We start from the raw sequence: 46,167 nt of genomic DNA, 5'->3' as shown, positions 1-46,167 counted from the left end.
GAATTAAATTCGCCAAGGTCAAGCGCACCTAAGGATACAAGCGCCTGAATTCATTTATATGGTATTTTTTAATTTTGAATGGTCGCGTTCGCGCAGCGTCGGCGAAAGCCGATAGCGATGTTTCAAGCCCCCGAATTAATTCGTGGGGTATTTTTTAATTTTGAATTGATAATTTTGAATTGGAGCGAAGGGCTTGACTCCTACCCATTTATTGATTTTTGCTGGTTCCGGTTTATTAGCAGGTATTCTTGCCGGATTTCTCGGCATTGGCGGCGGTGTAGTGCTCGTCCCCTTGTTAGTGGCATTAGGATATCAACCAGTTCAAGCGGCGGCTACCAGTAGTCTGTCGATTGTGATTACGGCTAGCTCTGGTACAGTGCAAAACTGGCGGATGGGCTACTTTGATCTAAAAAGTGTAATTGGCATCGGATTTCCGGCTCTAATCACAGCACAAATTGGTGCCTATCTAGCGGACCTGTTCCCTCCTTACTTGTTACTGGTAGCCTTTGGGATACTGCTATTGGTTACGATATATTTGATCCAACTACGCAAACAGCTTAAGTCTAGAGCGCAACAGGAATCTCAAAGAGCACCAAACAACACACCTTCTTCAAACTCTTCCACCAAAGCTACTGTAGCAAGGATAGCGACAGGTGCTTTGGCTGGCTTATTAGCTGGTCTATTTGGTATTGGTGGGGGAACAATTATGGTTCCACTCCAAATGTTGCTCCTAGGAGAACCGATTAAAACTGCGATTCAGACAAGTCTAGGGGTAATCGTGATTACAGCAGTTTCAGCCTCTGTAGGACATGCCTTACAGGGAAATGTCTTATGGATTGAGGGACTGCTGCTGGGCATAGGAGGCTTTTTGGGAGCGCAAATTAGTACTCGCTTTTTGCCAAAGTTACCAGACCAAGTGGTGAGCAATGGATTTCGCACGCTGTTGTTTTCCCTATCAATTTATATTTTTTGGCAGGCATGGCAGAGTTACGGTGCTTGAAAGTCTGTATCTATTTAATTAGACTTCGCCGCAGTGGTGAGCAATAGGGAACTTCGGACAAGGGAATAGAACTATAAATATAGCAGTCGCCAGGGCAGTTAGGACATGACAAAAGTCTCACACCCTTTGTAAGCGATGCAGCGCGGTCTTGGGGGTTTCCCCCATGAGCGACTGCATCAAGAAGCGCAAGAGTTTGACTTCTGACAAATGACTTCTGACAAATGACTTCTGCTATACATATCAGAATCAGACATCACTTTAGCAAGAGCAGGACTTACGCAAAACTGGGCATTAAATGCGCTTATGTAGTAGGGTGCTTTATTAACGCACCCTACAGATAAAGTCACTGCCTAAGTCCTGTTATAGTTTGTCAATAACCAACAACGTTTGTGTCGGAACTCAGCTTTAGGTGAAACCGCCAGCCCAGATATATCGCCCCGGCTGGACTCGTTTCCAGCCTTTAGATTCACATCCTTTAGTTAAGGTGTTACTAATGGATTTACGGGCTACATTTTTCTTCTTAGGATCCAAACCATTAGGATAAAGCACGTCCAAAACATCTGCGGCACTCATGATCTGTGGATAGTGTTCTCTTAACACAGAAGCCACGAGCTCATATAAGGTCATATACTTTAATTGCTCTAACTTAGGTAGCGGAGAAGGCCGACGAACTTTGCTCTTGGCAGGCTTTCTCTGAGGTTTATTGGTAGCAACTAAATCGGGAAAATCTTCAAGAGAAAAGGTGTAGCAACCTGGAGAGTCAGGGATAGAGTCCCATAACCCCTGGCTCTCTCCTTTCAACAAAATGGATTTGACCAGAGAAGTTTTCGAGGCAATATCGTCTTTATCCAACTCTCCAAACAGCTCCCTGATCAGGTAATCAACTCGGAAGATCGTACCCCTGTGGGTTTCCAGGAGTCGGTCAATGGCTTCTGTAATCCTCTGCTCCTGGTAATCGAGTTGTTGTTTGAGTGCTAATGCTGACTCCTCTAATTCAGTTTCAGTGGAGAAGTCTGCGGGCAATTCAGCTACTGGCGTGGTGAGGTAGTATTTTTCCTGCTGGTTGTGGTTGCTATTTCCAGGAGGCAGGAACTTGTTGGAGTTGTTTTCTGGTAGAGCTAATGCATTTGTATTTAGCAAAGCTTTAGCATGGTTAAGCTGTTCTCTTGCAACTGTGGCAGCTTGTTCATGATACTCCACCATTTGTCGGTAGTAATCAACCAAATCTGCTAACATGTTTTGACTTTGCGATGGTAGCGATGGCTGTGATGGAACATAAGACATCTACTTTTTTCCCCCAGATTCGTTAGCGTGTTGATAGCGAAGACACTTTCTGGCTACTCCTTTGCAGCGATTTCCATACTTGGGACAACAGGTAGCATAAGTCTCCCTCTCTGCAGGGGTATTGCAGTAGTGGCAAATGAACTTGTAAACCCGTGTATGGATAGTACGCCTGTGGGCTCTTACTTTGTATTCTCGAACAAAAACTTGTTTACTGGGCATAATTGTTTATATACTTTACTCCTTAAACATTAACAATGGGTTCCTGATAAGTGAAAGGAAGCGAATTAACACTGCTTGTGTGTTCTTTTTTGAACTCTCCCTGGTGTCAAGGACGGGGGATTCTACGCAGAAGGGGATAGCGGATGAAACTAGAAGCCTCAACCATAATCTTCGATTTAGTTGTCGGTACTTCACATAACTCCCATAGCAACGGGAGTAGGAGTAGTACCTTTGACTCCAATTTGATCTAACATCCTCACACAATAACTGCAAGCTGTAAAATAGGGAACTCCCGCCAGATTCCTCTGGAAAAACGGCAGCTGATGGCATCGATTCTGATTGCCTCTGTAACCCAATGCTCACAACACTCCGCTCACAACACTCCATCGGGGCTACTCACATCTGTCCATACCAAGTCATTTCCCCTAAGTAGAAGGTCATGGTCGATAAGCTAAATGCTCATCGGTGTCTAGTTTTTGACTATTCCATATCTAATCTAGGTTTGACCTTAAGCCGTGTGCCATTCTCCCGCGTGTTAATTGAATTGTGTGATCAACAATTGCCTGTTTCGTCTCCATCGCCTTTTGTTTCACTTCCTCTGGCAGCTTCTCGCCAAATTTCCCTAAATATAGAATGTCTGGTTGCTCAAATCCCAGAGTATAGACTTTTTTTTCCTCCCTTTTGGTAATGGGTAATGAGTAATGGTCGTAGGATTACCGATTACCCCGAGCCAATCATCGGACAATCTGATGTGGCATCCCTTTTCAAGAAAGGGTATAGCGCTACGCGCAAGTCAGCAAGGTTCTTGGGTCAGAAGTCAAAGGTGCGCTTTCCGTTCTCCGTAGGAGACGCGGGGCGCGTTCGGCGAATTAAATTCGCCACGGGTCGCACCTAAAAGTAAGCGATTACTTACGTTTCGGAGTTATGGAATGTCAAACATCTTAATGGGTAGTGCTATATCAGAACCTGCCCAACCTCTGGCTGCCCCTTGCCTGTTCCCTCAGAGCATATAACCCTCTTCGGTTTCGCGTCCTACTGCACACCGGAGCCGCGCTTCGCGTCTATGGGTCGCAAGCGGTTTATCAAAAAATGGCTAAACTGTTAGGCATTAAAAATGCCTAACAGCTTACCATACTAGGATTCATATCCACGCTTAATGCTGATAGATTAATGCTTATTTTAAAGACTTTATTTTCGTCAATAACTCGGTTTTTATTATAGTTTTATTTGGCAGTTTTATCCCCGTAATTAATACTTTTTTTGTTTTGAATACATTTAGGGTTAGGGGAAAATAACCGCTCTAATTTGGTTTTCAATAATTGGTTAATTGCCTGGATACTTTTTGTGGTTTTATTTGCTTCTATTTTGGGATATTTAAGTTTATTTTTGTCGAGTTTGATTACCAATTCTAAAGCTTCTTGGTGTTGATTAATTTCTTCTACAACTATTTTTCGTTCCTGTTCAGCCTTTGTTGTTGCTGCTTGATTCTCTTCTCTTAACTTAAGTTGTTCATTATCCTTATACAAGGGGGTAGGGTTAATCCCATATACCATTAGGATTTGAAGATTTTTTCTGGCGGCCATGAATTTTTTGCTAGCGGCTACTATGCCTCTACTTAGACAAAGGGAAGCTGTGGAAAAAATTATGGCTACAACAAAAGCAATAACCGGTATTAACTGATCTACTGCTCCGGATTCGTTGCTGACTAATACGGCTTGGAAATTCAAAAATATATCTCCTAAGAGCACCAGCCAAATTATAGATAATCCATTAGTTAATGGTAAAGGTATCTTAATTTTTTTGCTAATAATTCCAGACCCATCTACTATGGAGGTTATGGGTAAAGCACCTGTTACCAATAAACTGAGTAAATTCTTAGTCTCAATTCCAAATATTTTATCACCCTTTGACAGAGCAAGTCTTTCCCCAAACGAGTAATCTAATAGAGCCAACTGTCCAAAACTAGAAATTATTAAAAGTGCTAACAATATCAAAATTATTAAGACTTGAAGTCTTTTTTCTCTGCGATACCAATCTTCAAGCTTTTCACGATCTTCCGGCTTTTCAATATAGTTTTCAGACTTGGTAGTTGCTGGTTCAAATTCAGTCATATCTCATCACATCAGTTGATTAAGTAGAGTAGTGTCTACTAGGGTCTGGTTAGTTTACTCTTTTCCGGTGAAGCATTTGGAGCCTATACCTTTGGTTTTACCTATAATTTGTCGTCCAAATCCCCAAACTCATACTAGTACTAAACGTTATAATTTTTTTAAATCCTCCGGTATTTCGCAATAGTTATACTCTGAACTAGGAGTATATTTTTTGAGGTATTCTCCATCCAGTATTGACTCAAAATAATTATTAAGATGTATTCCTCCAATATCATCTATCTGGTTTAATTCTTTTTGAATTTCATGTTTAACAGTTTTCCCATCACGAAATGCATTACTGGCTTGACTGCTTCTCCTCTCCTTTTGTCTTAATATTTCTTTTAAATTGGGATAATTTTTGAGTTTTAAATAATAAATTCCTTCAAATAAGTCCCAGGTGTAAACTTGAAGGTTAACATTGGTTTGAGCATCTTTGATTTCAAAGGGCAAAGAAACTATGAAAATAACACTTTTAATTTTAGGGTCACGAATTTGGAGATTTCTCTCCAGACTTAAATTTAAAACTTGTTGCTCATCTTCCCTAGACCATTTCCAAGCTAAGCAACTAGCTTTTTTATAAACCCATCCGTCCTTATGGTTATCAATACGTCTGATATAAAAACTTTTAGGTTGATGAGAAAATGTTAATAAGGTTACAATATTGGGAGTATATCTATGATTCAGTAAACTATTGGTATCTGGAATTTCTTGTATTGAGTTTACAGGAATTCTTAAGACAAGCTTTTGAGGTGAGCATTCTTGATTGCCAAAAATCTCGTTATAGATAGGCTCATTAGACTGCACACTTATACTTCGAGCTTCTTGAGTTTGAATGTGACAGGGACTAATTTGAGGGGTACAGGAGTGTAGCCCGATACTATTCAAGATAAGAGTGACAAGAATTCCTAGATAGCGGTGCGACCCCGGCGAGGTTCCCTCGCCATGGGAACGCGCACCAAGACATCGGAAGAGTTTATTCATGGAAAACTGTATCATGAAATGACTTGAAAGATGCTGTACGCTAGCACTTTCCAGTTGAGCGTTCATGCCTACAGGATTACCTAAGGAATCTTTTGCCGACCTGGGACGATCTATGATGGAAAGGATATGCGATCGCGTTAGATGCATCTCACTAATGATCTTCTAAGGTCACCGCAGACTTCCGGATTGTTGGCAAAATTAGCATTAAGTCGTTTGTGCAACTCCTCTAATAGCCGTTCGAGCTCCTTAATATCTACTTCCGCTTCTGCCGTGGGATTCCAACCTGATTGGATCTCTGAGTCAAAAATACCCTAGGTGCGCTCTTACCATTAAGAATTAAATTCCCTATAGGTGTGCGCCTCCAGCATTTGTGTCTGGCAACCAGACTAGGATTGTCTTGACTTCTAGCAAACTGCTCTACCAACTCGCTGCGACTGCTCTTCAACCTCTTGGCCAATTTGTCTAGTTTCTTAATGCTGCTTGGCGTTAGCATGTTTGTTAACTCGGATTTTATATTCTCCTTGTTTTGTCTGTGTGCTTCTCATTGCTTGGGCTCATCGCCTACACACCAAAGTTAGATCAGAAGCTTATTTTAAGCATAGACACTTGATAACTTAATGAACATAATTACACACATGTATTGGAATTAAGTCTGTGGAATTAAGTCTGTAAATCGCCCATCACTGTGTTGGATCAAGATGGGACTACAAAACTTTCTTTTCTTAGAATACAACAAGCAATTAATTAGGAGTGCATCAATGAGCTATAAAGATGAACTATTTCCTTGGCGCATCATCCGCCATCTGCCTAAATGCCAGGGAATCGTTGTCCCTCGCTTTCGCCGCCGAAATCAAGCAGAAGCCCATCTACAAGCACTGCGCTGCTTAATACCTGATGCTCGATTCACCCTCATGTTCGACATCACAGTAGATGACATTGTGCCAGCGATCGCTATGACAAAGCACCTATCTCAACCAAATCATCAATAAAACCAAATTCTTGGCTCTAATCACTGTTTTATTTCGCCGCATCAAAGCGCCTAAGAAGTTTCCCATTACTAAGCGCCAAATTGCCATACTTACCGACATTCCTGAATCATGGATTCTCAAAATCTAGCTCTGGTCTGATGTTCTGTTTGTCGATGGCCTTTAGGCCACGCTACGCGAACGCCGAGACACAGTAGAGCAATTGATCCGTAAGGGTGACGCTGGTAAAGTGGAAAAATGCACTACTAGCGCACAGCTACAGCAGTTGCAGCATGCCATCCAATCGGACTACAAAAATCTGCAACTTCAAAAAGCACCCCTAACCATCAGATGACATAAGGACTACGGCCTAATGGCATTTTCGTGCTTTCGTGGATCTTGGCAAAATCAAACAGAACCGACCTCAGCCACTGTGAATCAAAAACTTATCCTGATCTGGTATCGCAACGATTTACGGATCCATGACCATGAACCACTCTATCAAGCTGTCCAGGAAAAAGCTCAAATTATCCCCCTGTACTGCTTTGATGACAGACAATTTGGTACTACCTCTTAGCCGTCGGTCTTAACCTTTGGTAAAGCACTCTATGGGCTTTTGCTTTGGATGAAGTATTTCAAGTTGAGTGTTGAGAGTTAACAGTTAACCTTCAACACTCAATTAGCCAGCCACCAATTAGCCAGCCATCAATTTTTCCCTTTCGCTGTTGATGTTGATCAAAACACAGATGGACAGGATTATATGGATAAAACTGTGCTATCTATCTGTATTTAGGAATCTGTGTTTACCAATCCTGGTTGGATTCCTGTTTTGCCTTACTCAGTTCTAAGGTCACGGCACTGGTAACTTAAGGGCAGGGTGAGATTCTGAAGGACGAATTCGGTATTTAACCAGATTGGCGAGATCTTGTAGTTGACCAATTGCTTCAGCACCTTCCAACTTCATCAGCTCTCGGTCATCGCGCATTTCAGTCCAAGTGATCCCGTAATCTGAAACCAAAAATCGAATCAGGTGATTGTCCCCCAAGCTAACCATAAACGATGCGCTATTCATCTGCCCACCACAGGTGTAGCAGGAGGCTAAATAGCCTTGGTTTTCTAGTACAATTGCCAACGCCTGTAGATTCATTACTAAATCTCGGACAAATTGACGGTGCTCCTCTGCAAGTCGTATAAACACTTCTGTTCTCCAAACACCACTCCTAGATTTTAGAGCTTCTATTCTTTCTTAAAAATTTAATCTTCATGTTTCAAGATAAATCAGGATAAAATTGGGGGATTTTTCTAAGAAATAGACTCTTGTCAATCTTTTCCTTAATCTCTTGCCTTGTTCTATCCCAAAATTAACCTGTCGGTCAAGGCAAATTGGCTCCCTTGTCATAATTTTCATGAGTCAAGGGATATACATTAGTAGTTTCTATATGTTTATGGAAATTCTTTAACTAACCTAACTACCGGTTCAAGCACAACCGATAGTTCCGTGTTATTAGCGAGCCTTAGATGTTAATTTACTTGCCACCAACCAAATGCCGGTCCTATAAATCTCACCGTTAGCCAGAATACAATCATAAAGACAATACCAGCCCAAGCTCCCCTAGTCGTCCATTTAACAAACTGCTCACCCTGACTTTTAGTTATCGGGAGCCATGGAAATATGTTGGCTTCTTTCCCGTAGTCTTCTCCCAGTGCTGCTTTCCGGCGTTTTGCTTCACCCATAATCGTTTTTAATCACTCAGTGATAATAATAACCACTCAGTGATAATAATAACCTATGTATTGAACAATGGTGGGCATTAGCAGAGCTCGTGTAGAATTTCTTAACTTTAGGGGATGATCAGCCTTGGCAACCTCAATAAATTTACTAAGCCGCCAACAGTATCATCAAGGCTGCCCTTATCCCCCCAAAGATCGGGGGGCAGGAAAAAGGCAAAGGGATCGGGAGAATTTATTCACCCTGTTATGGGTGTGGTGCCACCTTTTACCTTTTTTCTTTTACCTTCAAACCTGTACCTCTTCCAGCATCAATTTAGAACGCTTGAGTTCTTCTGAAAGGGGAACAGGGTAATGACCTGTGAAACAAGCAGAGCAGAAACTCTTGGAGTCTTTCCTTGTGGCTAGCATCATTCCCTCCCAACTCAGATAAGCGAGGGAATCCACACCAATATAATTGGCTATTTCTGCTACTGACTTGGTGGCGGCAATCAGTTGCTCTTGGTTATCGGTGTCTATTCCAAAGAAGCAAGGATGAGTGACTGGGGGCGAGGAGACTCGCATATGTACTTCAGCTACACCTGCATCACGCAAAGCTTTGATAAGTTTGCTGCTGGTGTTTCCTCGAACAATGGAGTCATCTACTAGTACCACTCGTTTACCAACTAAGACATCTTTGAGGGGATTAAGTTTCATTCGGATGCCAGTTTCTCGCATACTCTGAGTGGGTTGGATAAAGGTGCGACCTACATAGCGATTTTTAATCAGTCCCTCTCCGTAAGGAATACCGGACTCTCGGGAAAAGCCGATAGCTGCCGGGACACCGGAATCGGGTACAGCAATCACCATGTCCGCATCTGGTGTTGACTCTTTTGCCAGCTGACGCCCTAGGCGTAACCGATAGCTAAACACAGTTTGATCATCCATGATGCTATCAGGGCGAGCAAAGTAAATCATCTCAAAGATACAAACTTTGCGCTCTGGCTTTTGACTCCAGTCGAAGGAAGCAATGCCTTCGTCATTAATCCAGACTAATTCTCCCGGTTCCACATCCCGCAGATAGTCAGCACCGATAATATCTAAACCACAGGTTTCTGATGCCAGGACGTAGCCCCCAGAATTGCCACCTAAGGTGCCAATCACTAGAGGGCGAATGCCATTGGGGTCACGAACACCCATTAATCCATCCGGTGTGCCAATCACTAAACTAAACGCTCCTTGGCAAGATTGAAAGGCACTCATTGCTGCCTCCAACCACCCTTTGCCATGGTTAACCTCTGCAGCGATCCCTAGGGCGATTAGTTCTGAATCGGTAGTGGTCATCAAGTTAGAGTTATGCTTGAGTAAATCATCACGTAATTGGATAGTGTTGACCAAGTTACCGTTATGAGCCAAAGCCAACGGTCCTAAGGGAGTTTCCACCACGGCTGGTTGAGCATTGGCGATATGGCTAGAACCAGTGGTAGAATAGCGGTTATGACCAACGGCAATCTGACCAGGTAGCTGATCCAAAATTTCTTCATTAAAGACCTGGGAGACTAGCCCCATATCTTTGTAGACATGGAGCTGCTTGTCATCAAAGGTAGCAATCCCTGATGATTCCTGACCTCGGTGCTGTAGGGCAAATAGACCAAAGTAAGTCAGCTTAGCGACATCTTGCTCTGGTGCATAGATACCAAAGACTCCGCAAGCTTCCTCTGGCTTGTCCAAGTGCTGGGGATAGTCATCCTTGGACTGATCACAATATTGGTCAGAGGAAAGGGATTGGTTGGACATCATAACTATTATGGGTTGCTCCTAATTGCGGCATGAAGTCGATTTAACCTAAATCCCAAGGGGATTGGTTTTGTATATTTAATTAAACTTAATGTTTCCTTAACGATATCACCTATACGATATTATTGTGGGTTAATGTCGGCAATTCCTGGGTATTCCTAAAGCGGTTACTGCATTTTGCCCCCCGAAACCAAAGCTAAAACATAGTGCCTGCCTGACTTGGCACTGACGCGCTATAGTTACGAAATCCAAATCCCATTCCGGTTCCCTCAACCCAATACAAGGGGGTAAGGTTTGGTGTTTTAAAGCGATTAGACACAAAGCAGTACCAATGGCTCCAGAAGCACCAAGAGTGTGACCGGTGGCTCCTTTGGTAGAACTGATTGCCACCCCTTGGGGAAATAGCTGCTGAATCAGCTCCGCTTCATTCTGGTCATTAAGTTTGGTTCCGGTACCGTGGGTATGGATATAATCAATATTTTTAGGAAATAGGTGGCTGCGGTCTAGACATTGTTTGATAGCTGCGATCGCACTCTGTCGATTTGGGTTAGGTTTACTGACATGATAAGCGTCCGAGGTTAAGCCAAACCCCAGTAATTTTCCATAGATAGGGGCGGCTCGACGACGAGCCAAATCCTCTGACTCCAATACCAAGACAGAACCTCCCTCTGCCAACACCAAGCCTTGACGTTGCTTGTCAAAGGGGTAAGCACCAGTTTTTGCTAGAGCCCCCATTTTAGTAAATCCGGCTAGGGTTAGAGGAGTAATTGGTGCTTCTACAGCACCAGCAATGACTCGTTGGCATTGACCAGTTTGAATCAATTCAAATCCTTGAGCGATCGCCCAAATTCCTGTTGCACAAGCTGCCATTGGTGCTAGGACTGGCCCAAAGGAACCGATGTAATGGGCAGCAGCAATAGCTGGTTGATGGGGTAGAGTATCTAACCAATGCTCTAGAGTTAAGGTCTCATTTAAGATATCGAATCGCTTATACTCTGGTTCGGTGTCGAGTTTGCTCTGACTAGTCATCTGTTCCTGGGCTAGTTGCTCCCAAGCCGCCTGACAGCTACGACTGGAACCAATCACCACACCACAATCCTTGAGAGGGATGGTTAATTTAGCATCTTCAAGAGCATCTGCTACAACCTGGTAGGTCAGCTGTTCAATAGAAGCTGGTGTCTTACCAATCATAGCCAACGGTAGAGGTGATAAATTGGCGAAGGGTTGATACCAGCTAATAGCTGACTCACCGTTTAGCAAATGCTGCCAACTGGGTTTGAGGTTGCCTAAAGCAGATACTAATCCAATCCCAGTAACGCATACCTGCACGGATTCGTTGAAAGATCGTTATTCTTTATCTTCAGCTTTCTTCAGGTTTTCGATGCCTTGAATGACCTTGACTGATTCAATGCGATCGCCTTGCTGAATTTTGTTTACCACATCCATACCTTTAGTGACATAGCCAAATACAGCATAGTCCCCATCCAAGAAAGGCAGTTCTGCTAGGGCAAAGTAAAACTGTGAAGAGGCTGAGTCTGGCATTTGGGAACGAGCCATGGCAACAGCACCACGAGTATGAGTCAACTGAGGATCACTATTAATTCCGGCTACCTTAAAGGTTTTTCTGTATATCGGTTCCTCTGCCCCCTTCGGCTTAATTTCTAGTGGGATGTAGCGAGTTTCCTTCGTTTGTGGATCTATGAACCCCCCTGTGCCCAGAAGCTCTACTGGGAATTTTGGATTTTTTCCTTGGGGATCACCACCTTGGACAACAAATGGTTGAGGTTCCCTTACCACTCGGTGAAACACTAGTCCGTCATAAACACCCTTTTGAACCAGATCCACAAAGTTGCCAGCTGTAATCGGGGCATTGGTTCCATCCACTTCAATAGTAATCGGTGAGCCTTTTACCCTCAGCTCAACAGTAGCTTTGTTGTCTAGTCGGGGTAAATTGCTGAATTGGGGATTGCTGGTGGTTTCAGCAGGAGTAGGGTTGTTTTGGGGAGTTGATGATTCCGTTGAGTTTGCCATTGGGTTGCTGCATCCTGCTATTACCAGACCTAACACTACTAAAATCACCGATAGCCAGCGCCGGATATTTATTCTCATTATCTTGTTAACTTTCTAGGTTTCTGTAGCCTATACTACTGAATTATTTAAGAAGCTTTATTTAAGCAGGAAGCAACTTGATGGGGGAGTGTGCCACCTAGGAATTTACAACCCTTCCAAGGGAACTCCTAAGAAACGAGCCAGCTCTGCTCCCTGATTTTCTAATTCCGAAAGGGAGATGGGTTGACCGACACGAGTCAGAGGAACTTCCCGACGATCCTTAGTGCGCACGTAGAGGACTCGGCGTGGATTTAGACCCTCTTTGATGTCTACTCGAATCGACTGGACATCTTCTGTACGGCAACTGAATTCGACTTCACGGTTTTTACCGGGAAAGCCAGACCGCACTACTCTGACCATACCTGTTTCTTGGTTAAATTCATTGTAGCCTCCGCCGATATCCCAATAAATGGTTAGCCATAGGTAGAGAGATAGCAACAGCGCAGCAACGCCATAGAAACCCATTGCTACTCCCTGAGGGATAAAAATTAGGTTGGTTGCATCTCCAATCGGGAGTAGATCCATGTTGAGATAACTCGAAAGCCCTGCCAGGAAAAAGCCTATACCTCCTATAGATACAGCTCCTGCCACTAAATAGTTGCTCAAACGGCGAGAGCCAAGAACCGATTGTCGAAGTACCAGGTTTTCCAGTTGGTTGGTGGATGCTGCCATGAGAAGATGTGGTTGCCTCTATGAAATCTGACTTGACAATAGTGCTGAGGACCGAGAGTAAATCAGTAAGTTATGGATACTCCAGCGAGCTCATCTAGAACTTGTATCACATTTTTGACCAAGACAGGGAAATTATGTAACTTTTGACACCAAATCTCAAAAAAATCTGAGGAGTATGTGTAATTTTGTAAAATTTTTGGTATTTATTATTATTGTATGTAACGTTTGTAACCCAACTCTCCTTATGGGAGAATCAAGTCAAGGGTTTAACTGCGTGATAGTTTAAGAAACATTAAGTGACCACAGCCTAACCTGATAGCCTGTGGGATCCCGTTAAAAGACCATCCTGTAAGAGGAAAGTGACTCTTGCCTCACTGAAATCTAAGGGAAATCCACCTCTAAAAGGGTGGAAGTGTCGCTAAAAAGACGTAAAAGCGTCCCAATTTTGAATCCTTGCAAATCGTTATATGTATGAGGATTTGAATCTATGACAGTAGCAGTAGGACGCGCCCCCAGCACCAGAGGATGGTTTGACATCCTCGATGACTGGCTCAAGCGCGATCGCTTTGTATTCGTCGGCTGGTCCGGCATTCTGTTGTTCCCCTGTGCCTACATGGCGTTAGGGGGCTGGCTAACTGGTACCACCTTTGTAACCTCTTGGTACACCCACGGCTTAGCATCTTCTTACCTAGAAGGTTGTAACTTCCTGACCGTAGCAGTGTCCTCTCCTCCCAACAGTCTGGGACATTCCCTACTGCTGTTGTGGGGACCAGAAGCCCAAGGAGACTTGACTCGCTGGTTCCAACTAGGAGGGTTGTGGAGCTTCGTAGCATTCCACGGAGCATTTGGTCTGATTGGGTTCATGCTGCGGCAATTTGAAATTGCTCGTCTAGTAGGCATTAGACCCTACAACGCGATCGCATTCAGTGCGCCGATTGCAGTATTTGTCAGCGTGTTCCTGATGTACCCGTTGGGACAGTCCAGCTGGTTCTTTGCTCCTAGCTTCGGAGTAGCGGGTATCTTCCGTTTCATCCTGTTCCTGCAAGGCTTCCACAACTGGACACTGAATCCCTTCCACATGATGGGCGTAGCTGGGGTACTCGGTGGTGCTCTGCTGTGTGCCATTCATGGGGCAACGGTGGAAAATACCCTGTTCCAGGATGGTGACAAAGCCAATACCTTCCGGGCGTTCAACCCGACCCAAGCGGAAGAGACCTACTCAATGGTCACCGCTAACCGGTTCTGGTCTCAAATCTTCGGCATTGCCTTCTCCAACAAGCGCTGGCTGCATTTCTTTATGCTGTTTGTGCCAGTAACTGGCTTGTGGATGAGTGCAGTAGGAATTGTAGGTTTAGCATTGAACCTGCGAGCCTATGACTTCGTGTCCCAGGAAATCCGGGCAGCAGAAGATCCAGAATTTGAGACGTTCTATACTAAGAACATTTTGCTAAATGAGGGTCTCCGGGCTTGGATGGCTCCGGCAGACCAACCTCACCAAAACTTTGAGTTCCCTGAGGAGGTACTACCGCGTGGTAACGCTCTCTAATAATGTTGGTATGGTTGCGGGCAATCGTGACCAAGAATCTTCCGGTTTCGCCTGGTGGTCTGGTAATGCCCGTCTGATCAACCTCTCTGGTAAGTTGCTGGGAGCTCATGTTTCCCATGCTGGCCTGATCGTTTTCTGGGCTGGCGCAATGACCCTATTTGAGGTTGCTCACTACATTCCCGAAAAGCCTGTGTTCGAGCAAGGATTAATTCTAATCCCTCACATGGCTACTTTGGGTTGGGGTGTTGGTCCTGGTGGCGAAATTGTTGACACTTTCCCCTACTTTGTTATTGGTGTCCTACACCTGATTTCTTCTGCCGTATTGGGCTTCGGCGGTATTTATCACGCCGTTCGTGGTCCTGAAGCCTTAGAAAATTATTCTAACTTCTTTGGTTACGACTGGAAGGACAAGAACAAGATGACTAGTATCATCGGGTTCCACCTGATCATTTTAGGATTGGGTGCCTTCTTGCTGGTGATCAAGGCCATGTTCGTCGGCGGTGTTTATGACTCTTGGGCACCCGGTGGTGGTGCGGTTCGTTTGATCACCAACCCAACCCTGAACCCCGGTGTGATCTTCGGCTACTTAGTCGATGCTCCCTTCGGTGGAGAAGGTTGGATTATTGGTGTCGCCAACATGGAAGACATCATTGGCGGTCATATCTGGATTGGTCTGATCTGCATCTTTGGTGGTGTATTCCACATTCTGACTAAACCCTTCGGCTGGGCTCGTCGTGCCTTTGTCTGGTCTGGAGAAGCTTACCTCTCCTACAGCTTAGGTGCCTTGTCCATGATGGGCTTCATTTGCTCTTGCTACGTGTGGTTCAACAACACCGCTTATCCTAGCGAGTTCTATGGCCCTACTAATGCTGAAGCGTCTCAAGCTCAGTCTTTCGTGTTTTTAGCCCGTGACCAACGCCTAGGTGCTAACATTGCGTCTTCCCAAGGGCCTACTGGTCTGGGTAAATACCTGATGCGCTCTCCTACTGGTGAAATCATCTTCGGTGGTGAAACCATGCGCTTCTGGGACTTCCAAGGTCCGTGGTTGGAGCCTCTACGGGGTCCCAATGGTCTGGATGTTAACAAGCTCAGAAATGACATTCAGCCTTGGCAGCTACGTCGTGCTGCTGAGTACATGACCCATGCTCCTAACGGTTCCATCAACTCTGTAGGTGGCATTATTACTGAGGCAAATTCCTTCAACTATGTCAACCCTCGTGCTTGGTTGGCTAGTTTCCACTTTGTAATGGCCTTCTTCTTCCTAGTTGGTCACCTCTGGCACGCTGGTCGCGCACGGGCTGCTGCGGCTGGATTCGAGAAAGGTATTGACCGTGACACTGAGGCAGTACTTGAAATGCCTGACCTTGACTAGGTGATGGGATTGAGTTAATAACTCAATGGTAAATCACACTAAGTAAAGTCTAATTAATGGCTAATTAATGGCTAACTAAAAGCTAAGTGATTTTTAAGGCTCCTGTACTTTACAGGAGCTTTTCTTTGGAACAGTTTTCTCCATATAGCACTACGCATTGAGATGTTTGACATTGCTAAACTCCGAAACTTAGTCTAAGCTGACTTCTGACTTCTGACTTCTGACTTCTGACTTGCGCGTAGCGCTATAACTCCTGTCTAAGTTAGTCATGGCTGTATATAGGTCATGGGTAAGCTGTGCAGCTCCTTTTTTAACTGACTTGGTAGAATAATCTCCTACACTAATCGCAGATCCAACAGTCACTTTGACGTCACAACCCCATTTAGGAATAGGCTGGCTATAATTAAGAGCAATCGGTACAATATTGAGACCAATACCAGGGTGAGATGATTCTACCTGCAAGGCAATACGAGCCATACCAGGTTTTAAGGGGTTTACTTCACCATTACGGAAAATATTGCCTTCAGGAAACATTACCAGTACTTCGCCATTGCTCAGGAGTTCGACAGTGTGACGGATACTGCTAATTCCTCCACGTCCAGTATCTACGGGGAACCCTCCTAGACGACGGATAAACCAACCCTGTATGCCATAGATTTCATTGGCTGAGACCATATACCGCAAGTCACGTCCGGTTACAGGTTTGCCAACGGCGTAAGGAACCATTAACGCATCCCAACGAGAGCGATGGGTGGGAGCTAAAATAACAGGACCTGTTTTAGGAACGTTCTCTTGCCCTGTTACGGTAAGTTGACCAAAATGAAACGGAATAACAACACGCCGTGCTAAGGGATAGATAATGTTAGTTAACCCGTGGCAAATACCAGAATCTACAGACATGGTTTTGATGGCGTTACCGTGATCGTTACCATAATCAGAAGTATGTTTTAGCGTTGTTGTCATTGCTCAATCCTACTTACTGCAAGTAGAGCTAAACTATCAATGATCAAGGGTTTGTCCTAAATCCTTAACCTTCAGTTCTACTGTATGTGGTTTCGATCTCAATATCTGACACTCACAGGACACTTCTTGTGGTGTCATGCCCTGATCTGTTCCCTATGGATACTGAAGCTATTAATGGCGTGGCTGAAGGTAAGCATATGCGCTACTTGAGGTGCTGCTTGAGGTGCCGTCAGCCGTCAGCCGTCAGCCGTCAGCCGTCAGCCGTCAGCCGTGGGCTTTTGGCCCACGCTGCGCGAACAGCTTTGTGCCATAGACTTTGACGCTGTGACTTTACTCAGATTATTAAACTAAGGCTTACCTGTTTTCTGGATGCAGTTGCTCATGGGGGAAACCCCCGTGAGCAACTGCATCGCTTATTCAAAAGCTATTGGGTGTAGCTTGCCCAAGCGCCCATAAACTGATAGCTGATAGCTGATAGCTGATAGCTGATAGCTGATAGCTGATAGCTGATAGCTGATAGCTGATAGCTTACGGTCTTTTGCGTCGCTCGGCAAACCAAGATTGCAACTGTTCCCGACAAACCGATTCCATAATTCCCCCTAAAACTGGCAACCGATGATTAGAACAAGCACTATCAGGAAGATTAGCAACGGTGCGAATGCTGCCAGTTTTAGGATCATCTACACCATAAACCAGAAGACCGAGTCGTGCTAAGATAATCGCTCCGGCACACATGGGACAAGGTTCCAAGGTAACGTATAGGGTGCTGGTATTAAGATGCCAGGTTTGCAGCTTTTGACCAGCAGCACGGAGTGCCAGGATTTCCGCATGAGCAGTGGGGTCTTTGTCCCGCTCTCGGCGATTCTCTCCTGTCGCAATTAACTTACCTTCACTGTCTACAATCACTGCACCCACTGGTACCTCACCGGCTTCACCAGCTTTCTGGGCAATTTCTATGGCAACAGTCATCCATTTGCGATGGATGAGATAGCAGTTATCAATCGGGTTAGGTACTTCCATTGTAGGGAGTAGGGAGTAGGGAGCAGGGAGTAGGGAGCAGGGAGCAGGGAAGAGAGGGAAGCGTGGGGAAATAGGGGTATAAGGATTAATTGGTAATTGCTATTTTAAATTTTCAATTGTTAATTTCAATACCTAACTTTGGGGTTTATAGTAATTAATCTAAGTTATAGATTTTATAATATTAATCAAGACTGGTTCCACCAATAGCGCCACCTTTATCAAGCACATAAGCGATCGCATTATGAAGGTCTGTGCCCTGGAAATTCTCAACGTAGTCGCACTGGTTACCACCAGTAAAGAATAATACTTCAGCTTGAACTCTCCACGGGTTGAAACCACATGGATTCTAAGCGGATGTTGCTTCGCGGGTTAAAACCACGCTTGGTGCGCTTTCCATAGGCGAATTAAATTCGCCATGGGTCGCACCTCTGCGCAACGCTTCACGATACGATCTAGATAGAGAGTCCAGCTTGTATCGTTGTGGCAGGTTCAAAACTGCCCTTCCGACCTCGGCCAGAGAAAACTCTAGCTGTGTCGATACTTTGCGAAGAATGTTGGCTGCTCCGTTGCAGTCAGCATTTATCAATTCGCCCTTTCCAGACTTGTAAAGCCCACGTCTAACTCTTCTCCCACTTTCTTTCCACCCCAAGCCCGAAGGGCACGCTTCGCGAACGGGTTTTCCACCAAGTGTAGGCAAAAAATCACGGTCTAAAAAGCTAGCCTTGCTGGTGTAACTTTCTTCAGTCTCAACGAATTTGATACCGTACTCAATACATAGCTGTTCTATCCGACTTTTTAATTTAGCAGTAGGTATCTGAACAAACTGCTGATTATTTTTTTTTCCAATATTGATGCTGTCTTTGTTGCGCTTGTTCCAACCAAATACGACTGTACTAACGTTATTCCTTAAGCACCAGTTAACTATGAATCTAGCGGCTTTATTTACGTTGTCTCGCATTTGTCGATTTCGCTTTTCAATCAAAAAAGCTAGATGTTCGTCCCAGTAGTCTCTACTTTTACCCTTTTTGATAGCACCTACACGCTTGTTGTACCACTGGTTTTGAGACTTAACTTTTCTTCCATCTAATATAAACGACTTACCTGTAGTAGACACGCAGGTTAACCAGTTATTTAAACCAGGATCAATCCCTAAGACTTCACCTGTTTGAGTAACTGCTTCAGGAGCTGTTCTCTCATAGACGAACTCTAGATACAAGCACCCGTTTCTTGGTACAAATCGATACTCTTTTATCGCTTTGTAGTCAATATTGGAAGGCATAGGTAGAAGGAAATGGTCTATCCCAAACCATGCTTTAATCTGTTTTCCTAGAGTAAACTTAAGCTGACCCTTTATCAGCTTCACCCATCTAGCCGGATAGCTAACAACAGCCAATCCCCCCTTTTTTCTATAATTAGGAACTCTAGGCTTGTTTGCTAGCTGACCTTTCTTATATAGCTTGTTTAAGGCTTTGTAAGACTTAAAGGATTCTATTACTCCGTGTAGTGTCTGCTGAGCACAAGCTGACCTCATTGCCTTGAAGTGATGATTTGTCTTCATTATCTTATCCAGATCGGCATTTGTAAGATACCTTCCAGCTTTGAACAACAATTGACGGCAGTAATAAATCCCGCAGTTAGTTAACTTGTTAGCTTCTGAACAGATAAACTCGATAATTGCTCTATTATCAGGTGTCGTAGTTATTAAATGTTGTTGACAACCATACATATTGCATCGACCTTTTGCTGTGCTAATTTAATTATATACTACCGTAATGAATGGGTCAAACATATGCCAGAAAAAAAGAGAAGAGTCGGGAGACCAAGTATCTATGAGGAAAGCAAAAAGACTTACAGTGTTAAGGTTACAAAAATAGCTTGGGGAAATATTAAAAATATGGCAGAGTCTTCTGGCTTGAGCTTGTCTGAGTTCATGGAGTACCTAGGAAGGAATGGAAAACTACCTTAAACACGATAGCCGGGATAAATCCCGGCACGCTCCACGCCCACCCAATAAATTAGGTGGCTAACTCTCGCTTGTTACTTTCCTGTTTCACTATCTTGATTCACCCTGAAAGCTTAACCACTCAACCTTAACCCTGCAACCAACTAACCTTCAACCAATTAACTTTCAACTGTATCCGATTGTTACTGTTTGACCCGGTGGGTGGAACGGGCATCTTGCCCGTTTCCTGCCTCGGACAGGCTTTCCCAAAACTGGCAAAGAGGTGGAAAATCAGGGCCAGCCTTTTGGTGGTGCGTTACGGGGCAGACTATCTCAACCCTGGCTACGAGGCGAAAAATAAGGGCAAGTCCGCCCCTAACACACCCTACGCCTTCAACCTTCAACCTACTGAATGCTTACTAACCCTTCAACCTTAACCCTCCAACCAACTAACCTCCAACCTTCAACTTTCAACCAACTAACCTTCAACCTAAAAATTAGCCCGCTGCCTGAGTTAGCAAAGACTCCAATTGTCCCTTACCGTCTAAATCATACAACTCATCGCAACCGCCAATGTGTTGGTTATTGATAAAAATTTGGGGTACCGTTCGACCTCCGTTGGCTCGTTCCGCCATCTGGTTTCTGGCATTGTCGTCCCCATCGATTTTATACTCGGTGTAGTCAACCCCTTTCCACCATAGCAATAGCTTGGCTCGGATACAGAAGGGGCAGGCTTGCCAGGTGTAAATTTCCACATTGGCTTTCATCTGTTCTGGCTTGCGTCCTAGGATGGGATTGAGAAAATCCAGCATTGTTGGTTAATCCTATGTTGTTGAATCCTATTTAACGATATAGCATGGTTAGGGTATAGTTTAACTTAAGAAAAAGGAAAGAAATAGGATAAGTTTTGGTGTTTATATGTCAGCTATCAGCTATCAGCTATTAGCTATCAGCTATCAGGCTCGAAACCTGTGCCATGATCCATGGACTACCCAAACTTTAACTACTCATTAATCTCGAACTATTAAATTTTATCGTTATAGGTTTATTTTAAGCTGAATGCTGTTCGCGTAGCGTGGCCTACGGCCAACGGCTGAATGCTGAATGCTTACTTTATTATAAATCACTATTTGGTTTGATTTATTGTTTTTAAACACTATCTAGCAATGGTTGTAATAATGGTTACAAAAACCATAGATAAATAATTCATAAAACCGCGATTTTCAAAGCTTTTTAATTCTGATCTAGGGCCACCACCGACTGACATCCTTAATCGCTTCAACAATTGCAGCCAGAGCTTCCTTGCCTCCCAAAGAGATAATAGTTGGACTGAGATTAACCAGGTCTTCTAAGAACCCCTGGCGATCGTGACAAGCCAAGGTGTGAATAAACTCTTGCCAAAGGGAAACGTCATCTTGGAGGGATAAGCCTGGATTTTTGATTAGTCCACTGAAAGCATAGGCTCGGTGATACTCAGACTGAATTGCTTGTGCCATTTGTAGGACTTCTGGAAGTAGGCTTTGCGGAACATCTGGTACTAGTCCAATCAGGGCATTGGCTCGGCTCCAATCATCGGTAATGGCCCGTGCGGCTTCTAGGGCTTCTGGTAGGATTTGAGGCAACTGTGGTGCTAGGTCACTCAGGGCATTGGCTCGGATCCACTCATCAGTAATGGCCCTTGCGGCTTCTAGGGCTTCTGGTAGGATTTGAGGCAAATGTCGTGCTAGTTTACTCAGGGGATAGGCTCGTTTGGACTGATCGGTAATGGCTCGTGCGGCTTCTAGGGCTTCTGGTAGGATTTCCGACAAATTGGGTACTAGTTCAATCAGGGCATTGGCTCGGATCCACTCATCGCTAAGGGATCGTGCCATTTCTAGGGCTTGTGGGAGGAGGGTTTCCGGCAAATTGGGTACTAGTCCAATCAGGGCTAGGCCTCGGTCTGTGTGATCGGTAATGGCTCGTGCCGCCTCTAGGGCTTCTGGTAAGATTTCCGGCAACTGTCGTGCTAGTGCTCTGAGGGCATCGGCTCGGTCTTTGTGATCGGTAATGGCTCGTGCTAATTCTAGGGCTTCTGGTAGGATTTGAGGCAACTGTGGTGCTAGTTCACTCAGAGCACCAGCTCGGTCTGTGTGATCGGTAATGGCCCGTGCCACTTCTAGGGCTTCTGAGAGTAGGCTTTCCCCCAACTGTGGTGCTAGTTTACTCAGGACTATAGCTCGGTCTCTATCATCGGTAAGGGCTCGTGCCATATCTAGGGCTTGTGGGAGTAGGCTTTCGGGCAACTCTGGTGCTAGTTTTCCCAGGGCATGGGTTCGGCTGGACTGATTGGTAATGGTTCGTGCCGCTTTTAGGGCTTCTGGTATAATTTCGGGCAACTGTGGTGCTAGTTCACTCAGGGCATAGGCTCGGTCTCTATCATTGGTAATGGCTCGTGCTGCTTCTAGGGCTTTTGGTAAGATTTCCGGCCAATGTCGTGCTAGTCCACTCAGGGCATCGGCTCGGTCTCTATCATTGGTAATGGCCCGTGCTGCTTCTAGGGCTTGTGGGAGCAAGCTTTCCGACAACTGTGGCGCTAGTCCACTCAGGGCATAGGCTCGGTATGACTCATTGGTAATGGCTCGTGCGGCTTCTAGGGCTTCTGGTATAATTTCCGGGAACTGTGGTGCTAGTGCTCTGAGGGCATAGGCTCGGTCTGATTCATCGGTAATGGCTCGTGCGGCTTCTAGGGCTTCTGGTAGGATTTGAGGCAACTGTGGTGCTAGGTCACTCAGGGCATGGGCTCGGTCTCTATCATTGGTAATGGCCCGTGCCGCATCTAGGGCTTCTGATAAGATTTCCGGTAGCTGTGGTGCTAGGTCACTCAGGGCATAGGCTCGGTCTCTATCATTGGTAATGGCCCGTGCCACTTCTAGGGCTTCTGATAAGATTTCCGGCAAACGTGGTGTTAGTTCACTCAGGGCATCGGCTCGGTATTTGTTGTTGGTAAGTGCCCGTGCCACTTCTAGGGCTTCTGAGAGTAGACTTTCCGGTAAATATGGTGCTAGGTAACTCAGGGCATAGGCTCGGTAACTATCATCGGTAATGGCCTGTGCGATTTTGAGGGCTTCTGAGAGTAATGTTTCCGGTAACTTTGGTGCGACCTCTTTTAGTGCTTCTGCTCGATTATGAGGATCTTGTATGTATTGAAGGTAAGCCAAAGCCTGAACTGGAGTCCAGATCTTTTTCTCTACCAGGGCTGCCATCAACTCTCCTGGAATATGCCCTAGCAAACTATTGATAGAAGACACCATCAAGGCATAACGGCACTGCAAACTAATAGAACGAGTTGGTGAAGAAGAAAAAGCCTGTTCTGCTAACTGCCAAGCCTTGGCTAGATCTTTGACAAAGCCCCCTAGTTTATCCAGACGTTCACAGCTTTGATACCAACCATTGCGTCCAGCTTCTGTTTCCTCCTGCAGCAGTTGGTGTACTTCCTCTACCCAATCCGCTTTTTCTAAATGCCAGGTCAGATAACTGTGACTATAGCCATCGTCCGGTAGGGTGTGCCATAAACCGTTTTGGGTTTTTTGGCGATAGCGCTCTAGGAGTTGACCATGGGCTTGGGGCCAGGTTAATCCTAAACCCGGTAAGCTCACCTCTTGCCCTGTAGCTGGTTCAGCAGTTAGCAACCGACGCGCCATGTCATGAACTAAGTCATGGAGCTGATAGGTGGGAGTCTCATTAGTGGATTTACCAGAGAGCAGTAGAGCCTTAGATTTAAAATACTGTAAGGTCTTTCTGGCCTCCCTAGCACCAACATCCCACAAGGTTGTGCCTAAAGCGGGAGTAATGGAGACATCTTCTGGCAAGACACCAAACCAGGCAAACTGCTGAAATTTTCCTGGTGGTAGTCGTCGTAGACTGAGATTAAAGGATGCCACTAGGCTGTAGTGCTTGCGTCGCTTTTGATCAATCTCTTGGGCACCAGGTAAATCTAAGGTTTCCAACAGGGCAATTTCCTTTTGTAGGTCAGTCAGTAACTCCTGCCAGGAAATACCATCGGCTATTTGTGCTGCTGCTAATTCCAGGGCTAGAGGTAAGTAGCCCACAGTTTTGGCTAGGGCTTGGGCTTGTTTACGGTCTGACCCCTTGAGTTTAGAACCCCCATACTCTTCCAGTAAGGCTAAGGCTTGTGAGGGATTCATCACATCCAAATCATAGCGAGTCACTCCGACAATTTGAGCTTCACGAGTCGTCACTAACAATCGGCACTTAGCACCACCAATCCGAAACGGTTGCACATGGTCTGGGTTCCAAAGGTCATCTACAACTAGCAGGGTAGCCTTGTCATAGAGCAAGGTTTGTAAATGTCTAGAAGCAGCATTAGTATTAGTCGGTTTGTAGTCATGGTCTCCCAGTGCTTGGATCCAACTGCTCAGGAAAGACAGCAAGTCTGGCTGCTGACCCAAGGTTGCCCACAGAATACCATCGGGAAAATGAGTCTGTACCTCTGGATCATTGGCAATGGCAGCAGCCAAGGTAGATTTACCAATCCCCCCTAAACCATAAATAGCGCTAACCACCAGAGTTCCGGTCTTAGCTGTCTGCTCTGACAGTAAGGATTGCTTCAGGGATTGGCTTACCTCTGGGCGCTGGATAAAGTAAGCTGGTAGGGGTGGGGCTTGGAAAGGAACCCCTGGCTTAGGGCGAAGGGCTTGGCAGGTTTTGGCAGGAGTAGTAGCAGTTGGTAGGGATTGCTGTTTCGATTTCTCTGGTCGTTTATTCTCCCACTCTTGCTTAAATAGTTCTAGATTTTTGGCTAGGTCTTGGCAGTAGAGTGTCAGGGTAAAATGCCTTTCATCCTTTCCCTTCTTCTTGACACGGTTGTCTTCTAAAATTCCTAAGAAGTCTTCCATCCGCTGCAAGGCTTCTACTACTTGAGCCTTGCTGAGACTACTTGGATAGTTATCGTCCTTGGTGAGTTCGATTAAATATCTGGTCTGAGTTTCAATTACTAGTTTTGGATTAGTTGAGGTTTTCTCTATCCAACGGAATTTAATATCTGGATTCCCCTGATTAGCGATGTCTTGAGCAAAGGAAACTAATGCTTCAAATAGACGCAGTGCTCTGTTTTTAACTTTAGGACCGTAAGTACGTCTTGCCATGCTATTCGGGAATGGGCAAAGAAAAAAAGTTGAGGGTTAGGGTAGGTTTTCCCTCAATTGAAGAAGCTACCCTCAACTAGTCTAGCTTTGATACACGGTGGTTGTAGCTTCCCTCAACTAACTGTTGCGTTTGGACACCACCCCCAGGTCACCATGGTTTCAGTTAGGAAATCGAAGCAGTACCATGAATGACATCAAACAGCAAGTACTTGATAATCAAGGAGTTGACACTATAGCATTAGTCGAACAACCACAGCCCCTCATGGAAAATCCTGCTCTCTGGCTCAAAGATGGGGATAGTCCAGCGGAAATGATTTTAGCGATCGCAGTTTTAGTGGGAGCATTGACTAGATTGATCCAGGTGGTGGGTCCTTGGTTTAAGAGGCAGGATGGGTGATCCCCCCTAACCCCCCTTAATAAGGGGGGAAATGGAATGATTTGAAGAGTAGGTGCGCTTTCCAATGGCCGGGGAACCCGGCCTTGGGTCGCACCTGTGGAATGGGCATCAGGCGTAGAACTGGCATCTTGCCAGTTTCATGCTGATTGTTTGAAGAGTTGTGTGGAATGGGCATCAGGCGTAGAACTGGCATCTTGCCAGTTTCATGCTGATTTTCACGCGGGCAGGATGCCCACTCTACATTGTCACGCGGGCAGGATGCCCACTCTACATTTTCATGCGGGCAGGATGCCCACTCTACTGCTATTCAGCGCGAAGACTGACGCAACGCCCCCTGTTCCCGATTCCCGATTCCCGTTCCCCTCCTGGGAGGGGTTAGGGGTGGGTTCCGATTCCCGATTCCCGATTCCCGTTCCCCTCCTGGGAGGGGTTAGGGGTGGGTTCCGATTCCCGATTCCCGATTCCCGTTCCCCTCCTGGGAGGGGTTAGGGGTGGGTTCCGATTCCCGATTCCCTAGGATGATGCGATCGCATCCGTTTCCACACACCCAAACCCCAGAGTAAACAAGGATTTCAGTCCCTGTGCCCTATTCCCTATTCCCTGTTCCCTTCTACGAGATACCACGCTCTGATAGACTTAAGAACTGTAAACAAATAATTAAGAAAATAAGCTCATCTAGCTTTTGGGAGAACGGGCGCTTTGGAAAATACACTAGGTTTAGAAATTATAGAAGTCGTAGAAAAAGCTGCGATCGCATCCGCCAAATGGATGGGTAAAGGGGAGAAAAACACTGCTGACCAAGTGGCTGTAGAAGCTATGCGGGAGCGGATGAACAAGATCTATATGCGGGGTCGGATTGTAATTGGAGAAGGGGAGCGGGATGATGCTCCCATGCTCTACATTGGTGAAGAAGTTGGGATTTGTACCCAAGAGGATGCTGCCAACTTCTGTAACCCAGATGAGCTGGTAGAAATTGATATTGCGGTTGACCCCTGTGAAGGCACCAACCTAGTGGCCTATGGCCAAAACGGTTCCATGGCAGTGCTAGCTATTTCCGAGAAGGGCGGTCTATTTGCTGCTCCTGACTTCTACATGAAGAAGCTGGCAGCACCACCCCAAGCCAAGAATCATGTAGATATCAACAAGTCCGCAACGGAAAATCTGCAAATCCTCTCCGATTGTCTAGAGCGCTCCATTGATGAACTGGTGGTAGTTGTGATGGACCGTTCCCGTCACAAGGACTTGATCAACGAAATCCGGGGAGCTGGTGCTCGGGTGCGACTGATTAGTGACGGTGATGTTTCCGCCGCCATCTCCTGTGCCTTTTCTGGTACCAATATCCATGCCTTGATGGGCATCGGTGCTGCCCCAGAAGGGGTAATCTCAGCAGCAGCAATGCGTGCCTTAGGGGGACACTTCCAAGGTCAGCTGATCTACGATCCCGCCATCGTGAAAACTGGTCTGATTGGGGAAAGCAAAGAAAGCAACATTGAACGGCTCGCAAGCATGAAGATTACCGATCCCGATAAGGTTTACAATGCTGAAGAACTAGCCTCTGGTGAAACCGTACTGTTTGCTGCTTGTGGTATCACCCCAGGAACCCTGATGGAAGGGGTTCGGTTCTTCCAAGGTGGAGCACGGACTCAAAGCCTAGTTATTTCAAGTCAGTCCAAGACCGCTCGGTTTGTGGACACCGTTCATATGTTTGAACAGCCCAAGTATATCCAATTGAGCTAACTCTTAGGAAGAGGGTTTTAACCCTGTAGGTAAGCATTCAGCTGTCAGCCGTCAGCGAACAGCCGTCAGCTGAATGCTTACCCCTGTTGCGGTTAGGGCGTCTCTTCTTGCCTCGGAGATCCCCCGTGGGTCCCCCTTAAAAAAGGGGGACTTTGAGTATGGCTCCCCCCTTTTTTAAGGGGGGCTGGGGGGGATCATAATCTTGCAGAAAACTTTGAAAACACGCCCTAGCAACAGTAGTTCAAACTTGAAGGAAGGTGAAAAACCTAGTTTAACCCTTCCTTCAAGTTCGTTTTAGGAAGGATTTGTAGAAAACATTTGTACCAACAAACCGATAAAGAATTACTAAGATAACGGTTTTAATCCTAATAAAGTACACAATATTTTTTCCCTACTCCCGTCTTGATGCAGTCGCTCATGGGGGAAACCACGGCAGTCGCTCATGGGGGAGACCCCCAAGACCGCGCTGCCTCCCCAAGACCGCGCTGCATCGCTACTCCCTACTCCCTATTCCCTACTCCCTACTCCCTAAAATCAAGTACAAAAGTTACTCACCTTTTTGATAACTTCTATAACTAACACTCCCATCAAACCTCCTTATCAAAAACATGAATATTGCCGTAGTAGGTCTGAGCCATAAGACAGCACCGGTTGAAGTCAGAGAAAAACTGAGCATTCCAGAAGCCCAGTTAGAGACTGTGATGCCCCACTTATGTAGCTATCCTCATATTGAAGAGGTAGCGATACTGAGTACTTGTAATCGGTTGGAAGTTTATATAGTCACCACCGAAACTGATGCAGGAATTCGAGAATTGTGCCAGTTTCTGACAGAAAAAGCTGGCATTCCTCTAGCCAAGTTGCGCCCCCACCTATTTATTCTGTTGTATCATGATGCAGTCATGCACTTAATGCGGGTTGCTGGAGGTCTAGATAGCCTAGTCTTAGGAGAAGGGCAGATTCTAGCTCAGGTCAAAACCACCCATAAACTTGGTCAGCAACACAAGGGAATCGGACGTCTACTTAATAAACTGTTTAAACAAGCAATTACTGCCGGTAAGCGAGTTCGCACGGAAACCAGTATTGGCACTGGGGCGGTCTCCATTAGCTCAGCAGCGGTAGAGTTAGCTCAGCAGAAGGTAGAAACCCTTTATGGCACCTCTTTGACGCCCTATAAAATAGCAATTATCGGTGCTGGCAAGATGTCGCGCTTGCTGGTTAAACATTTGCTGGCCAAAGGTGCCGTAGATATCTCAATTCTGAATCGTTCCACCAAACGGGCTGAAGAGTTAGCCAAAGCATTTCCCAAAGCGGATCTACAACTGCATTCCTTGTCAGATATGATGACAGTGGTTGCTCAGTCAGATATCGTATTTACTAGCACCGGTGCTACGGAACCACTGCTGACTCGGTCTAATTTAGAAGGAGTGTTGCAGACAAGCCATTCCTTAATGCTAATTGATATTTCTGTGCCTCGTAATGTGGCAGCGGATGTTGATGAGCTAGAGACTGTCCACTCATTCAACGTGGATGACTTAAAAGCAGTGGTAGCACAGAATCAGGAAAGCCGTCGTAAGATGGCGATGGAAGCACAAGAACTCTTGGAAGAAGATGTGGCAGCCTTTGACATCTGGTGGCGTTCCCTCGAAACCGTTTCTACCATTAGTAGCTTGCGCAGCAAGGTCGAAACAATTCGTGAGCAAGAGCTAGAGAAAGCCCTATCCCGTCTCGGGTCAGAATTTGCCGAAAAACATCAAGAAGTGATCGAAGCCCTAACCAGAGGGATTGTTAACAAAATCCTTCATGACCCGATGGTGCAATTACGAGCACAGCAAGATATTGAAACTCGACGGCTGGCCATGGAATCGTTACAAATGCTATTCAATCTAGATACTGGCGAGCAATTTAGCAGTTAGCAAAAACTTGTAGGGTGGGCAAAAACAGTTTGGTTCAAATGTTTATTATAGTACACAGAACGTTGCCCACCCTACTTGTATCAAAAACTTGTAGGGTGGGCAAAAACAGTTTGGTTCAAATGTGTATTATAGTACACAGAACGTTGCCCACCCTACTTGTATCAAAAACTTGTAGGGTGGGCAAAAACAGTTTGGTTCAAATGTGTATTATAGTACACAGAACGTTGCCCACCCTACTTGTATCAAAAACTTGTAGGGTGGGCAAAAACAGTTTGGTTCAAATGTGTATTATAGTACACAGAACGTTGCCCACCCTACTTGTATCAAAAACTTGTAGGGTGGGCAAAAACAGCAAAAACTTGTAGGGTGGGCAAAAACAGTTTGGTTCAAATGTTTATTATAGTACACAGAACGTTGCCCACCCTACTTGTATCAAAAACTTGTAGGGTGGGCAAAAACAGTTTGGTTCAAATGTGTATTATAGTACACAGAACGTTGCCCACCCTACTTGTATCAAAAACTTGTAGGGTGGGCAAAAACAGTTTGGTTCAAATGTTTATTATAGTACACAGAACTTTGCCCACCCTACTTGAATTGGTATTTTGTGGAGACCTATCAGCGATCAGCTATCAGCTAAGCGAACGGCTAAAAGCCTGTGGTGACGCTACACCGAACAGTTTATGCCCATAGCGCATGCCACTTGAAAAATAAGCTGACGGCTGACGGCTGACAGCTGAATACTTAGTTTTTGATAGACCACGCTATGCTGGTAATGACCAAAAACTAAAGACCAATGACCAAACTATTGCGCTGGGTTACTGGGCTACTGGGTGTATGGATAGCTTGGAATTTGCTATCTCACCTGGTAGCAGCAATTTTATGGTTCACGGAAGTGGATTATCTATCGGCTTTCTTGCTGCGTTTGCAGACCCAGCTGAGTTTGTGGGTAATTGTATTTATCATATCATTGGGGTTTTTGCTCACCAATTTATGGTTAGCCAACCATTTCAAGCATCCAGAAAACTTAGCAGATCTCGAGATTACCTGGCTAAAAGGGTTCAAGACTCTTGACTCTTCATCCTTAACCCTTAACCAAACACGGTTAAACTCACCCTCCCCAATAGTGAGATCGGGAGTGAGACCAAGAGGAAAATTTTCTAAAAAACGCCCAGCCTTCAGATTGCGATCGCTTTTGCCATTTGCCCTAGCACTCAGTTTATTAGTTGGGGTGGTGCTGTTGTACTACGGAAAAATGGCCTTTTCTGTTTGGCATTTCCATCGAGAAACCTTGTCAGCCACCTTTATGAGTGAAGCGACACCCCCCCTACCGTCACCCTTGGGTTGGGTATCTCTCGGAAAGCTATTTTTATCAGAATCCAGAAGCAATCTGGTTTGGCAGCTGGGGATGATCTCCGCAGTGATGGTAGGGCTAATGGTAAATGCTCAGTTGTGGTTAAGAGCGATCGCCCTAGCACTAAGTTTTGCCTGGGCGATGGTGATTTCAGAACAATGGGGCAGAATTTTAGAGTATCTCTATCCCACTCACTTTAACACTACCGAGCCACTATTTGGACAGGATATCGGCTTCTACGTATTTGGTGTACCGGTATGGCAACTATTGAATTTTTGGCTAGGGGGCTTATTTCTCTTTGGTCTAGTTGCGGTATGGCTAATTTACTTAACCTCAGGCAATAGCCTCTCAGATGGGAAATTTCCGGGATTTTCCCAAAACCAACTACGACACCTGTATGGCCTTGGGTCTGCTGTGTCGGCAATCACAGCCTTCCACTATTGGCTTTCCCGGTACAACTTACTGTATTCAACCCGTGGTGTTGCTTATGGTGCGGGCTATACCAATGTCTCAGTCAAGTTGCCCTTTAATACAGGATTGAGCATTCTCGCATTTGCGATCGCACTGTTGTTACTCTTGAGAGCAATTTTCTGGATACGCCGCCTGCCCACCAAAATACCAGTAGCATTGTGGATACTCGGCTTATACCTAGGGATATGGGGAATTGCTGGGATAATCTTACCTGCAGCAGTGCAACGGTTTAAAGTCGAACCCAACGAGTTAGCCTTAGAAAGACCCTATATTGCTCGGACTATTGCCCTGACGAGAGCAGCTTTTGACCTCGATAGTATTGAAGCTGAAACCTTTAACCCCCAAGGTAATCTCACCAGCACCGATCTAGAAAAAAATCACCTAACCATCGACAACATTCCCCTGTGGGATACCCGCCCCTTATTACAAAGTAATCGTCAGCTGCAACAACTGAGACTTTACTACCAATTTACCGACGCCAATTTTGATCGCTACACCATTAAAGTTAATCCAAACCAGTTGAAAGCTGGGTTGAAGGCTGGGTTGAAGGCTGGGTTGAAAGCTGGGTTGAATGTTGGCAGGTTGAATGTTGGCAGGTTGAATGTTGGTAGCAGGTTGAATGTTGACTGGTTGAATGTTGGCAGGTTGAATGTTGGCAGGTTGAATGTTAGCAAGTTGAAGGTTGAAAGTTCAAAAAACCCCCTTCAAGCCAATAACCTTCAAGCCAATAACCTTCAAGCCAATAACCTTCAAGCAAGTAACTTTCAACCAAGTAACTTTCAACCTTGGCCTTTCGGCCACGCTACGCGAACAACCAAACAACCTTGGCCTTTCGGCCACGCTACGCGAACAACCAAACAACCTTGGCCTTTCGGCCACGCTACGCGAACAACCAAACAACCTTGGCCTTTCGGCCACGCTACGCGAACAAACCCTAGAAAACCTTGGCCTTTCGGCCACGCTACGCGAACAAACCCTAGAAAACCTTCAAAAACTCAAAAACAACAAGTACTCATTGCTGCAAGGGAATTAGACTATGATGCTGTGCCCAAACAAGCACAAACTTGGGTTAACAAACACTTAGTCTATACCCATGGCTATGGGTTTACCCTCTCTGCTGTGAATCAGGTAGGAGAGGGAGGACTGCCATACTACTTTATTAAAGACATCGGTTCTGGTGGAGGTGAAGCGCTCAAAGGAAGCTTATATACATCCTCTCCAGAAATTCGTGATAGTATCCCCATTGGTCAACCCCGGATTTACTACGGAGAACTGACCAATAACTATATCATGACCTCCACCAAAACTCAGGAATTAGACTATCCCAGTGGAGAAGAAAACGTTTACAACACCTACGATGGCACTGGTGGTGTTGCCCTAAACTCCTTTTGGCGGCGGTTAGTGTTTGCCCAGTATCTTAAAGACTGGCAGATGGTACTGACTGGGAATTTCACACCCAAAACACGGTTACTGTTCCGCCGTAATATTCGGCAACGGATTCAAGCGATCGCTCCCTTCTTACGCTATGATGCTGACCCCTACCTGGTAATTGCTGATACTTCTGTTGGGGAGTCAGGGGTCACTAAGAATTATCTTTACTGGATTGTGGATGGCTACACCACAAGCGATCGCTACCCCTATGCCGACCCAGGTGACAACCAGTTTAACTACATCCGTAACTCCGTAAAAGTGGTTATTGATGCCTACAATGGCGATGTTAGTTTCTACATAGCTGACCCAAAAGACCCGATTATTCAAACGTGGAGTAAGATTTTCCCGAATTTCTTCAAGTCACTGGATCAGATGCCCAGCAACCTGCGGACTCATTTGCGCTACCCCATTGATCTATTTAACATCCAATCCGAGCGCTTGCTAGCATATCACATGACTGACCCCCAGGTCTTTTACAACCAAGAGGATTTGTGGCGGATTCCCCAGGAAATTTATGCTGGTAAATCTAAATCAGTGGAACCCTACTACATTATCATGAAACTGCCCAAGGAGAAATCAGAAGAATTTATCTTGCTCCACCCCTATACACCTACAGGTCGTAATAATTTAATTGGTTGGCTAGCTGGTCGTTCTGATGGCGATCATTATGGCAAGTTACTCCTGTATCAGTTTCCCAAGCAACAACTAATCTATGGACCAGAGCAAATTGAAGCCCTGATTAATCAAGATCCAGTCATCTCTCAACAAATTTCCTTATGGAATCAAAAGGGTTCAAGAGCAGTTCAGGGGAATCTTTTGGTTATTCCCATCGAGCAATCTCTACTGTATGTTGAGCCATTGTATATAGAAGCTGAGCAACATAGTCTGCCAACATTAGTGCGAGTTATTGTGGTTTATCAAAACCAGATTATTATGGCTCAAAATCTAAAAGAAGCACTTGATGCCATCTTTAAGCCAGAGCAAAGTAAGACACCAACAATTGTACGTCCAGTCGAGGAAACTGCACTCCCTTAGCTAATCTAGCTAAATCCGGTTTTCATACCCTTAATAAAAATATCCCTATCTCCCTATCTCCCCACACTTACCACACTCCCGATGATGGGTATTCAACCAGACTTGATATGATGGCTAAATTTGATGGCTAAATCTAAAATCTCTGGTAGAGACTCTAACCTTTGAGGAGAACATATCCATGCCGGAGAATTTGAGAAGCCAAGTGGTTACCCAAGGTGTTCAGCGAGCCCCTAACCGAGCCATGCTGAGGGCTGTTGGTTTCACTGATGACGATTTTACTAAGCCCATTGTTGGTCTTGCTAATGGCTACAGCACTATTACTCCGTGCAATTTGGGGTTAAATGATTTGGCCAAACGAGCAGAGGCGGGATTGACCACTGCTGGTGCTATGGCTCAGATGTTTGGTACAATTACGATTAGTGACGGGATTTCCATGGGAACGGAAGGGATGAAATATTCCCTGGTATCCCGGGAAGTAATTGCTGATTCTATTGAGACCGCTTGTAATGGCCAAAGTATGGATGGAGTTTTGGCCATTGGCGGCTGCGATAAGAATATGCCAGGGGCGATGATTGCCATTGCCAGGATGAATATCCCAGCAATTTTCGTTTATGGTGGCACGATTAAACCTGGACATCTCGATGGTCAAGATTTAACGGTAGTGAGTGCCTTTGAAGCTGTTGGTCAACACAGTGCTGGCAAGATTGACGAGGCTAAACTCAAGGCGGTGGAACTCAACGCTTGCCCTGGTGCTGGTTCCTGTGGCGGCATGTTTACCGCTAATACTATGTCCTCTGCTTTTGAGGCAATGGGGATGAGTTTGCCCTATTCCTCTACCATGGCAGCGGAAGATATTGAGAAAGCCGATAGTGCTGAGAAATCTGCTTTTGTGTTAGTCGAAGCAATTCGCCAGCAAATACTACCTAGGGCTATTTTAACACGAAAGGCTTTTGAGAATGCGATCGCAGTAATTATGGCAGTAGGTGGTTCCACCAACTCAGTCTTGCATCTATTAGGGATCGCCCATGCTGCTGGAGTAGCCTTATCCATTGATGACTTTGAAACCATCCGGGGGAAAGTACCAGTCCTGTGTGACCTCAAACCCAGTGGTCGCTATGTCACTGTAAATTTGCACCGCGCCGGGGGGATTCCCCAAGTGATGAAAATGCTGTTGGTCCATGATTTGCTCCATGGGGATGCTTTGACCATTTCCGGCCAAACTATAGCGGAAGTGTTAGAAGAGGTACCTGATCAACCCCCTGCTGACCAAGATGTAATTCGTCCTTGGGATAATCCTGTGTATGCTCAAGGACACTTAGCCATTCTGAAAGGGAATCTGGCCACAGAAGGGTCAGTAGCAAAGATTACTGGGGTAAAAAATCCTCAAATCACCGGTCCAGCGCGAGTATTTGAATCCGAGGAAGCCTGCTTAGATGCGATTCTCGCAGGTAAGATCAACTCTGGTGATGTGATTGTGGTGCGCTATGAAGGACCAAAGGGTGGCCCAGGCATGCGGGAAATGCTGGCTCCCACATCAGCCATTATTGGTGCTGGGTTAGGTGATTCAGTGGGATTAATTACCGATGGACGATTTTCTGGAGGTACTTATGGCATGGTAGTCGGTCATGTCGCACCAGAAGCAGCGGTTGGAGGTGCGATCGCATTAGTCCAGGAAGGGGATATGATTACCATTGATGCCCATCAGCGATACTTACAACTAAATGTGTCCGATCAAGAATTAGAGCAACGCCGTGCTAGTTGGCAACCACCCAAGCCCCGTTATACCACAGGGGTATTGGCAAAGTATGCCACCTTAGTCTCTTCCAGTAGTGTCGGAGCAGTAACGGATTTAGATTTGGATTAACACTTATACACAGTTGCTGGTTAATCTACTCTATAGCTGATCCATGAGTCGTTACTCCCCCCAAATTAAAAAACCTACACTTGTGAGGCAGGAATCCCCCCTAACCTTACAAGGGTAGGTTTGTGAACATTGGGGCGAGTAAGTATAGCGCTACGCGCAAGGCAAGAGGAATCCCCCCTAACCCCCCTTAAAAAGGAGGCAAGAGGCAAAAGTGCAAGTGCATTAGCGCAGGTGCGCTTTCCGCATCTAATTATTAAATTCGCCACGGGTCGCACCTTTTTCTGCTTTTATCAATGTCCTAACTTTAATGCGTAGTGCTATACTTTCATGATTGTATAAAATCCTAAATATATGTATCAAAATACACAATCATTTTCGGAATAATTCTGCCCATTTCCTGCTTCTGTTAACTCCCTCGGTGCGCTTGACCCGTAATTAAATTCGCCACGGGTCGCACCGCTCCCGACTCCCTCGGTGCGCTTGACCCGTAATTAAATTCGCCACGGGTCGCACCGCTCCCGACTCCCGACCCAAATGTAAAAAACCTACCCCTGTAAGGGATTCCTGCTCCCTAAAAGCCAGTAATTTGTACCTCACCCCATTGAAAACTGCTATTATACATGATGCATAACGCCCTGAAAAGGTTGTCTCAACATCAATTTGTACTTGGTTGGCTGCTAGGGGGGCTACTGTTTCGGTGTATCATTGCTTTTTGGCTTTACCCTGGTATTGATGAAGCCTATTACTATGTCTATAGCCTGCATCTAGACTGGAGTTATTTTGATCACCCAGTTTTAGTTGCCCTGACTACTGGCTTTGGTACTTGGATAACGGGAGAGGTTTCCCAATTCACCATTCGTCTGGGTTCCCTGATTTTGTATACAGGTAGCCTATTGCTACTGTATCTGACTAGCACTCATCTATTTAACACCAAAGCGGCTAGATTAACGTTAGCGATCGCTACCATTATTCCGATTTTTCAAATTGGCTTTGGTGTACTTACCCTACCCGATAGTCCCCTGATATTTTTCTGGTCAGCTAGTTTGTTATGTGCTGCTTACGAATTTTTTACCCTCAGAGGGAAAAATTTAAGTAAAAAATTATCTAGTCAACCCAATAGTTTATCTTCCAATACTCCACACCCTAACCCCCACACCCTAACTCCTATTTATAGTTCATACCGACCTAGCTATCGGTTAGCACTCCTGGGTATTTTAGTAGGTTTAGCTTGTCTAGGGAAATATCATGGCTTTGTTTTGGGCTTAGGATTAGTTGGTTTTTGCTTAACGAGTCCACGTCATCGTTGTGCATTATTGTCACCTTGGGCATGGCTAGGTTTAATGTTATTTATCATAACTATTTTTCCAATTTGGTACTGGAATATACAGCATGATTGGATATCCTTTACTTTCCATTTATCCACCCGTTTTAAACCAGAGCCAGAGGTACCTCAGCAGGGCTACAATTGGCTAAATGTATTAGTGATAGTTTTATCTGGAATAGCTTATCTTTTCCCTACGATGGCATTGCCCATGTGGTGGGTGAGTTTGCGATCGCTACTTACTCAATTTACCGGGTATAGCAAGACATCAAAATTGGAGTCAAGATTGATCCTATGGGTATCCCTACCCCTAGTTGTAGGCTTTACCCTCTTAGCAGGATATCACCAAATTTTGCCCACTTGGCCAATGCCAGGATTTTGGGGGATAACCTTACTACTAGGGCAACAGGCGCAACAGTGGCAAATGCGATCGCCTTTAGGCGGGCACTTCCTGTCATCGCGCGGTTGGGTTAACCGATGGCTAAAGGGTTCAGCCATAGCAATAGCTAGCCTATTATTGTTTGTGCTACTGCATATCACGACAGGAACACTGCAAAAATCCGGTCACTATGCTTTACTAGGGGGTTTTGTCTCTCCCAAGGATGACCCCTCTACAGAACTGATTGATATTCAGCAACTGCGACAAGGATTTGCTCAGTCTCCTGTGCTGAGTGAGGCATTAGAAACCTCTAGCTTTGTCTTTACTAATGGGTTTTATATCAGTGGGATCGTAGCGATGGCGATTACTCCCCTGACCTCTACACCAATTACCTGTTTGGGAGAGGATATGCGTGGTTTTATGGTCTGGTTCCAGCCTGAGCAATGGTTGGGTAAAGATGGATTATACCTTACTCTGGAGCGATTTCAAGAGTTGACAGATAGCTATCGAGCTTATTTTCAGGATATGCAGGAAATAGGGACAGTGCCGATTCGAAGGGCTGGAGCAGTAACAGAGGTTTTTCATGTGTATTGGGCGACTAAGATGGTGAAGCCTTATCCTAGCTGAGCGCTCGAATCGGTCATAGATCTGGGATTCAAGCTTTTCTCAGTCGCTCTGCACGGATACAGCCTCCCTCCCAATCCCACTTCGGGTCAGATTCACTTGGCTTATATTGTGCCCAAGCATTGCCACTCTCGTCCTGATACAAGGCTGTAATCTCCGCAGTAGCTCTACTTCCCCAAGGCGCTTTTACTATAATCTGGTCTTGGCACTCGAAAACTTCACCGTCAGAATTAGTGACGCTCTTGAGTGCGATTTGGGGTTTGCGCTCAATCGGGGGTATTTTTTTGATGACTAATTTTTTTGGCGGCTCAGATGTAGTCAAGTTTCTTGAACAATTGTAGTATCGATTACTTTCTTTTATTTTAGACGCTAGATACTAGCAAGTCGCAAGGGGGTTAGTTGGTAAGTAATCAGGGGTATTGACATTTTCTTGGGAATATGCATACTTCCAAGCAAATGCAATTATAGCGCTACGCGCAAGTTAGAAGTCAGAATTCAGAAGTCAGAAGTAAGCTAGGACTAGGTTTCGGAGTTTACAAATGTCAAACATCTTAATGGGTAGTGCTATATCTATCCTGGTAGGCTACATGATTGTTTGTATTGAGGACAATACATAAAAAACCAAACGACAAAAAGAGCTGTAACCAAGCGACACTCCCCTATCGGATGAGTGTCGCTTCGTTCCTCATTCCATAATTGCACCGGGCGATGGCACTTCGTCGTGCCCGCCTAAGGGCGAACGCAAAGGGCAATTGTAAACAGCATTGCTGCCAAAAATGCTGCTGCCGTCCGAACATGGTTCCAAAATGTCCAATCGGTCAGGAATCTTGCCCATAGGGTTGTGGCTTCAGTACTGTCTGGCGTAACGATTGCCAGGGCATCATTAAGCGGGATATTGCACGCGAAGGTTACGCCGATTGTGCCAATCAGATAAAGCAAAGTACCCGCCAGCCAATAGACAGCAACCGGTTGATGCCACTGTAGCAGTAACGAAATAGTCAGCAATGTGCAAGCAGCAGCGGTTCCCAGAAATGCCAGCATAAACCAAGGATTGATCACAGTGATATTAATCGATTGCATGGTAGCAATACCCTGTGCTGGTGGTTGCTGAGCCAAAGCCTTCATCACAAAAGTCGAAAAGGCGAAGAAGATGCCAGCGGCCAGACCACTGCCGATTGCTGTTAACAGCATTAGAGAAAAGCGGAAGTTGTTAACAGTTACCATAAAGCCTCCTAGGAATTTTCGTGTTTTTTGAAAGTGTTTAATATGTAAGCAGTCAGCAGTCAGCAGTCAGCAGTCAGCTTATTTTATTCAAAAGCACCTCAAGTAAAGTGGAACAGGCTTCTAGGCTGTGAAGCTATGGGCATAAACTGTTCCCGTATCGTGGCCACAGGGCTTTCGCAGATAGCTGTTCTGGTAGCTTTCGTCTAGCCCATAAGCTGATTGCTGATCGCTGATTGCTGATCGCTGATTGCTGAATGCTCTCTTCAATAGGACAAACTTGGTGTCTTGTGAATATACTTGTCATCTGCCAGTTGCTTCAATATGAAGTCAGCAACATCAGCACGAGAAATTTTGAGTTTTGATGTTTTATCGTTACTTGGAAAGCCGTGTCGGTATTTGCCAGTGCGATTCCCATCTACAAAGGCTCCAGGACGAACAATTGTCCAGTCTAGACCGCTTTGCAAAACATAGTTTTCCTGCCTTTGATGATCAGCAAACACGTTCCGTAACAGGAATCCAAACATGATATACTTCCAAAAGAAGTTAAGATTTTCCCAACTATCTCCTGCTCCAAGAGTTGATTGGCAGATAAAGCGTCGGATGCCTGATTTCTCCATGGCTTGGATAATCTGTCGTGTCCCCTCTGACCGGATTGTCCCTGTCATCTTCTGACCTGCTCCGAGTACACACACCACTGCTTCTTGACCTTGGACCGCCTTCTCCACTGATGGCAGATCCATGACATCCCCCTGAACAACCTTGAGATTTGCGTGGTTGATGTCCAGCTTGGCGGGATTTCGTGCAAATGCTGTAACCCTGTGTCCCTGGTCAAGGGCCTGTTCCACAACCTGACGACCTGTACCACCGGTTGAACCAAAAATAAGTATATTCATCTTCTTGATACTTTCTGCTTAACAATCACCCTTACAGCTTAGAAAGGCAATTGATGCTCAGCTATCTAATTCTTGTGGTACTATCACAATCTTGCGATGGCACTTCGTGCCCGCCTAAGGGCGAACGCTTTTCACGTTTTTGCTGGAAACTACCCCAAGCTGAATATAATCGGAACTAAAGCATTCAGCGGTCAGCGGTCAGCGGTCAGCCTTGTGGCACAGGCTTTGGCCTTGGCCTTTTGGCCTTTTGGCCACGCTACGCGAACGGCCACGCGTGCGCGTTTGGCCACGCTGTGCGAACGAGGCTGGGACTTTACTCAGATTCAAAAGTTCCGTAGCTTCCTAATAGCCCATAAGCACATCAATTAGTACCATCTGTAGCGCATTAGCTGATAGCTGATCGCTGATAGCTGATCGCTGATAGCTTAGATCAGAACTAGACGCACTGGCCTTGGATTATGAAAAATCCTGCTATCCAACAGGCTGAAACCAATGGCTTATCCCAGAAGTCTCGCCAAACTCAAAGCTGGGAAAATATTCGAGTCCAACACTTCCAACATCCTGCTGGAGAGGGAAATTGTCATTACAATGATGAGCATACCCTTTCTATCTCCCTTGCTCCTCGTCCCGTTCGCTTGCTACAAATTCAGGCAGGCAAGAGCTACACAGGGCTGTATAAAAAAGGAGACATGTCCATTACCCCTGCCAAGACACCGTTTTTTGCTCGGTGGGACAGTGATGATAATTACTTGCAGATTCGGCTGAAATCTCAGTTTATTCAAAGTGTTGCTAGAGAAAGCCTTGAACAGAATCCCGATCGGCTAGAATTACTGCCAGAATTTCGGATTCGCAATCCACAGATTGAAGCGTCCGCAATCATGCTACTTACTGAACTTCAACAGGAATCTTCAGGCAGCACACTTTACATTGATTCTCTGGCTAACGTCTTGGCAGTCAATTTACTGAGGCAACACGCAGCTACCAAACCTCAGTTGCCAATTTACCAGGGTGGCTTACCCCTGCGTCAACTGCAGCAAATTATAGATTACATTGATACACATTTAGATCGAGATATTAAACTGGCAGAATTAGCTCGATTGCTAGACATGAGCCAATTTCATTTCAGCCGTCTATTTAAGCAATCAATCGGCATGTCTCCCTACCAATACTTGATCCAGCAACGGGTAGAACGGGCGAAGCAGTTGTTGAAACAAAAAGACCGATTAATTGTAGACATTGCCTTAGAGTGTGGCTTCAACAGCCACAGCCACTTAAGCAAAAAGTTTCGAGAATTTACCGGCATGACACCGAAAGCATACAGAGCACATTAGTAAGCATATGCGCTACGCGCACGCGTGTGCGTTCAGCCGTCAGTTATAAGCTAATGCGCTACTTGAGGTGCTATCAGGTGCTTTAAGGATGAGTAAAACCAGCAGGGATTTTTAACCAGCCGTAGCAGTACCCCCCAGCTTGTTTACTACCGACCGTTGATTAGCTGACGGCTAAGGGCTGATAGCTGTTGGCGTAGCCTGCGCGTAGCGCATATGCTTACCAATCAAAATCTACCATTGATGAATTTCAAGCCAGACTTTCCGGATAGAGGGTGAAAGGGATTGCTATACTAACCACAGCATAGATGGTAAAAAAGCGAGATTTGTTGTAGGATATGCAGCCCACTGACGCCAACAAGTTTACAGATAAAGCCTGGGAAGCGATTGTTAAATCTCAAGATGTCGCCCGTCGCTGCAAAAATCAACAGCTGGAAGTCGAACACGTTGCGATCGCATTGTTGGAACAAGATGGGCTACCCAATCGGATTCTATCCCGTGTCACTGTTGATGTTAACCGGTTTCAGCAACAACTGGAAAATTTTGCGACGCGCCAACCTAAGGTCGCTAACCTAGACCAATTGTACCTGGGTCGTGGTTTGGATGTGATGCTCGATAATGCGGAAGCCTATCGCAAGACTTTGGAGGATGAGTATATTGCAGTAGAACATCTGTTACTGGGTTTAGCGGTGGATGAACGGGTAGGACGCCGCTTGCTCAAAACCCATAACCAGGATGCCGCCAAGCTCGAAGAGGCCATTAAAGCCATCCGAGGCTCTCAAAAGGTCACAGACCAAAATCCCGAATCCCGTTACGAAGCATTGGAAAAGTACGGACGGGATTTGACCGAAGCCGCTCAAGCCGGAAAACTTGACCCAGTGATTGGTCGGGATGAGGAAATTCGTCGGGTGGTTCAGGTGCTATCTCGTCGGTCGAAAAATAACCCCGTGTTGATTGGAGAGCCAGGGGTAGGAAAAACTGCGATCGCAGAAGGACTAGCCCAACGAATTGTGAATGGGGATGTCCCAGAATCCCTCAAAAACCGCCAGCTGATTTCCTTAGATATGGGCAGCTTGATTGCAGGTGCTAAATATCGGGGAGAATTTGAAGACCGACTTAGAGCTGTGCTTAGGGAAGTGACCCACTCAGATGGTCAAATTGTCCTGTTTATCGATGAATTGCACACCGTAGTCGGAGCTGGTGCTAGCGGTGGCACTATGGATGCAGGGAATTTACTCAAACCAATGCTAGCTCGGGGAGAATTGCGTTGTATTGGAGCAACTACCCTTGATGAATACCGCAAGCATATTGAAAAGGATGCTGCTCTAGAACGTAGGTTTCAGCAAGTCTATGTTAAGCAACCAACTGTAGAAGACACCATTTCTATTTTGCGGGGACTCAAAGAACGCTATGAAGTCCATCATGGGGTTAATATAACCGACTCAGCCTTGGTAGCAGCAGCTACCTTATCCCAGCGCTACATTACTGACCGATTTTTACCCGATAAAGCTATTGATTTGGTGGATGAGGCCGCAGCCAAAATCAAAATGGAAATTACCTCCAAGCCAGTGGAATTGGAAGCTACTGACCGCAGGCTGATGCAGCTGGAAATGGAAAAGTTATCTCTAGAAGGGGAAGATAAGCGAACCAGTACCACCTCCGCCACCTATAGTTCTGCCCAGGAACGGTTAGAGCGCATTGAAAAGGAAATTGTGGTTTTACGGGGAAAACAGGAACAACTCAATAAACAATGGCAATCGGAAAAGCAACTGTTACAAGACATCAGTGCCTTAAAAGAGGAGGAAGAACAGTTAAGGGTACAAGTGGAACAAGCGGAACGCAATTATGACCTCAATAAGGCAGCCCAGCTAAAATATGGCAAATTAGAAGCTTTACAGCGGGACCGGGAAGCTAAAGAGAGTATGATGTTGGAACTCCAATCCGGGGGTAGTGCTCTGTTGCGAGAACAAGTCAGTGAATCCGATATTGCTGAAATTGTGGCTAAATGGACCGGTATTCCCCTGAAGCGATTGCTGGAATCAGAGCGCCAGAAGTTATTACAGCTCGAAGGACATTTACATAAACGGGTGATTGGGCAAACAGAAGCCGTTTCTGCTGTAGCTGCTGCCATTCGTCGTGCTAGAGCAGGGATGAAAGATCCCGGGCGTCCCATTGGTTCCTTCTTGTTTATGGGACCAACTGGGGTCGGTAAAACCGAATTAGCTAGAGCGTTGGCACAGTTTCTGTTTGACAGTGAAGAAGCTCTGGTGCGGATTGATATGTCCGAGTATATGGAGAAACACGCAGTTTCTCGGTTAGTAGGTGCCCCACCAGGATATGTAGGGTATGAAGAAGGAGGACAACTGTCAGAGTCCGTGCGTAGGCGTCCTTACTCAGTAGTATTGCTCGATGAGGTGGAAAAGGCACACCGGGATGTATTTAACATTTTGTTACAGGTACTTGACGACGGACGAATTACCGACTCCCAAGGCAGAACCGTCGATTTCCGGAATACCATTATTGTCATGACCAGCAATATTGGCAGTGAGCATATTTTGGGAGTAGCTGGGGATGATTCCCAGTATGAGGAAATGCGCAAACGAGTGACGGAGTCTTTGCGATCGCATTTTCGCCCAGAATTTGTGAACCGGGTCGATGATGTGATCATATTCCATACCCTAACCCGGGATGAATTGCGGAAAATTGTCGGGATTCAACTCAAACGGATTGAGCGGCTGTTGGCAGAGCAAAAGATTACCCTGGAAATGTCCGAGCAAGCTCAGGATTATCTCACCGACGCTGGATATGACCCCGTCTATGGTGCTCGTCCCTTGAAGCGGGCAATTCAGCGAGAGTTAGAAAATCCCATTGCTACTAAGATTTTAGAAAATATGTTTATCGAAGGGGATACCATTTTCATTGATTGTGGAGATCAAGGGCTGACATTTAGTAATAAAGCACCCACTAAACCAGTAACAGCTAGTGAATCAGCTGTTCCAGCTGTTACTTAAGATTAGGCATCCCTTTGGGAAGAGGGAGGAGTTCATGTAGGGTGGGCAGTGCACCAGACAGATAATGAAGCTTGCAAACCACGTTGGTAGGCACTGCCCACCCGAAGATTAATGACAATGGTGCAAGATCTCAGTAAAACGTAAGCATTCAGCGGTCAGCGGTCAGCCGTCAGCCTTGGCCACGCTACGGGAATGGCTGATAGCTGTTCGCGTAGCGTGCGCGTAGCGCTTAAGCTGATAGCTCACCTTAAAACTGGAAGTAAAGAAATTCGGAAACTCGGTTAAGAGATAGTAGGCAAAATGTAGCGATTAAGCCAATAGCTGTGGCCCAGTACCAGCTAGGCTTGAAGTGTTTCATGATTTGCTGGGTATTAGGCAAAAAGGTAACCCCTAGGATTAGTCCGAAGAGTACCATGAAGGTCTTTTCTAACCCTATAGGTGGCAGAAGACGTTTCATATCTTGCCACTCCTGAAATTGGATGCCTAAGGGGGTTAACCAACCCAAGGTATTTTGATAAGTAGTAGGCAAGATAACGCCCTTGAGTCCTACCATTGCCTGTAATATTCCTAGACCATCACTAATACTAGTTGCCCGAAACAATACCCACGTACTTACCACTGCTAAAAATGTCAGCATCCAGGCTAGAATTTTTGGCATCGATAGCTTCATTTGCCGCCACCTATGATTAATTACCAGAAATAAGCCATGGAGTCCCCCCCAAATCACAAATGTCCAGCCAGCACCATGCCACAATCCTCCGAGAAGCATTGTAGCTAATAAGTTACCATATTGACGTAGACGACCGCGACGATTACCACCAAGAGGAATATAGAGGTAATCCCGGAGAAAATTCGACAAAGTGATGTGCCAACGTCGCCAGAAGTCACTGATAGATCTCGCTTTGTAGGGGGAATTAAAGTTAATCGGTAGGCGGATATTTGTGATTAACCCTAAGCCAATTGCCATGTCAGAGTAGCCGGAAAAATCGAAATACAGTTGAAAGGTATAACTCAATGCTCCCACCCAGGCTTCTACAAAGCTGAGTTGGTCACTATTGTTAAAAATAGTGGCTACCCAGGGGGATAGATTATCTGCGATCGCAACTTTTTTACCTAAGCCTAGGATAAATAGGCTTAGCCCCATTCCCATGTTTTTCCAGGAAAACAGGCTATTGCGTAACTTCTCAAACTGGGGCAATAGTTCATCGTAACGGAGAATTGGACCGGCTATGAGTTGGGGAAAGAAAGACACAAACAGGCTATAGGTCATAAAATTATACCTACACTTTTTCGTTTCCCCACGATAAGCATCAACAATATAGGCAATTTGGGTAAAGCTATAAAAAGAAATCGCTAAGGGAAGTAAGATGGTAGGAATAGTGATATTTGTCCCAAAAATATGGTTTAATGAATCTACGAAAAAGTTAGCATATTTGAAATAGCCCAAAATCGCTAGGTTAAAGCAAATTCCTATCCAAAGCAGGAGTTTAGTTTGCTGTTTATAACTAACTACTTTGGAAACTAGGTTTGAGATGTTATTGTTTTTATTGGGAGAAATTACAGCTAAATTTCCTTCCTCTCCTTCCCCTCTTCCTCTGAAGCTGATCGACATGTTATTCACGGTCGTGGGAGCCGGACTATCCTCTCCACTTCCTTCTTCTAACAGAATTACTAGCTTCTCTATCTGTTTGCCAATGACATAGTTACCACTAATTGAAATTAGGAGCAGAGGCAGATAAGCAATTTTCCAATAACCATAAAAAAATAGGGATGCTAACGTCATCCATACCCAGGTAGCTTTAACCAAACGGAAGCGACTTAAGCCAAAAAAAACCACCAGGGTAATGGGAAGAAAGCCGAAGATGAAAGCGTATGAGTTGAATAACACGGTAGATGACTCTTGGTAAGTAGGAAATGCTAGCAATATTGCTGTTTATTAACAGTCAATAATCAATATTATATAATAAATAGTTAACACTAAATAGTCAAACAAAAACAGTCAACAGTCAACACTAAATAGTCAACGGTCAACACTCAAAAAATTTTTGGATAAGGGAAAATAATTTTATAAACACCCTGCATCTCCCTTACCTTCTGCTAGTCAATGGCTCTAGCTAATGACGTCCATCTCAAAGGTTTTTGGGTAAGGGAAAATAATTTGTAAACACCCTGCATGTCCCTTACCTTGTCTAGAGATACTCTTAAACCGGGATTAGTTGGGACAAACCCGAATAAGCCGGTCAAGGTGCAATCTATTGTTGTCCGAGTGAGAGGTGGTAAGTGCGGCAATTGGAGTTGAGCCTGCCACCTGTCTTTC

At 45.4% G+C, this 46,167-nt stretch carries 42 protein-coding genes and 1 pseudogene; 20 read left to right on the top strand and 23 right to left on the bottom strand.

Annotated features, from left to right (window positions below; genetic code table 11):
• Nucleotides 1–193 precede the first annotated feature (193 nt).
• Nucleotides 194–1,000 carry a sulfite exporter TauE/SafE family protein gene (locus tag F6K64_RS31195; RefSeq protein ID WP_008183340.1) on the top strand — a complete coding sequence of 269 codons (807 nt, stop codon included), beginning with the start codon at nucleotides 194–196 and terminating at the stop codon, nucleotides 998–1,000.
• A gap of 405 nt (nucleotides 1,001–1,405) precedes the next feature.
• Here the strand turns inward: F6K64_RS31195 and F6K64_RS31190 are convergent, their stop codons facing one another.
• A complete protein-coding gene (locus F6K64_RS31190; protein WP_075873597.1) occupies nucleotides 1,406–2,284 on the bottom strand; it encodes a hypothetical protein in 879 nt (292 codons plus the stop codon).
• A 913-nt stretch (nucleotides 2,285–3,197) separates the two neighbouring features.
• On the opposite strand from F6K64_RS31190, the gene F6K64_RS31185 reads away from it, so the two are divergent.
• The gene (locus tag F6K64_RS31185) at nucleotides 3,198–3,398 is read left to right on the top strand and encodes a hypothetical protein (RefSeq protein WP_131826915.1); all 201 of its coding nucleotides are present in this window, start codon (nucleotides 3,198–3,200) and stop codon (nucleotides 3,396–3,398) included.
• A gap of 328 nt (nucleotides 3,399–3,726) precedes the next feature.
• Here F6K64_RS31185 and F6K64_RS31180 read toward each other — a convergent pair whose 3' ends face one another.
• From F6K64_RS31180 to F6K64_RS38535, 3 genes are all read right to left on the bottom strand, one after another.
• Nucleotides 3,727–4,614 carry a hypothetical protein gene (locus F6K64_RS31180; RefSeq protein WP_008183335.1) on the bottom strand — a complete coding sequence of 296 codons (888 nt, stop codon included), beginning with the start codon at nucleotides 4,612–4,614 and terminating at the stop codon, nucleotides 3,727–3,729.
• A gap of 147 nt (nucleotides 4,615–4,761) precedes the next feature.
• Entirely contained in the window at nucleotides 4,762–5,457 is a 696-nt protein-coding gene (locus tag F6K64_RS31175; RefSeq protein WP_131826914.1) for a hypothetical protein, read from the bottom strand.
• A 430-nt stretch (nucleotides 5,458–5,887) separates the two neighbouring features.
• On the bottom strand, nucleotides 5,888–6,127 hold the full coding sequence (locus F6K64_RS38535; RefSeq protein WP_008183332.1) for a ribbon-helix-helix protein, CopG family: 240 nt from the start codon (nucleotides 6,125–6,127) through the stop codon (nucleotides 5,888–5,890).
• A gap of 265 nt (nucleotides 6,128–6,392) precedes the next feature.
• Here F6K64_RS38535 and F6K64_RS31170 point away from each other — a divergent pair, with 265 nt between their 5' ends.
• On the top strand, nucleotides 6,393–6,623 hold the full coding sequence (locus tag F6K64_RS31170) for a hypothetical protein (protein ID WP_044492889.1): 231 nt from the start codon (nucleotides 6,393–6,395) through the stop codon (nucleotides 6,621–6,623).
• Nucleotides 6,624–6,972: 349 nt separating this feature from the next.
• Nucleotides 6,973–7,173: pseudogene (locus tag F6K64_RS31165) on the top strand (deoxyribodipyrimidine photo-lyase); the annotation flags it as partial.
• Between the two features lie 276 nt (nucleotides 7,174–7,449).
• On the opposite strand, the gene F6K64_RS31160 reads toward F6K64_RS31165, so the two are convergent.
• From F6K64_RS31160 to F6K64_RS31135, 6 genes are all read right to left on the bottom strand, one after another.
• Entirely contained in the window at nucleotides 7,450–7,797 is a 348-nt protein-coding gene (locus F6K64_RS31160; protein ID WP_044492888.1) for a DUF1815 family protein, read from the bottom strand.
• A 323-nt stretch (nucleotides 7,798–8,120) separates the two neighbouring features.
• Complete coding sequence (locus tag F6K64_RS31155; protein ID WP_008183321.1) at nucleotides 8,121–8,333, bottom strand: DUF2839 domain-containing protein; 213 nt, start codon at nucleotides 8,331–8,333, stop codon at nucleotides 8,121–8,123.
• A gap of 282 nt (nucleotides 8,334–8,615) precedes the next feature.
• Nucleotides 8,616–10,103, bottom strand: a complete 1,488-nt coding sequence (purF, locus tag F6K64_RS31150) for an amidophosphoribosyltransferase (RefSeq protein WP_008183318.1) — start codon at nucleotides 10,101–10,103, stop codon at nucleotides 8,616–8,618.
• Nucleotides 10,104–10,235: 132 nt separating this feature from the next.
• Entirely contained in the window at nucleotides 10,236–11,432 is a 1,197-nt protein-coding gene (locus tag F6K64_RS31145) for a beta-ketoacyl-ACP synthase (RefSeq protein WP_008183315.1), read from the bottom strand.
• Between the two features lie 18 nt (nucleotides 11,433–11,450).
• Nucleotides 11,451–12,212, bottom strand: a complete 762-nt coding sequence (locus tag F6K64_RS31140) for a peptidylprolyl isomerase (RefSeq protein WP_008183313.1) — start codon at nucleotides 12,210–12,212, stop codon at nucleotides 11,451–11,453.
• A 105-nt stretch (nucleotides 12,213–12,317) separates the two neighbouring features.
• Complete coding sequence (locus F6K64_RS31135; RefSeq protein ID WP_008183311.1) at nucleotides 12,318–12,884, bottom strand: photosystem I assembly protein Ycf4; 567 nt, start codon at nucleotides 12,882–12,884, stop codon at nucleotides 12,318–12,320.
• Between the two features lie 487 nt (nucleotides 12,885–13,371).
• Between F6K64_RS31135 and psbD the strand changes: the two genes are divergently transcribed.
• Together psbD and psbC are read left to right on the top strand one after the other, a co-directional pair.
• Complete coding sequence (psbD, locus tag F6K64_RS31130) at nucleotides 13,372–14,430, top strand: photosystem II D2 protein (photosystem q(a) protein) (RefSeq protein WP_008183309.1); 1,059 nt, start codon at nucleotides 13,372–13,374, stop codon at nucleotides 14,428–14,430.
• Nucleotides 14,414–15,802: a photosystem II reaction center protein CP43 gene (gene psbC, locus F6K64_RS31125; protein ID WP_044492884.1), complete on the top strand. Its 1,389-nt coding sequence runs from the start codon at nucleotides 14,414–14,416 to the stop codon at nucleotides 15,800–15,802. Before psbD ends, psbC begins: the two co-directional genes overlap by 17 nt.
• A 189-nt stretch (nucleotides 15,803–15,991) precedes the next feature.
• Here psbC and F6K64_RS31120 read toward each other — a convergent pair whose 3' ends face one another.
• Nucleotides 15,992–16,702 carry a lysophospholipid acyltransferase family protein gene (locus F6K64_RS31120; protein ID WP_008183304.1) on the bottom strand — a complete coding sequence of 237 codons (711 nt, stop codon included), beginning with the start codon at nucleotides 16,700–16,702 and terminating at the stop codon, nucleotides 15,992–15,994.
• Nucleotides 16,703–16,920: 218 nt separating this feature from the next.
• Between F6K64_RS31120 and F6K64_RS31115 the strand changes: the two genes are divergently transcribed.
• Complete coding sequence (locus F6K64_RS31115) at nucleotides 16,921–17,085, top strand: hypothetical protein (RefSeq protein WP_287267417.1); 165 nt, start codon at nucleotides 16,921–16,923, stop codon at nucleotides 17,083–17,085.
• 93 nt (nucleotides 17,086–17,178) lie between these two features.
• Here F6K64_RS31115 and F6K64_RS31110 read toward each other — a convergent pair whose 3' ends face one another.
• The 3 genes from F6K64_RS31110 to F6K64_RS31100 all read right to left on the bottom strand — a co-directional run bounded on the left by F6K64_RS31110 (nucleotide 17,179) and on the right by F6K64_RS31100 (nucleotide 19,511).
• Complete coding sequence (locus tag F6K64_RS31110; RefSeq protein ID WP_287267416.1) at nucleotides 17,179–17,319, bottom strand: hypothetical protein; 141 nt, start codon at nucleotides 17,317–17,319, stop codon at nucleotides 17,179–17,181.
• Nucleotides 17,294–17,785 (bottom strand): tRNA adenosine(34) deaminase TadA, encoded by a 492-nt coding sequence (gene tadA / locus F6K64_RS31105; protein WP_287267415.1) that lies wholly within the window; start codon nucleotides 17,783–17,785, stop codon nucleotides 17,294–17,296. The genes F6K64_RS31110 and tadA overlap by 26 nt, the downstream gene beginning before the upstream one ends.
• A 346-nt stretch (nucleotides 17,786–18,131) precedes the next feature.
• Nucleotides 18,132–19,511 (bottom strand): RNA-guided endonuclease InsQ/TnpB family protein, encoded by a 1,380-nt coding sequence (locus F6K64_RS31100; protein ID WP_008183299.1) that lies wholly within the window; start codon nucleotides 19,509–19,511, stop codon nucleotides 18,132–18,134.
• A gap of 63 nt (nucleotides 19,512–19,574) precedes the next feature.
• Here F6K64_RS31100 and F6K64_RS31095 point away from each other — a divergent pair, with 63 nt between their 5' ends.
• Together F6K64_RS31095 and F6K64_RS31090 are read left to right on the top strand one after the other, a co-directional pair.
• Nucleotides 19,575–19,751 (top strand): hypothetical protein, encoded by a 177-nt coding sequence (locus tag F6K64_RS31095; RefSeq protein WP_008183297.1) that lies wholly within the window; start codon nucleotides 19,575–19,577, stop codon nucleotides 19,749–19,751.
• A 176-nt stretch (nucleotides 19,752–19,927) separates the two neighbouring features.
• Complete coding sequence (locus F6K64_RS31090) at nucleotides 19,928–20,164, top strand: hypothetical protein (protein ID WP_008183295.1); 237 nt, start codon at nucleotides 19,928–19,930, stop codon at nucleotides 20,162–20,164.
• Nucleotides 20,165–20,224: 60 nt separating this feature from the next.
• Here the strand turns inward: F6K64_RS31090 and grxC are convergent, their stop codons facing one another.
• Complete coding sequence (gene grxC, locus F6K64_RS31085) at nucleotides 20,225–20,539, bottom strand: glutaredoxin 3 (RefSeq protein ID WP_071106879.1); 315 nt, start codon at nucleotides 20,537–20,539, stop codon at nucleotides 20,225–20,227.
• A gap of 432 nt (nucleotides 20,540–20,971) precedes the next feature.
• Nucleotides 20,972–24,871: an NB-ARC domain-containing protein gene (locus F6K64_RS31080; RefSeq protein ID WP_287267413.1), complete on the bottom strand. Its 3,900-nt coding sequence runs from the start codon at nucleotides 24,869–24,871 to the stop codon at nucleotides 20,972–20,974.
• A gap of 184 nt (nucleotides 24,872–25,055) precedes the next feature.
• Here F6K64_RS31080 and F6K64_RS31075 point away from each other — a divergent pair, with 184 nt between their 5' ends.
• The 7 genes from F6K64_RS31075 (at nucleotide 25,056) to ilvD (ending at nucleotide 35,070) form a co-directional block, all read left to right on the top strand.
• Nucleotides 25,056–25,268 carry a hypothetical protein gene (locus F6K64_RS31075; protein ID WP_287267412.1) on the top strand — a complete coding sequence of 71 codons (213 nt, stop codon included), beginning with the start codon at nucleotides 25,056–25,058 and terminating at the stop codon, nucleotides 25,266–25,268.
• A 96-nt stretch (nucleotides 25,269–25,364) separates the two neighbouring features.
• Entirely contained in the window at nucleotides 25,365–25,757 is a 393-nt protein-coding gene (locus F6K64_RS31070; protein WP_287267410.1) for a hypothetical protein, read from the top strand.
• A 210-nt stretch (nucleotides 25,758–25,967) separates the two neighbouring features.
• Nucleotides 25,968–27,005, top strand: coding sequence for a class II fructose-bisphosphatase (gene glpX / locus F6K64_RS31065; RefSeq protein ID WP_287257372.1), 1,038 nt, complete (start codon nucleotides 25,968–25,970; stop codon nucleotides 27,003–27,005).
• Nucleotides 27,006–27,422: 417 nt separating this feature from the next.
• A complete protein-coding gene (locus tag F6K64_RS31060; protein WP_154659766.1) occupies nucleotides 27,423–27,584 on the top strand; it encodes a hypothetical protein in 162 nt (53 codons plus the stop codon).
• Nucleotides 27,585–27,613: 29 nt separating this feature from the next.
• Nucleotides 27,614–28,918 carry a glutamyl-tRNA reductase gene (locus F6K64_RS31055; RefSeq protein ID WP_287267409.1) on the top strand — a complete coding sequence of 435 codons (1,305 nt, stop codon included), beginning with the start codon at nucleotides 27,614–27,616 and terminating at the stop codon, nucleotides 28,916–28,918.
• A 793-nt stretch (nucleotides 28,919–29,711) separates the two neighbouring features.
• A complete protein-coding gene (locus tag F6K64_RS31050; RefSeq protein WP_287267408.1) occupies nucleotides 29,712–33,206 on the top strand; it encodes a UPF0182 family protein in 3,495 nt (1,164 codons plus the stop codon).
• A gap of 178 nt (nucleotides 33,207–33,384) precedes the next feature.
• Nucleotides 33,385–35,070, top strand: coding sequence for a dihydroxy-acid dehydratase (ilvD, locus tag F6K64_RS31045; RefSeq protein ID WP_287249757.1), 1,686 nt, complete (start codon nucleotides 33,385–33,387; stop codon nucleotides 35,068–35,070).
• A 435-nt stretch (nucleotides 35,071–35,505) separates the two neighbouring features.
• On the opposite strand, the gene F6K64_RS31040 is transcribed toward ilvD, so the two are convergent.
• The gene (locus F6K64_RS31040; protein WP_158026776.1) at nucleotides 35,506–35,667 is read right to left on the bottom strand and encodes a hypothetical protein; all 162 of its coding nucleotides are present in this window, start codon (nucleotides 35,665–35,667) and stop codon (nucleotides 35,506–35,508) included.
• 26 nt (nucleotides 35,668–35,693) lie between these two features.
• Between F6K64_RS31040 and F6K64_RS31035 the strand changes: the two genes are divergently transcribed.
• Nucleotides 35,694–37,397, top strand: a complete 1,704-nt coding sequence (locus F6K64_RS31035) for an ArnT family glycosyltransferase (RefSeq protein WP_502708093.1) — start codon at nucleotides 35,694–35,696, stop codon at nucleotides 37,395–37,397.
• 28 nt (nucleotides 37,398–37,425) lie between these two features.
• Here F6K64_RS31035 and F6K64_RS31030 read toward each other — a convergent pair whose 3' ends face one another.
• The 4 genes from F6K64_RS31030 to F6K64_RS31015 form a co-directional block, all read right to left on the bottom strand.
• A complete protein-coding gene (locus tag F6K64_RS31030) occupies nucleotides 37,426–37,716 on the bottom strand; it encodes a hypothetical protein (protein WP_287249755.1) in 291 nt (96 codons plus the stop codon).
• A 407-nt stretch (nucleotides 37,717–38,123) separates the two neighbouring features.
• Entirely contained in the window at nucleotides 38,124–38,618 is a 495-nt protein-coding gene (locus F6K64_RS31025) for an anthrone oxygenase family protein (protein ID WP_287267405.1), read from the bottom strand.
• A 120-nt stretch (nucleotides 38,619–38,738) separates the two neighbouring features.
• Nucleotides 38,739–38,885 (bottom strand): hypothetical protein, encoded by a 147-nt coding sequence (locus F6K64_RS31020; RefSeq protein WP_287267404.1) that lies wholly within the window; start codon nucleotides 38,883–38,885, stop codon nucleotides 38,739–38,741.
• Nucleotides 38,882–39,511, bottom strand: coding sequence for an NAD(P)-dependent oxidoreductase (locus F6K64_RS31015; RefSeq protein ID WP_287267403.1), 630 nt, complete (start codon nucleotides 39,509–39,511; stop codon nucleotides 38,882–38,884). The genes F6K64_RS31020 and F6K64_RS31015 overlap by 4 nt, the downstream gene beginning before the upstream one ends.
• A gap of 96 nt (nucleotides 39,512–39,607) precedes the next feature.
• Here F6K64_RS31015 and F6K64_RS31010 point away from each other — a divergent pair, with 96 nt between their 5' ends.
• The 3 genes from F6K64_RS31010 (at nucleotide 39,608) to clpB (ending at nucleotide 43,850) form a co-directional block, all read left to right on the top strand.
• Nucleotides 39,608–39,880, top strand: coding sequence for a hypothetical protein (locus F6K64_RS31010; RefSeq protein ID WP_287267401.1), 273 nt, complete (start codon nucleotides 39,608–39,610; stop codon nucleotides 39,878–39,880).
• An 89-nt stretch (nucleotides 39,881–39,969) separates the two neighbouring features.
• Nucleotides 39,970–40,842, top strand: coding sequence for a helix-turn-helix domain-containing protein (locus tag F6K64_RS31005; RefSeq protein ID WP_287267399.1), 873 nt, complete (start codon nucleotides 39,970–39,972; stop codon nucleotides 40,840–40,842).
• A gap of 335 nt (nucleotides 40,843–41,177) precedes the next feature.
• On the top strand, nucleotides 41,178–43,850 hold the full coding sequence (gene clpB, locus F6K64_RS31000; protein ID WP_008183260.1) for an ATP-dependent chaperone ClpB: 2,673 nt from the start codon (nucleotides 41,178–41,180) through the stop codon (nucleotides 43,848–43,850).
• Nucleotides 43,851–44,097: 247 nt separating this feature from the next.
• On the opposite strand, the gene F6K64_RS30995 is transcribed toward clpB, so the two are convergent.
• Entirely contained in the window at nucleotides 44,098–45,738 is a 1,641-nt protein-coding gene (locus F6K64_RS30995) for an MBOAT family O-acyltransferase (protein WP_287249750.1), read from the bottom strand.
• Between the two features lie 209 nt (nucleotides 45,739–45,947).
• Nucleotides 45,948–46,167: hypothetical protein (locus tag F6K64_RS30990; protein ID WP_287267398.1), on the bottom strand; the 220-nt coding region annotated here is incomplete at its 5' end.

Origin of the sequence: Moorena sp. SIO3A2 (genome assembly GCF_010672265.1) — a bacterium.
GTDB lineage: Bacteria > Cyanobacteriota > Cyanobacteriia > Cyanobacteriales > Coleofasciculaceae > Moorena > Moorena producens.
This window is presented reverse-complemented; position numbering and strand designations above follow the sequence as displayed.

Coding starts and splice junctions, on each gene's coding strand:
- F6K64_RS31075 (WP_287267412.1), top strand. CDS start 25,056: ATGAATGACATCAAACAGCAAGTACTTGATAATCAAGGAGTTGACACT.
- F6K64_RS31140 (WP_008183313.1), bottom strand. CDS start 12,212: ATGAGAATAAATATCCGGCGCTGGCTATCGGTGATTTTAGTAGTGTTA.
- F6K64_RS31015 (WP_287267403.1), bottom strand. CDS start 39,511: ATGAATATACTTATTTTTGGTTCAACCGGTGGTACAGGTCGTCAGGTT.
- F6K64_RS31095 (WP_008183297.1), top strand. CDS start 19,575: ATGCCAGAAAAAAAGAGAAGAGTCGGGAGACCAAGTATCTATGAGGAA.
- purF (WP_008183318.1), bottom strand. CDS start 10,103: ATGTCCAACCAATCCCTTTCCTCTGACCAATATTGTGATCAGTCCAAG.
- F6K64_RS31115 (WP_287267417.1), top strand. CDS start 16,921: ATGGATACTGAAGCTATTAATGGCGTGGCTGAAGGTAAGCATATGCGC.
- F6K64_RS31100 (WP_008183299.1), bottom strand. CDS start 19,511: ATGTATGGTTGTCAACAACATTTAATAACTACGACACCTGATAATAGA.
- F6K64_RS31060 (WP_154659766.1), top strand. CDS start 27,423: ATGGGGGAAACCACGGCAGTCGCTCATGGGGGAGACCCCCAAGACCGC.
- ilvD (WP_287249757.1), top strand. CDS start 33,385: ATGCCGGAGAATTTGAGAAGCCAAGTGGTTACCCAAGGTGTTCAGCGA.
- psbD (WP_008183309.1), top strand. CDS start 13,372: ATGACAGTAGCAGTAGGACGCGCCCCCAGCACCAGAGGATGGTTTGAC.
- F6K64_RS31120 (WP_008183304.1), bottom strand. CDS start 16,702: ATGTCTGTAGATTCTGGTATTTGCCACGGGTTAACTAACATTATCTAT.
- clpB (WP_008183260.1), top strand. CDS start 41,178: ATGCAGCCCACTGACGCCAACAAGTTTACAGATAAAGCCTGGGAAGCG.
- F6K64_RS38535 (WP_008183332.1), bottom strand. CDS start 6,127: ATGCTAACGCCAAGCAGCATTAAGAAACTAGACAAATTGGCCAAGAGG.
- F6K64_RS31170 (WP_044492889.1), top strand. CDS start 6,393: ATGAGCTATAAAGATGAACTATTTCCTTGGCGCATCATCCGCCATCTG.
- F6K64_RS31155 (WP_008183321.1), bottom strand. CDS start 8,333: ATGGGTGAAGCAAAACGCCGGAAAGCAGCACTGGGAGAAGACTACGGG.
- F6K64_RS31050 (WP_287267408.1), top strand. CDS start 29,712: ATGACCAAACTATTGCGCTGGGTTACTGGGCTACTGGGTGTATGGATA.
- F6K64_RS31190 (WP_075873597.1), bottom strand. CDS start 2,284: ATGTCTTATGTTCCATCACAGCCATCGCTACCATCGCAAAGTCAAAAC.
- F6K64_RS31055 (WP_287267409.1), top strand. CDS start 27,614: ATGAATATTGCCGTAGTAGGTCTGAGCCATAAGACAGCACCGGTTGAA.
- F6K64_RS31025 (WP_287267405.1), bottom strand. CDS start 38,618: ATGGTAACTGTTAACAACTTCCGCTTTTCTCTAATGCTGTTAACAGCA.
- F6K64_RS31005 (WP_287267399.1), top strand. CDS start 39,970: ATGAAAAATCCTGCTATCCAACAGGCTGAAACCAATGGCTTATCCCAG.
- F6K64_RS31035 (WP_502708093.1), top strand. CDS start 35,694: ATGCATAACGCCCTGAAAAGGTTGTCTCAACATCAATTTGTACTTGGT.
- tadA (WP_287267415.1), bottom strand. CDS start 17,785: ATGGAAGTACCTAACCCGATTGATAACTGCTATCTCATCCATCGCAAA.
- F6K64_RS31180 (WP_008183335.1), bottom strand. CDS start 4,614: ATGACTGAATTTGAACCAGCAACTACCAAGTCTGAAAACTATATTGAA.
- F6K64_RS31080 (WP_287267413.1), bottom strand. CDS start 24,871: ATGGCAAGACGTACTTACGGTCCTAAAGTTAAAAACAGAGCACTGCGT.
- F6K64_RS31135 (WP_008183311.1), bottom strand. CDS start 12,884: ATGGCAGCATCCACCAACCAACTGGAAAACCTGGTACTTCGACAATCG.
- F6K64_RS31010 (WP_287267401.1), top strand. CDS start 39,608: ATGGCACTTCGTGCCCGCCTAAGGGCGAACGCTTTTCACGTTTTTGCT.
- grxC (WP_071106879.1), bottom strand. CDS start 20,539: ATGCTGGATTTTCTCAATCCCATCCTAGGACGCAAGCCAGAACAGATG.
- F6K64_RS31185 (WP_131826915.1), top strand. CDS start 3,198: ATGAGTAATGGTCGTAGGATTACCGATTACCCCGAGCCAATCATCGGA.